At 72.0% G+C, this 57,671-nt stretch carries 42 protein-coding genes and 4 pseudogenes (1 of these 46 running past the window's edge); 18 read left to right on the top strand and 28 right to left on the bottom strand.

What is annotated here, in order from left to right; all coding sequences use genetic code 11:
* Positions 1 to 894, top strand: the 3' portion of a protein-coding gene (locus ACGF8A_RS27680) for a PH domain-containing protein (protein WP_393112756.1). Its footprint begins 441 nt before the window's first position; only the last 894 of its 1,335 coding nucleotides appear in the window; the start codon falls outside the window, past its left edge; it ends in the stop codon at positions 892 to 894.
* Positions 895 to 1,033: 139 nt separating this feature from the next.
* Here the strand turns inward: ACGF8A_RS27680 and ACGF8A_RS27675 are convergent, their stop codons facing one another.
* Entirely contained in the window at positions 1,034 to 2,251 is a 1,218-nt protein-coding gene (locus ACGF8A_RS27675) for a hypothetical protein (protein WP_393112754.1), read from the bottom strand.
* Between the two features lie 396 nt (positions 2,252 to 2,647).
* On the opposite strand from ACGF8A_RS27675, the pseudogene ACGF8A_RS27670 reads away from it, so the two are divergent.
* From ACGF8A_RS27670 to ACGF8A_RS27645, 6 genes and pseudogenes are all read left to right on the top strand, one after another.
* Positions 2,648 to 4,343 (top strand): annotated as a pseudogene (locus tag ACGF8A_RS27670) (phosphatidylglycerol lysyltransferase domain-containing protein).
* A 295-nt stretch (positions 4,344 to 4,638) separates the two neighbouring features.
* A complete protein-coding gene (folP, locus tag ACGF8A_RS27665; RefSeq protein WP_393112752.1) occupies positions 4,639 to 5,499 on the top strand; it encodes a dihydropteroate synthase in 861 nt (286 codons plus the stop codon).
* Positions 5,496 to 5,999, top strand: coding sequence for a nuclear transport factor 2 family protein (locus ACGF8A_RS27660; protein WP_393112750.1), 504 nt, complete (start codon positions 5,496 to 5,498; stop codon positions 5,997 to 5,999). The genes folP and ACGF8A_RS27660 overlap by 4 nt, the downstream gene beginning before the upstream one ends.
* A 279-nt stretch (positions 6,000 to 6,278) precedes the next feature.
* Entirely contained in the window at positions 6,279 to 6,638 is a 360-nt protein-coding gene (folB, locus tag ACGF8A_RS27655) for a dihydroneopterin aldolase (protein ID WP_393112748.1), read from the top strand.
* Positions 6,635 to 7,246, top strand: coding sequence for a 2-amino-4-hydroxy-6-hydroxymethyldihydropteridine diphosphokinase (gene folK / locus ACGF8A_RS27650; protein WP_393112746.1), 612 nt, complete (start codon positions 6,635 to 6,637; stop codon positions 7,244 to 7,246). The genes folB and folK overlap by 4 nt, the downstream gene beginning before the upstream one ends.
* 54 nt (positions 7,247 to 7,300) lie before the next feature.
* Complete coding sequence (locus tag ACGF8A_RS27645; protein WP_393112744.1) at positions 7,301 to 7,789, top strand: DUF3180 domain-containing protein; 489 nt, start codon at positions 7,301 to 7,303, stop codon at positions 7,787 to 7,789.
* A 22-nt stretch (positions 7,790 to 7,811) separates the two neighbouring features.
* On the opposite strand, the gene folE is transcribed toward ACGF8A_RS27645, so the two are convergent.
* From folE to dacB, 6 genes are all read right to left on the bottom strand, one after another.
* Positions 7,812 to 8,417, bottom strand: a complete 606-nt coding sequence (gene folE / locus ACGF8A_RS27640) for a GTP cyclohydrolase I FolE (RefSeq protein WP_393112742.1) — start codon at positions 8,415 to 8,417, stop codon at positions 7,812 to 7,814.
* A 158-nt stretch (positions 8,418 to 8,575) separates the two neighbouring features.
* Positions 8,576 to 10,615 (bottom strand): ATP-dependent zinc metalloprotease FtsH, encoded by a 2,040-nt coding sequence (gene ftsH / locus ACGF8A_RS27635; protein WP_393112740.1) that lies wholly within the window; start codon positions 10,613 to 10,615, stop codon positions 8,576 to 8,578.
* Positions 10,616 to 10,799: 184 nt separating this feature from the next.
* Positions 10,800 to 11,360, bottom strand: coding sequence for a hypoxanthine phosphoribosyltransferase (gene hpt, locus ACGF8A_RS27630; protein ID WP_276110394.1), 561 nt, complete (start codon positions 11,358 to 11,360; stop codon positions 10,800 to 10,802).
* 96 nt (positions 11,361 to 11,456) lie between these two features.
* Complete coding sequence (tilS, locus tag ACGF8A_RS27625; RefSeq protein ID WP_393112738.1) at positions 11,457 to 12,485, bottom strand: tRNA lysidine(34) synthetase TilS; 1,029 nt, start codon at positions 12,483 to 12,485, stop codon at positions 11,457 to 11,459.
* 199 nt (positions 12,486 to 12,684) lie between these two features.
* Entirely contained in the window at positions 12,685 to 13,812 is a 1,128-nt protein-coding gene (locus ACGF8A_RS27620) for a zinc-dependent metalloprotease (RefSeq protein ID WP_393112736.1), read from the bottom strand.
* An 82-nt stretch (positions 13,813 to 13,894) separates the two neighbouring features.
* The gene (gene dacB, locus ACGF8A_RS27615) at positions 13,895 to 15,472 is read right to left on the bottom strand and encodes a D-alanyl-D-alanine carboxypeptidase/D-alanyl-D-alanine-endopeptidase (protein WP_393112734.1); all 1,578 of its coding nucleotides are present in this window, start codon (positions 15,470 to 15,472) and stop codon (positions 13,895 to 13,897) included.
* A 79-nt stretch (positions 15,473 to 15,551) separates the two neighbouring features.
* Between dacB and ACGF8A_RS27610 the strand changes: the two genes are divergently transcribed.
* Together ACGF8A_RS27610 and ACGF8A_RS27605 are read left to right on the top strand one after the other, a co-directional pair.
* Positions 15,552 to 16,043 carry an inorganic diphosphatase gene (locus ACGF8A_RS27610; protein WP_196460818.1) on the top strand — a complete coding sequence of 164 codons (492 nt, stop codon included), beginning with the start codon at positions 15,552 to 15,554 and terminating at the stop codon, positions 16,041 to 16,043.
* Positions 16,044 to 16,152: 109 nt separating this feature from the next.
* Entirely contained in the window at positions 16,153 to 17,823 is a 1,671-nt protein-coding gene (locus ACGF8A_RS27605; protein ID WP_393112731.1) for a threonine/serine exporter ThrE family protein, read from the top strand.
* A 44-nt stretch (positions 17,824 to 17,867) separates the two neighbouring features.
* On the opposite strand, the gene ACGF8A_RS27600 is transcribed toward ACGF8A_RS27605, so the two are convergent.
* The 7 genes from ACGF8A_RS27600 to ACGF8A_RS27570 form a co-directional block, all read right to left on the bottom strand.
* Positions 17,868 to 18,797, bottom strand: a complete 930-nt coding sequence (locus ACGF8A_RS27600) for a DedA family protein (RefSeq protein WP_393112729.1) — start codon at positions 18,795 to 18,797, stop codon at positions 17,868 to 17,870.
* A gap of 218 nt (positions 18,798 to 19,015) precedes the next feature.
* The gene (locus ACGF8A_RS27595; RefSeq protein WP_393112727.1) at positions 19,016 to 19,777 is read right to left on the bottom strand and encodes a MerR family transcriptional regulator; all 762 of its coding nucleotides are present in this window, start codon (positions 19,775 to 19,777) and stop codon (positions 19,016 to 19,018) included.
* Between the two features lie 74 nt (positions 19,778 to 19,851).
* The gene (locus tag ACGF8A_RS27590; RefSeq protein ID WP_393112725.1) at positions 19,852 to 20,613 is read right to left on the bottom strand and encodes an ABC transporter permease; all 762 of its coding nucleotides are present in this window, start codon (positions 20,611 to 20,613) and stop codon (positions 19,852 to 19,854) included.
* Positions 20,610 to 21,572, bottom strand: coding sequence for an ATP-binding cassette domain-containing protein (locus tag ACGF8A_RS27585; protein WP_393112723.1), 963 nt, complete (start codon positions 21,570 to 21,572; stop codon positions 20,610 to 20,612). The genes ACGF8A_RS27590 and ACGF8A_RS27585 overlap by 4 nt, the downstream gene beginning before the upstream one ends.
* A gap of 108 nt (positions 21,573 to 21,680) precedes the next feature.
* Positions 21,681 to 22,322 carry a PadR family transcriptional regulator gene (locus ACGF8A_RS27580; RefSeq protein ID WP_393112721.1) on the bottom strand — a complete coding sequence of 214 codons (642 nt, stop codon included), beginning with the start codon at positions 22,320 to 22,322 and terminating at the stop codon, positions 21,681 to 21,683.
* Between the two features lie 122 nt (positions 22,323 to 22,444).
* Positions 22,445 to 23,905, bottom strand: a complete 1,461-nt coding sequence (locus ACGF8A_RS27575; RefSeq protein WP_393112719.1) for an aldehyde dehydrogenase family protein — start codon at positions 23,903 to 23,905, stop codon at positions 22,445 to 22,447.
* A 92-nt stretch (positions 23,906 to 23,997) separates the two neighbouring features.
* Entirely contained in the window at positions 23,998 to 24,822 is an 825-nt protein-coding gene (locus ACGF8A_RS27570) for a helix-turn-helix domain-containing protein (protein WP_393112844.1), read from the bottom strand.
* A gap of 365 nt (positions 24,823 to 25,187) precedes the next feature.
* Between ACGF8A_RS27570 and ACGF8A_RS27565 the strand changes: the two genes are divergently transcribed.
* Positions 25,188 to 25,679 carry an ATP-binding protein gene (locus ACGF8A_RS27565; protein WP_393112717.1) on the top strand — a complete coding sequence of 164 codons (492 nt, stop codon included), beginning with the start codon at positions 25,188 to 25,190 and terminating at the stop codon, positions 25,677 to 25,679.
* Between the two features lie 84 nt (positions 25,680 to 25,763).
* Here the strand turns inward: ACGF8A_RS27565 and ACGF8A_RS27560 are convergent, their stop codons facing one another.
* Positions 25,764 to 26,063, bottom strand: coding sequence for a DUF397 domain-containing protein (locus ACGF8A_RS27560; RefSeq protein WP_393112715.1), 300 nt, complete (start codon positions 26,061 to 26,063; stop codon positions 25,764 to 25,766).
* Between the two features lie 959 nt (positions 26,064 to 27,022).
* Here ACGF8A_RS27560 and ACGF8A_RS27555 point away from each other — a divergent pair.
* On the top strand, positions 27,023 to 27,553 hold the full coding sequence (locus ACGF8A_RS27555; RefSeq protein ID WP_393112713.1) for a hypothetical protein: 531 nt from the start codon (positions 27,023 to 27,025) through the stop codon (positions 27,551 to 27,553).
* 90 nt (positions 27,554 to 27,643) lie between these two features.
* Entirely contained in the window at positions 27,644 to 28,171 is a 528-nt protein-coding gene (locus ACGF8A_RS27550; RefSeq protein ID WP_393112711.1) for a DUF4232 domain-containing protein, read from the top strand.
* A 74-nt stretch (positions 28,172 to 28,245) separates the two neighbouring features.
* Here ACGF8A_RS27550 and ACGF8A_RS27545 read toward each other — a convergent pair whose 3' ends face one another.
* A complete protein-coding gene (locus ACGF8A_RS27545; RefSeq protein ID WP_393112709.1) occupies positions 28,246 to 29,460 on the bottom strand; it encodes a DUF2786 domain-containing protein in 1,215 nt (404 codons plus the stop codon).
* Positions 29,461 to 29,533: 73 nt separating this feature from the next.
* Here ACGF8A_RS27545 and ACGF8A_RS27540 point away from each other — a divergent pair, with 73 nt between their 5' ends.
* Positions 29,534 to 30,298 carry a Clp protease N-terminal domain-containing protein gene (locus ACGF8A_RS27540; RefSeq protein WP_393112707.1) on the top strand — a complete coding sequence of 255 codons (765 nt, stop codon included), beginning with the start codon at positions 29,534 to 29,536 and terminating at the stop codon, positions 30,296 to 30,298.
* A gap of 61 nt (positions 30,299 to 30,359) precedes the next feature.
* A complete protein-coding gene (locus ACGF8A_RS27535; RefSeq protein WP_393112705.1) occupies positions 30,360 to 32,051 on the top strand; it encodes a bifunctional 3'-5' exonuclease/DNA polymerase in 1,692 nt (563 codons plus the stop codon).
* Here the strand turns inward: ACGF8A_RS27535 and ACGF8A_RS27530 are convergent, their stop codons facing one another.
* From ACGF8A_RS27530 to ACGF8A_RS27510, 5 genes and pseudogenes are all read right to left on the bottom strand, one after another.
* Complete coding sequence (locus ACGF8A_RS27530) at positions 32,052 to 35,282, bottom strand: BTAD domain-containing putative transcriptional regulator (RefSeq protein ID WP_393112703.1); 3,231 nt, start codon at positions 35,280 to 35,282, stop codon at positions 32,052 to 32,054.
* A gap of 1,083 nt (positions 35,283 to 36,365) precedes the next feature.
* A complete protein-coding gene (locus tag ACGF8A_RS27525) occupies positions 36,366 to 37,037 on the bottom strand; it encodes a histone deacetylase (protein WP_393112701.1) in 672 nt (223 codons plus the stop codon).
* Positions 37,038 to 37,423: 386 nt separating this feature from the next.
* Positions 37,424 to 37,924: a hypothetical protein gene (locus ACGF8A_RS27520; protein ID WP_393112699.1), complete on the bottom strand. Its 501-nt coding sequence runs from the start codon at positions 37,922 to 37,924 to the stop codon at positions 37,424 to 37,426.
* A 13-nt stretch (positions 37,925 to 37,937) separates the two neighbouring features.
* The gene (locus ACGF8A_RS27515; protein WP_393112697.1) at positions 37,938 to 39,428 is read right to left on the bottom strand and encodes an RHS repeat domain-containing protein; all 1,491 of its coding nucleotides are present in this window, start codon (positions 39,426 to 39,428) and stop codon (positions 37,938 to 37,940) included.
* 154 nt (positions 39,429 to 39,582) lie between these two features.
* Positions 39,583 to 40,020 (bottom strand): annotated as a pseudogene (locus tag ACGF8A_RS27510) (hypothetical protein); the annotation flags it as partial.
* 41 nt (positions 40,021 to 40,061) lie between these two features.
* Here ACGF8A_RS27510 and ACGF8A_RS27505 point away from each other — a divergent pair.
* Positions 40,062 to 40,364: a hypothetical protein gene (locus ACGF8A_RS27505; RefSeq protein WP_393112695.1), complete on the top strand. Its 303-nt coding sequence runs from the start codon at positions 40,062 to 40,064 to the stop codon at positions 40,362 to 40,364.
* A gap of 143 nt (positions 40,365 to 40,507) precedes the next feature.
* Here ACGF8A_RS27505 and ACGF8A_RS27500 read toward each other — a convergent pair whose 3' ends face one another.
* Positions 40,508 to 42,907: a 2OG-Fe(II) oxygenase gene (locus tag ACGF8A_RS27500; RefSeq protein ID WP_393112693.1), complete on the bottom strand. Its 2,400-nt coding sequence runs from the start codon at positions 42,905 to 42,907 to the stop codon at positions 40,508 to 40,510.
* 138 nt (positions 42,908 to 43,045) lie between these two features.
* Between ACGF8A_RS27500 and ACGF8A_RS27495 the strand changes: the two are divergent.
* Positions 43,046 to 43,435 (top strand): annotated as a pseudogene (locus ACGF8A_RS27495) (tyrosine-type recombinase/integrase); the annotation flags it as partial.
* 289 nt (positions 43,436 to 43,724) lie between these two features.
* Here the strand turns inward: ACGF8A_RS27495 and ACGF8A_RS27490 are convergent.
* Positions 43,725 to 44,084: pseudogene (locus tag ACGF8A_RS27490) on the bottom strand (hypothetical protein); the annotation flags it as partial.
* Between the two features lie 304 nt (positions 44,085 to 44,388).
* Here ACGF8A_RS27490 and ACGF8A_RS27485 point away from each other — a divergent pair.
* Positions 44,389 to 44,940 carry a Uma2 family endonuclease gene (locus ACGF8A_RS27485; RefSeq protein WP_393112691.1) on the top strand — a complete coding sequence of 184 codons (552 nt, stop codon included), beginning with the start codon at positions 44,389 to 44,391 and terminating at the stop codon, positions 44,938 to 44,940.
* Here ACGF8A_RS27485 and ACGF8A_RS27480 read toward each other — a convergent pair.
* From ACGF8A_RS27480 to ACGF8A_RS27460, 5 genes are all read right to left on the bottom strand, one after another.
* Positions 44,934 to 46,229, bottom strand: coding sequence for a TIGR02679 family protein (locus ACGF8A_RS27480; protein ID WP_393112689.1), 1,296 nt, complete (start codon positions 46,227 to 46,229; stop codon positions 44,934 to 44,936). The genes ACGF8A_RS27485 and ACGF8A_RS27480 overlap by 7 nt on opposite strands.
* A complete protein-coding gene (locus ACGF8A_RS27475; RefSeq protein WP_393112687.1) occupies positions 46,219 to 50,319 on the bottom strand; it encodes a TIGR02680 family protein in 4,101 nt (1,366 codons plus the stop codon). Before ACGF8A_RS27475 ends, ACGF8A_RS27480 begins: the two co-directional genes overlap by 11 nt.
* Entirely contained in the window at positions 50,316 to 51,758 is a 1,443-nt protein-coding gene (locus tag ACGF8A_RS27470; protein ID WP_393112685.1) for a TIGR02678 family protein, read from the bottom strand. The genes ACGF8A_RS27475 and ACGF8A_RS27470 overlap by 4 nt, the downstream gene beginning before the upstream one ends.
* Positions 51,755 to 53,320 (bottom strand): TIGR02677 family protein, encoded by a 1,566-nt coding sequence (locus tag ACGF8A_RS27465; protein WP_393112683.1) that lies wholly within the window; start codon positions 53,318 to 53,320, stop codon positions 51,755 to 51,757. Before ACGF8A_RS27465 ends, ACGF8A_RS27470 begins: the two co-directional genes overlap by 4 nt.
* A 200-nt stretch (positions 53,321 to 53,520) precedes the next feature.
* Positions 53,521 to 56,688 (bottom strand): DEAD/DEAH box helicase, encoded by a 3,168-nt coding sequence (locus ACGF8A_RS27460; protein ID WP_393112681.1) that lies wholly within the window; start codon positions 56,686 to 56,688, stop codon positions 53,521 to 53,523.
* A gap of 715 nt (positions 56,689 to 57,403) precedes the next feature.
* On the opposite strand from ACGF8A_RS27460, the gene ACGF8A_RS27455 reads away from it, so the two are divergent.
* Positions 57,404 to 57,671 (top strand): transposase (locus tag ACGF8A_RS27455; RefSeq protein ID WP_393112679.1); only part of this gene is annotated, 268 nt, incomplete at its 3' end.

Raw genomic sequence — 57,671 nt, 5'->3', positions numbered from 1 at the left:
GCGGACGCGCGCGCGTTGCGGGCCGAACTCCTCGCGCGTGCCGCCGGTTTCGCGCCCGACACGGCGCACGAGGTGGGCGAGGCGCCGGAGCAGCGGCTGCTGAACGTACCGGCGGGCGTGCTCGCCGTCTCGCTGCTGCTGACCGGCGCGACCTGGGCCACGCTGGCCGGCGCGGTCGTCGTACCGACCGTGCTGTGGCTTTTCACCCACAACCTGTGGACGGTGGTCGCGACCGCGGTGCCGTTGGTCGGCGCCGCCGGCGCGAGCAGCGTGGGGAGGTTCGTCGCCGAGTACGACTGGACGGTCGCCGAGTCGCCGGACGGCATCCGGATCGACCGCGGGCTCCTGGACCGCGCGCACGAGACGGTGCCGCCCGGCCGGGTGCAGACCGTGCGGATCGTGGAGCCGCTGCTGTGGCGGCGGCGCGGCTGGGTGCGGGTGGAGCTGGACGTGGCGGGCTCGTCCAACTCCGTACTGCTGCCGGTCGCCCCGCGCGAGATCGCGGAGTCCCTCGTCACGCGCGTGCTGCCCGGCGTGACCGTACCGGCCGCCGCGTCCCTGTCCCGCGCGCCGCGGCGGGCGGGCCGCTGCGTGCCGCTGTGGTGGCGGGGCTACGGCTTCACCGTCACGGACACCGTCTTCGTCGCCCGGCACGGACTGCTCCGGCGCAGCCTCGCGCTCGTCCCGCACGCCAAGGTGCAGAGCGTCCGGCAGGAGCAAGGGCCCTGGATGCGGCTCTGGCGGCTCGCGGACGTCCACGTGGACACCGGCGCCAACAAGACCGTCACAGCCCGGCTGAGGGACGCCGGGGAGGCCACGGACCTGCTGCGTGCCCAGGCCGAGCGGTCCCGGACGGGACGCAGGGACGCCCGGCCGGACCGCTGGATGGCGTGAGAACACCGGGCGCCGCGCGAGGTGAACGCCGGGGCCCCCACGACACGGAAACGCCGTGCCCGGCGCTGATGCGCCCGGCACGGCGTTCGGGGAAACCGTCCGGAAAGTGCCGTTCGGACGTGGCTTGCGGTGAGCGGAGTCAGGAAGCCGCGCTGCGCAGCCCCTGGACGTCGATCTGCTCGGTCTCGTCGTGCGCCGTCAGGTCGATCACCTGGCCGACGCCGCGCGACTGCGCGGTGACGGGCTTGAACTCCGCCTCCGAGTCCGCCTTGTGCAGTTCGAGCGCCTCCTGGCCGACCACGTCGGCGAGGTCCTCGTTCTGCACGGCCTCCAGGGCGGCGCTCGCCTCCCCCTTCGCCTTCGTGCCGAAGAAGTCGAAGCCGCCCTCGGCCCTGGGACGGCGCACCGTCGCCTGCGCAGGCACGACGGCCACCGCGGTGGGCACGGTGTAGTGCCCGGACGGCTGCCGCACGGTGGTCCGGCCGGTGGTGGCGGCCGCGTGCTCGTGCACGTCGGCCGCCTCGGTCTTCCCCCGCGCCTCGTCCTCCTGAGCGGCCTCCGTCCCGGCACCGCGCTCGGCGTCGGCCGGCACGGGCTGCTCCGCGGGCGCCTCCGTCCCGTCAGCCGGGTCCTGTCCGGGCCCGGCCTCCCGGTCGGCGTCGAAGCGGACCAGCGCGGCCTGCGCCCGCAGGAACAGCCGGGAGCCCTCCGGGGAAAACAGCTTCGGGGCCTCGGGCTCCTCCTGTGCGGCCACGTCCGGGGCGCTGTCCCCGGCGGAGTCCGCGGTCCCGTCGGCGAGGCCGTCGGTCCTGGTAGCGGTCGCGTCGGTCCCGTCGGCCTCGGGGGCGATTGCGGCGGCCTCCTCCGCGACCGGCGCGGGCGGCAGCGCACGCGCGGGTGCGGTGGCCTCGATCTCCAGCCGGCGGCGGCCCTCCAGGGCGCTCGCGCGCTCGGTCTCGGCGGTGGCGTAACGGCGCAGCAGTGCCGCGTGCTCGTTGCGCAGCCCCGCGAGTTCGGCACGCTTGGCCCTCAGGCGCTGTTCGAGCTTGCCGCGCAGTTCGCGCGACTCCTCGAGATCGGTCTCCAGTTCGGCGACGCGTTCCTCGTGCCGCCACTCGTCGCTCGCACGCGCGCGCGTGAGGTCGGCCACCTGCTTGCCGGCCTGGATGTCCCAACGGCGCATGACGACCGCACCGGCGGCAGCCGTCACCGCGGCGGCGGCCGCCAGCCCACGGAGCAGCGCCGGCTCCGTGAAGACCCATGGGCCGAGGGCGCAGACGACCGAGACGCCTGCGATCGCCGACGGAGGCAGCAGCCTGTGCAGGGGCGGTGAATGGCGATGACGTCCACGTGGCATGGCCAGAAACTTACCGCGCGTAGGCGAATCGTGGTGTCCCCGGCGGTAAAAACACGGCCACCGGATGGCCTTGAAACGGCGCCACACCCGGCCTCCGGGGCAACGCGACCCCATGACCCGGGATCAACCCGACCTCACGGCCCGGGATCAACCCACCCCCACGGTACGGATCAACCCCACCTCGTGCCCCGGAACACAGCAACCCCGTGGCCTTGGAAACGGCTTTGCGAAGCGGAGTGAACCTCCCCCTGCGTGCCACCGTCCTAGAGGGCGCAATGTCGCCGGATGCCCGAATCAGCACCGGATGCCAACTCTCGCGCAGAACTACGGGATGCGATGTCTGTCAGAGAAGTCAGGGAAGAGGGGGAAGAGGGGGAAGAGGGGGGAGAGGGGGAAATGCCGTGGCGCCGGCGCCTGCGCGGGCCGCGCCCCGAGTCCGTTCCCCTTCTCGTCGGCAGGGCCTGTGCCCTCGTGGGCGTCGTGGACATCGCCGCGGGCGTCTTCCCACGCTTCCGGCACAGCCGCATGCACGCGCCGGCCGAGGTGCTGCCCGGCGCGCTCGGCCCCTTCGCCGCCGCGCTCTCGCTCAGCGCCGGCGTGCTGTTGCTGCTGCTCGCCCACGGCCTCAAGCGTGGCAAGCGCCGGGCCTGGCGGGCCGCCGTGGCGCTGCTGCCGGCCGGGGCGGTCGCGCAGTTCACGTACGGGCCCTCCCTGGCCGGCGTGCTCGTCTCGCTCGCGCTGCTCGCGCCGCTGCTGCGCCACCGCGACCGGTTCGCGTCCCTGCCCGACCCGCGCAGCCGGTGGCGGGCGCTGGCCAACTTCGTGCTCATGGGGGCCGGTTCGCTCGCCCTGGGGCTGGTCGTCGTCAGCGCCCACCCGCACAGTCTGGTCGGCGACCCCTCCCTCGCGGACCGCATCACCCATGTCCTGTACGGCATGTTCGGCTTCGAGGGCCCGGTCGCCTACCAGGGCACCGCCTCCTGGACGGTCGGCGTCTCCCTGGGCGCCCTGGGCCTGCTCACCGCCGTCACCACGATCTACCTCGCGCTGCGCCCCGAGCACGCGGCGGCTCGGCTGACCGAGGACGACGAGGTCCGGCTGCGCGCCCTGCTGGAGCGGCACGGCGGCCGGGACTCGCTCGGCCACTTCGCGCTGCGCCGCGACAAGGCCGTGGTCTTCTCCCCCAGCGGCAAGGCGGCGGTGACGTACCGCGTGGTCTCCGGGGTGATGCTCGCCAGCGGGGATCCCATAGGTGACGTGGAGGCCTGGCCCGGCGCCATCGAGCGGTTCATGGACGAGGCACGCGCGCATGCGTGGACGCCCGCCGTCATGGGCTGTTCCGAGACGGGCGGCGAGGTGTGGACCCGCGAGACCGGCCTCGACGCCCTCGAACCGGGCGACGACGAGGCGGTGGTGGTGGTCGCGGATTTCTCCCTCGCCGGCCGCGCGATGCGCAACGAGCGGCAGATGGTCAAGCGCATCGAACGTGCCGGTCACCAAACCCGGGTACGACACGTCCGTGACCTGGGCGAGGCCGAACTGGAGCGGATCCGCCGCGCCGCCGGCGCCTGGCGCGGTACCGACGGCGAGCTGCCTTCTCCATGGCACTGGGCCGCCTCGGCGACCCCACCGACGGCGACCGCCTCGTGGCCACCGCCCACAAGGCGGACGGCGAACCGGGGCCGTACGGCGATCTGAAGGCGGTCCTGCACCTCTTCCCCTGGGCGCGGACGGGGTCTCCCTGGACCTGATGCGCCGGGACCGCTCGGCCGATCCGGGCATGAACGAGCTGCTGATCATGGCCGCGCTGCGCGCCGCGCCCAGGCTCGGCACCGCACGCGTGTCACTGAACTCGCGATGTTCCGCTCCGCAACTCGCCCGCGGCGAGAAGATCGGCGCCGGCCCGGTGCCCGGCAGGTCGCCGTCTACCGCGCCTCCGGCGACCTGCCACGCATCGCTCTGGCCGCCCTCCAGACCGAGGGCTTCCTCAACCTCGGCCGCGCCCTGCCGCACCGCCCCCCTCAGGCGCCCGGCGCCCGCCGCGCGCCCCTGCACGCACGCCGTCGCGGAGCTCCACGCACGCCCGGCCTGACCCGGACCGGCCCGAGCGCACGCCGTCGCGGAGCGCCACGCACTCCCGGCCTGACCCGGACCGGCCCGAGCGCACGCCGTCGCGGAGCGCCACGCACGCCCGGCCTGACCCGGACCGGCCCGAGCGGCGGCCCCGCCCGTCCACCCGGGGGCCGCCGCTCGGGTCCCCACCCCCGGACCACGGCTCAAGCCCTCCATCCCCGGGGCACCGCCCGGGCCGCACCGCCCCGGCCGCTGCCCCGGTCAAGGCCGCCCAGGTGAGGAGCCCGGCCCTACCCTGGGCCTACGCTGAACGTATGAGCAATCACAGCGGGCGCGGGCGCATCGCGGGCCTTCCGGAATGGGACCGCTGCGCGGTCATGGGAGTCGTGAACGTCACCCCCGACTCCTTCTCCGACGGCGGCCGCTGGTTCGACACCACCGCCGCCGTCAAGCACGGCCTCGACCTCGTCACCGAGGGTGCCGACCTCGTGGACGTCGGCGGTGAGTCCACCCGCCCCGGCGCCGCCCGGGTCGACGAGGCCGAGGAGCTCCGCCGCGTGGTCCCCGTCGTCCGCGGCCTCGCCTCCGAGGGCGTCGTCGTCTCCGTCGACACCATGCGCGCGTCCGTCGCCGAACAGGCCCTCGCCGCCGGCGCCGCCCTTGTCAACGACGTCAGCGGCGGCCTCGCCGACCCCGCGATGATCCCGGTGGTGGCGCGCACCGGCGCCCCCTTCGTCGTCATGCACTGGCGCGGCTTCCTGGAGGGCGGCAATGTCAGGGGCGTGTACGACGACGTCGTCACCGAGGTCACCGACGAGCTGCACGCGCGCGTGGAGGCCGTTCTGGAGGGCGGCGTCGCCCCCGACCGGATCGTGATCGACCCCGGCCTCGGCTTCTCCAAGGACGCCGGGCACGACCTCACCCTGCTCGCCCACCTCGACCGCCTGCGGGCCCTCGGCCACCCCCTGCTCGTCGCGGCCTCCCGCAAGCGCTTCCTCGGCCGCGTGCTGGCGGGACCGGAGGGCGCCCCGCCCCCGGCGCGGGAGCGCGACGCCGCCACGGCCGCCGTCTCCGCGCTGGCGGCGCACGTCGGCGCCTGGGCCGTGCGCGTCCACGAGGTCCGTGCCACCGCGGACGCCGTACGCGTCGCACGCGCCGTGGAAGGAGCCCGGTGACCGCCCCCCACACCGATGTCGAAGAGGTCGAACTCGCCAACACCGCTTTCTACGAGACCCTGGAGCGGGGCGACTTCGAGGAGCTGTCGACGCTCTGGCTCACCCCCTCCGACCTGGGCGTCGACGAGAGCTACCACGACCCGGCGGACAGCGGCGTGGTCTGCTGCGTGCACCCCGGCTGGCCGGTGCTCACCGGCCGCGGCGAGGTCCTGCGGTCGTACGCCCTGATCATGGCGAACACCGAGTACATCCAGTTCTTCCTCACCGACGTGCACGTCTCCGTCACCGGCGACACCGCCCTGGTGAGCTGCACGGAGAACATCCTCAGCGGCGGCCCCGCCCCGGAGGACGGCGACGGCCCGGGGCCCCTCGTCGGCCAGCTGGTGGTCGCCACCAACGTGTTCCGGCGCACACCCGACGGCTGGAAGCTCTGGTCGCACCACGCCTCCCCCGTTCTGACCGAAAGCGCCGAGGACGAGGACGACGAGTCAACCGCCTGAGTGGGTAGGCGCCCGGTGGAGGGGCACAGAGGGCCGGACAGGGCCCGAAGGAACCAAGGAGTGGTTGGAATCACGAACCCGGGGGTATGGGCGGCTACCAACCCGTGAGCCGCCGGATTCCCCAGGGGAAACACACGATGAAACCTCCCGGCCCCCGCCGTGGCCCCTGGCCCCGTGTCCGGGGGGTGTCGGTGTCCGCAGGTAGATTCGTTCGAGGCCGGTCTGCCGCCCGCACACGGAACGGACCGGTCGCACCCGACGATTGCAGGAGTGATTCGCGTGGATCGTGTCGCGCTGCGCGGCTTGAAGGCCCGCGGGCACCACGGTGTGTTCCCCCGGGAGCGCGAGGAGGGCCAGACCTTCATCGTGGACCTCGTCCTCGGCCTGGACACCCGGCCGGCCGCGGCCGACGACGACCTGGCGAAGACCGTGCACTACGGCATCGTGGCGGAGGAGGTCGTGGCCGTCGTCGAGGGCGAGCCCGTCAACCTCATCGAGACGCTCGCCGAGCGCATCGCCCAGGCCTGTCTGAAGCACGAGGGGGTTCAGGAGGTCGAGGTCAGCGTCCACAAACCGGACGCACCGATCACCGTCCCCTTCGACGACGTGACCGTCACCATCATCCGGAGCCGAGTATGACTGCCTCGTTCACCGAGGGTCACAGCGACCCGACCGTACAGCCGGTACCCGCCTCCGTCGTCGAGAGGGTCGACGCCGCCGACACCACCCTGCACAACCCCAAACGTGCCGTGATCTCGATCGGCTCGAACCTCGGCAACCGCCTGGAGACCCTCCAGGGCGCCATCGACGCCCTGGAGGACACCCCGGGTGTCCGGATCAAGGCCGTCTCCCCCGTCTACGAGACCGAGCCGTGGGGCGTCCAGCCCGGCACCCAGCCCGCGTACTTCAACGCCGTCGTGGTCCTGAAGACCACCCTGCCCCCGTCCTCGCTCCTGGAGCGGGCGCACGCGGTCGAGGAGGCCTTCCACCGGATCCGCGACGAGCGCTGGGGCCCGCGCACGCTCGACGTCGACATCGTGTCGTACGCCGATGTCGTCTCCGACGACCCCGCGCTCACCCTCCCCCACCCGCGCGCCCACGAACGCGCCTTCGTCCTCGCGCCCTGGCACGACGTGGACCCCGACGCCCAGCTGCCCGGCCGCGGCGCCGTCGCCGAATTGCTCGGCACGGTCACCCACGACGGGGTGGCCGCCCGCGGGGACCTGGAACTCCGGCTGCCCGAGTAGTCGTTAAGGTCGAGACGACCACAGTCCGGGGATCCGGGGAACCGAAGGGACACCGTGAGAGAGCTGCGCATCAGGGTGCTGGCGGGAGTCTTCGTCGTGGCCGGCATCCTGTCCTGGGCGGGCGCCCGCCTGTGGAACTCGATCGGTACGCTCCCGAGCGTCCCCCTCGCCGCCCCCGTCGTCCTGGCCCTGATCGCCGCGGTGCTGCTCGCCACGGCACTGTCGCTGCGCGCCCGGTTGCGGGCCCAGCGCGAGCGCCGTCCCGGCGCCAAGGGCGTGGACCCGCTGATGGCGGCCCGCGCCGTCGTCTTCGGCCAGGCCAGCGCCCTGGTGGCCGCCCTGGTCGCCGGCATGTACGGCGGCACGGGCGTCTTCCTGCTGGAGTCGCTGGACATCCCGGCCCGCCGCGACCAGGCCATCTACGCCGGCTGCTCGGTCGTCGCGGGCATCGCCGTCATAGCGGCCGCCATCTTCCTGGAGAAGGTCTGCAAACTCCCGGAGGACGACGAACACAACGGCACGGGCACCGCTCCGGCCGCGTGAGACCGCGCGGCCGGCGGCCGCGTCAGTGAGCCATGATCAGGCTCATCGCCTCGTTCCGCGTCGCCGCATCCCGCAGCTGACCCCGGACCGCAGACGTGATGGTCTTGGCGCCGGGCTTGCGGATGCCCCGCATCGACATGCACATGTGCTCGCACTCCACGACCACGATCACGCCCCGCGGCTCCAGTATCTCCATCAGGGAGTCGGCGATCTGCGTGGTGAGTCGTTCCTGCACCTGCGGACGTCGGGCGTAGACGTCCACCAGCCGCGCCAGCTTCGACAGCCCGGTGATCTTGCCGGTGGTGGCCGGGATGTATCCGACGTGAGCCACGCCCCGGAACGGGACCAGGTGATGCTCACAGGTCGAGTACACCTCGATGTCCTTCACGAGCACCATTTCGTCGTGCCCGATGTCGAACGTCGTCGTCAGCACGTCCTCGGGCTGCTGCCACAGCCCCGCGAATATCTCCTTGTACGCCCGCGCCACCCGCGCCGGAGTCTCCCTCAGGCCCTCGCGGTCCGGGTCCTCCCCGACCGCGATCAGGAGTTCGCGTACGGCGTTCTCGGCGCGCTTCTCGTCGAACTCGCCGATCGTGCCCTCGCCGTCCAGCGTCACCGGGTCGGTCATGTGGTGCCTCGTTCCTGTGCCTGACGCGTACGAAGAACGCGTCCCCTCTGTGCGCATCACGTCTGCGCGCATACGTCGATGCCGCGCCACCCAGGCTAGAACCTGGGTGGCGCGGCATCCATTCCGGGCCTGCGGGGCCGCGGGAAGCGGCCCTGGGCTCAGGCTTCGGGGCGGTCCTCCGGGGCGGCCGGCTCGGCCGCCGGGGCGGGCTCCGCAGCCGTGCTCTTCGCGGTGATCGCCGCCGTCGCGCCGTTGGCGCCGTTCGTCAGTGCGAGCTCCTTCGGGGAGAGCACGGGCGGACGGGTCGACGGCGTACGGCGGGAGGAGCCCGTCCACGCGGGACGCGGCGGCCGCTTGACGATCGGGGCGAAGATCTCGGCGATCTCCTCCTTGCCCAGGGTCTCCTTCTCCAGGAGCGCCAGGACCAGGTTGTCGAGGACGTCGCGGTTCTCGACCAGGATCTCCCACGCCTCGTTGTGCGCGGTCTCGATGAGCTTCTTGACCTCTTCGTCGACGAGCGCGGCGACCTCCTCGGAGTAGTCGCGCTGGTGAGCCATCTCACGGCCGAGGAACGGCTCGCTGTTGTCGCCGCCGAACTTGATCGCGCCCAGACGCTCCGTCATGCCGTACTGCGTGACCATCGCGCGGGCCAGGTTGGTGGCCTTCTCGATGTCGTTGGCGGCACCGGTGGTCGGGTCGTGGAAGACCAGTTCCTCGGCCGCGCGGCCGCCCAGCATGTAGGCAAGCTGGTCGAGCATCTCGTTGCGCGTGGTCGAGTACTTGTCCTCGTCCGGCAGCACCATCGTGTAGCCGAGGGCGCGGCCGCGGGACAGGATCGTGATCTTGTGGACCGGGTCGGAGTTCGGCGAGGCCGCCGCGACCAGGGCGTGTCCGCCCTCGTGGTACGCGGTGATCTTCTTCTCCTTGTCCGACATGATCCGGGTCCGCTTCTGCGGGCCCGCCACGACGCGGTCGATGGCCTCGTCGAGCATCTTGTTGTCGACCAGCTTCTGGTCACTGCGGGCCGTCAGCAGGGCGGCCTCGTTCAGCACGTTCGCCAGGTCGGCGCCGGTCATGCCGGGCGTACGGCGGGCGACCGCCGAGAGGTCGACGTCCGGAGCGACCGGCTTGCCCTTCTGGTGAACCTTGAGGATCTCCAGCCGGCCCTGCATGTCCGGGCGGTCGACGGCGATCTGCCGGTCGAAGCGGCCGGGGCGCAGCAGCGCCGGGTCGAGGATGTCCGGCCGGTTCGTCGCGGCGATGAGGATCACGCCGCCCTTGACGTCGAAGCCGTCCATCTCGACGAGCAGCTGGTTCAGCGTCTGCTCGCGCTCGTCGTGACCGCCGCCGAGGCCGGCGCCGCGGTGGCGGCCGACCGCGTCGATCTCGTCGACGAAGACGATCGCCGGGGCGTTCGCCTTGGCCTGCTCGAACAGGTCGCGGACTCGGGAGGCGCCGACACCGACGAACATCTCGACGAAGTCGGAGCCGGAGATCGAGTAGAAGGGCACGCCCGCCTCGCCGGCGACGGCACGCGCGAGCAGCGTCTTGCCGGTGCCGGGCGGGCCGTACAGCAGCACGCCCTTGGGGATCTTGGCGCCGACGGCCTGGAACTTGGCCGGCTCCTGCAGGAACTCCTTGATCTCCTGGAGTTCCTCGACGGCCTCGTCCGAACCGGCGACGTCCGAGAACGTCGTCTTGGGTGTGTCCTTGGTGATGAGCTTGGCCTTCGACTTGCCGAAGTTCATCACCCGGCTGCCGCCGCCCTGCATCTGGTTCATCAGGAACAGGAAGACGACCACGATGAGGACGAAGGGCAGCAGAGACAGCAGGATGCTGACGAACGCGTTCTGCTTGGTCGGCGAGACCGTGTAACCGTCCGGGATCTGCTTGTTCTGGTACTTGTCCTGCAGGGTGCTGGCGAGGTTGGCGCCCTGGTCGCCGATGTAGCTGGCCTGGATCTTGGAGCTGTCCTCGATCTTCTGGCCGTCCTTGAGCGTGACCTTGATGGTCTGCTCGTCGCCGGTGGTCAGCTTGGCAGCTTCGACCCTGTTGTCATTGATCGCCTGGACGACCTGGCCGGTGTCCACCGTCTTGTAGCCCCCGGACGAGCCGACGACCTGCATCAACACGACCACGGCAAGGACGGCCAGCACGATCCACATGACCGGCCCACGGAAGTATCGCTTCACGTCCATCCATACGGAGCGGTGCCGCCCCGTCCCTCCTGCCATAGTGAGTTTGATAAGACAGTTCTTCTGACGGTACCCCAGCAATGGTGCCCGAAGCCGCACGGGAGAGCTGGCGAACCCGTCTGCATGCTCCAACGGCGCGAAACCCGCCGGGGTTCCCGATCGTCCTACAAGGCTTGGGCCAACTGGCTCAGCCGCCGTAGACGTGGGGCGCGAGCGTACCGACGAACGGGAGGTTGCGGTACTTCTCGGCGTAGTCGAGGCCGTAGCCCACGACGAACTCGTTGGGGATGTCGAAGCCGACCCACTCCACGTCGATGGCGACCTTGGCGGCCTCCGGCTTGCGCAGCAGCGTGCACACCTTCAGGGAGGCGGGCTCGCGGGAGCCGAGGTTGGAGATCAGCCAGGAGAGGGTCAGGCCGGAGTCGATGATGTCCTCGACGATGAGGACGTGCCTGCCCTTGATGTCGGTGTCGAGGTCCTTGAGGATCCGCACCACACCGGAGGACTGGGTGCCCGCGCCGTAGGACGACACCGCCATCCAGTCCATGGTGAGCGGGGTGGACAGCGCCCGGGCGAGGTCGGCCATGACCATCACCGCGCCCTTGAGCACTCCGACGATCAGCAGGTCCTTGCCCGCGTACTCCGCGTCGATCTTCGCGGCCAGCTCGGCCAGCTTCGCGTCGATCTCTTCCTTGGTGATGAGCACCTGCTGGAGGTCGGCACCCATGTCTTTCGCGTCCACCCGCATCACTTTCGGTCGTCCCACCGGCCGTCTCCGGACGTCCCGGCCGCGTGTGCGGCTTTCGTGGGACCGTGTGCACGGTCCGGTGGGAGCGTCCCGGATTCAGCCTTGCCGAATCACCAGTCTGCCACCCTGGCGCTGGACGACGACTTTGCCCGGCAGGTTGATGGCTCGCTGACCGCGCCAGCCGGTGATCAGGCGGTCGACTTCCTCGATGTGACGGGCGAACAGCGAACCGGCCGGCGCACCTGCCTCGATGGCGGCCCGGCGCAGGATCCGGCGGCGCACCGCGGGCGGCAGGGCGTAGAGCTTGGCGCACTCGAGGCCACCGGCGGCGTCGCGGACGGAGACCTCGGCCTGGCTGGCCCATGTGTCGAGGGCGTCGGCGTCGTCGCGGGAGAGCTGGGCCGTGCGGGCGAGTGCCTCGACGACGCCTTTGCCGAGCGCCTTCTCCAGCGCGGGCAGCCCCTCGTGCCGCAGCCGCGATCTGGTGTACGCCGGGTCCGCGTTGTGCGGGTCGTCCCAGACCGGCAGGGACTGGACCATGCAGGCCTTGCGGGCTGTCTGCCGGTCGAGCTGGAGGAAGGGACGCCGGTAACGGCCGTCGGCCCCCGAGACCGCGGCCATTCCGGACAGGGAGCGGATGCCGGAGCCACGGGCGAGGCCGAGCAGGACGGTTTCCGCCTGGTCGTCGCGGGTGTGGCCGAGCAGGATCGCGGCGGCACGGTGGCGTGCGGCGGCGGCGTCGAGGGCGGCGTACCGGGCGTCCCGGGCGGCGGCTTCGGGGCCGCCGTCGCGGCCGACGTGGACGGCGGTGGCCTCGACCGGTTCCAGGCCGAGCTCGCGCAGCCGCAGCACGACCTCCTCGGCGCGCAGGTCGGAGCCGGGTTGCAGGCCGTGGTCGACGGTGACGCCGCCCGCGCGCATGCCGAGTTTGGGGGCCTCGAAGGCGAGCGCGGAGGCGAGCGCCATGGAGTCGGCGCCGCCGGAGCACGCCACGAGCACGAGCGGCGAGGGGGGACGCTCGTGGGGATCGGCGGCGTGGGCGGTGCAGTTGTACTCGTTGAGGATGTCGTGGAGGACGCGGCGGACCGCCAGGCGTATCGCCGCGACCGCAGGATGGGGACCCATTGTCCGGTTCCCTTCATGAAGTTTTTTCGGGGGGGGGTGAGCCCGAGCCAGGTCACTCAGAGTGTATAGATGGTGACAGAACCGGGCCGTTCCCCGAGCATTGCACGCCTACCCATGGCTCACGGTCCCTCGGACGGGTGATTGAAGGGGCGTTCGCCTGCCGTCGGCCGGATCCGGTTCACCACGTCTCACCCCAGGTTCATGTGGCACTCCTGCGGTGCACCCGTGTGATCCAGTCCGCCGGTTTGGCGATCTCCGACTTGGTGGGGAGGGTGTTGGGGGAGGTCCAGATCCGGTTGAAGCCGTCCATGCCGGCCTCGTCGACCACCGCTCGTACGAAGCGCTCGCCGTCCCGGTACTGCCTGAGCTTGGCGTCCAGGCCGAGCAGCTTGCGCAGGGCGAGGTCGAGACGGGAGGCGCCCTTGGCGCGCCGCTGCTGGAACTTCTCGCGGATCTCCCCGACGGTCCGTACGACGTCCGGGCCGACTCCGTCCATCACGAAGTCGGCGTGGCCCTCCAGGAGCGACATGACGGCGGTGAGCCGGCCGAGGATCTCCCGCTGGGCGGGGGTCTGCACCAGCTCGACCAGCGATCGGCCGCCGTCGTCCTCCTCGCCCTCCGGGCGGCCCCCGGCGAGCGTCTGGGCGGCTTCGCGGATGCGTTCGAGGACGGTCATGGGGTCCACGTCGGTCTCCGCCAGGAACGACTGGATCTCACCCTGCAGGTGGTCGCGCAGCCACGGCACCGCGGAGAACTGGGTGCGGTGGGTCTCCTCGTGCAGGCACACCCACAGGCGGAAGTCGTGCGGGTCCACGTCGAGTTCACGCTCGACGTGCACGATGTTCGGGGCCACGAGCAGCAGCCTGCCGCCGCCGTTCTCGCCGGCCGGGAGGTCGCGGGTGGCCGGGGCGAAGGTCTCGTACTGGCCGAGGACGCGGGAGGACAGGAAGGACAGCAGCATCCCGAGCTCCACGCCGGTGACCTTGCCGCCGACGGCACCGAGGACGGCGCCGCCCGGGCTGTTGCCGCGCCGCTCCTGCATCTTCCCGAGCAGCGGCTTGAGCAGTTCCCGGAACCCGGCGACGTTGGCCCGGACCCAGCCGGGGCGGTCGACCACGAGGACCGGGGTGTCGTGGGTCTCCTCGGTGCCCATCCGGGTGAAGCCCCGGACGTGCCCCTCCGAGGCCTTGGCGTGCCGGCGAAGCTCCGCGACGACGGCCCGGGCCTCGTCGCGGCTCACTTCTGGGCCCGGCCGCACGAGCCGGGTCGCGGTCGCCACCGCGAGGTTCCAGTCGACCATCCCGGAAGAAGCACCGATGCTCGTCATGCGTCAACGGTACGTGAGCGGCACCACTTCGGGCAGGGCGTGACGGCCCGTGGAGCCGGTGCCCCGGCCCGGGAGCGCCGGCTCAGCGGGTCGTCGTCAGCGCCGACGCGGCCCGGTCCAGGGCGGTCCTGGCGGCCGTCACGTCGTACCCCCCCGACGTCAGGAACGCGAAGCCCAGGACATGCCCGTCCCGGGTGACGGCCGTCCCGGCCAGGGTGTTCACGCCACGGAGGGTGCCGGTCTTGGCGCGGACGATGCCGGCCGCACCGCCGGCGTACCGGTCGGTCAGAGTGCCGGTGAAATGGGCCACCGGCAGTCCGGTGAGGGCGGGGCGCAGCTCGGGGCGGGCCGGGTCGGCGGCCTTCAGCAGCAGGCGGGACAGCAGGTTCGCGGTGAGCCGGCCCTCGCGGTCGAGGCCGCTGCCGTCCTTGAAGCGGGCGCCCTGCAACGGCAGGCCCAGCTTCTTCAGCTGGGCCTGGATAGCGCGTCCGGCGCCGCCGAAGTCGGCACGCTGACCGGTGGCGACGGCGGTGTGCCGGGCGAGGGCCTCGGCGATGTCGTTGTCGCTCTCCGTCATCATCCGCTCGACCAGGGCGGACAGCGGTGGTGACTGGACCTCGGCGAGGGGCTGGGCCCGCCCGGTCGCCTTGGACGGGCCGGGCGCCGTGGTCGTGATGCCGTGCTTCTTCAGGAACTCGGCGAACCGCCCGGTGGCGTGCGCCGCGGGGTCCGGCACCCGCTGCGCCGGCCCGCTGGACGAGTCGTCGACGCGGGCCTCGTCGGCCATCAGGGGGCTGACGGGGGCGAGGTTGGCGTTGACCCCGATGGGGTGAAGTCCGGGCCCGGCGTACAGGGTCTTGTCGTACGACAGCGTCACCTGCCGCACCTTGCGCTCCTTCAGGGCGGCCGCGGTCCTGGCGGCCAGGGTGCGCAGGCTCGCCTGGCCGGCGCTGTCCTCGCGGGCCGTCAGGGTGGGATCGCCGCCGCCGACCAGGACGAGCTCCTTGGTGTCGGGCTCGTAGACGGTGCGGGTGGTCAGGCGATGCTCGGAGCCGAGCGCGGAGAGGGCGGCGACCGCGGTGGCGATCTTCGTCGTGGAGGCGGGCGTGAGCGCCTCGTCGGCGCCGCTGCCGTAGAGCCGCTTGCCGGTGGTCAGGTCGACGACCACGGCGGTACGGCGGTCGCCGAGCGCGGGATCGGCCAGCAGGGGGTCCAGGACGCCCGCGAGCGCCCGGCCGTTCGGCGCCGACCTGACGGCGTTCGTGGCGCCGCCCAGGCCCGTCAGGACCGAGGCCGCGCTGGGCGCGGGCTTCGGCGCGCCCGCCATGCCGGAGCCGCGGCCGTGATCTGCGCCACCCGCTCCGTCCTGGGCGGCGGCCCGGTCCCGCTCCGCCGTACGCTGGCCTGAGGAGTCCCAGGGCCCTGCGACGGTCACCACACCGGCGGCCAGCACCAGGCCCGCGGTGGCGGCGACCGCGGTGTACGGCCACGGATTCGCCCTCGCCGCCCTCCCGACCTGCGGTTTCGTGGCCGGCGCCCCTCGGGTGACCCGGGGCGCTACAGCCGCGCGGGCCCGGGCGAGACGGGGACGTACGGCGTTCGCGACCCGCGCCACATGCGGTCTCGCGGCCTGCCAAGGCCTCAGCTCGGGCACGACCACCAGCCCCTTTCGCGATCACACTCCTGCGTGAGGGACACTTAACCACCAGAACTGTGTGTTGATCATGGAGGAGCCACCGGTGGAGTTCGACGTCACGATCGAGATCCCGAAGGGTTCGCGCAACAAGTACGAGGTGGACCACGAGACCGGTCGGATCCGCCTGGACCGCCGCCTGTTCACGTCGACCAGCTACCCGGCCGACTACGGCTTCGTCGAGAACACCCTCGGCGAGGACGGCGACCCGCTGGACGCCCTGGTCATCCTGGACGAGCCGACGTTCCCCGGCTGCCTCATCCAGTGCCGTGCGATCGGCATGTTCCGGATGACCGACGAGGCCGGCGGTGACGACAAGCTGCTGTGCGTGCCCGCTCACGACCCGCGTGTGGAGCACCTGCGCGACATCCACCACGTGTCCGAGTTCGACCGCCTGGAGATCCAGCACTTCTTCGAGGTGTACAAGGACCTGGAGCCCGGCAAGTCCGTCGAGGGCGCCAACTGGGTCGGCCGGACCGAGGCCGAGGCCGAGATCGAGCGTTCCTACAAGCGCTTCGAGGAACAGGGCGGTCACTGAGTCGGCGCATCCCGGGTAGACGGGCCGCACGCGTGCGTGTGCGGCCCGTCCGCTTGTCCGTGCGCATACTGAGGCCTGTTGAGTGTGTCGTACAGGGAGCGCTGCCAAGGTGACGGAGGCGGAGGACCGCAAGCCGCAGTCGGACGAGGCCAGGGGCACGTTCGACCCGGAAATCACATCCGAGTTCGCGATTCCCCAGGGTCTGGACCTCGCCAGGGCGCCTGCCGAGCCGGAGACGACATCCGAGTTCGCGCTGCCGGACGGGCTCGACGTCCTGTCGCCGCCCGCCGCCGAGCCCGAGGGGTCGGCGTTCAGCCCGCCGAGGACGTACAGCTCGCGCAGCGCGCCGGCCGCGTTCACGCCGGCGAGCGGGATCCCCGTGGTGCGGCTCACCAAGGACGTGCCCTGGCAGGACCGGATGCGCACCATGCTGCGGCTGCCGGTGGCCGAGCGGCCCGCCCCTGAGCCCGTGCAGAAGCACGAGGAGGAGGGCGGCCCGGCCGTTCCGCGCGTCCTCGACCTGACCTTGCGTATCGGTGAGCTGCTGCTGGCCGGTGGCGAGGGCGCCGAGGACGTGGAGGCGGCGATGTTCGCGGTCTGCCGCTCCTACGGCCTGGACCGCTGCGAGCCGACCGTCACCTTCACCCTGCTGTCGATCTCGTACCAGCCGTCGCTCGTCGACGACCCCGTGTCGGCGGCCCGGACGGTGCGCCGGCGGGGTACCGACTACACCCGCCTCGCGGCGGTCTACCAGCTCGTCGACGACCTCAGCGACCCGGAGACGCACCTCTCCCTGGAGGAGGCCTACCGGCGTCTCGCGGAGATCCGGCGCAACCGGCACCCGTATCCCACCTGGGTGCTGACCTCCGCGAGCGGGCTGCTCGCCGGTGCGGCCTCGGTGCTCGTCGGCGGTGACCTGATCGTGTTCGTCGCGGCCGCGCTGGGCGCGATGCTCGGCGACCGGCTGGCCTGGCTGTGCGCGGGGCGCGGACTGCCGGAGTTCTACCAGTTCACGGTGGCCGCGATGCCGCCGGCCGCGATGGGGGTCGCGCTCAACCTGCTGCACGTGGATGTGAAGGCGTCCGCCGTGATCACCGGTGGGCTGTTCGCGCTGCTGCCCGGGCGGGCGCTGGTGGCCGGTGTGCAGGACGGCCTGACCGGCTTCTACATCACCGCGGCGGCGCGCCTGCTGGAGGTCATGTACTTCTTCGTGGGCATCGTCGCCGGTGTGCTCGTGGTGCTGTACTTCGGCGTTCAGCTCGGCGCCCAGTTCGACCCCGAGGCGGCGCTCCACATCGCCGAGCGGCCGCTGGTGCAGATCGCCGCGTCGATGCTGCTGTCGCTGACCTTCGCCGTGCTGTTGCAGCAGGAGCGCTCCACGGTGATAGCGGTGACCCTGAACGGCGGCGTCGCGTGGGTCGTGTACGGCGCGATGCACTACGCCGGGGGAATCTCGCCGGTCGCCTCCACGGCGGCGGCCGCGGGGCTGGTGGGGCTCTTCGGGCAGTTGCTGTCGCGGTACCGGTACGCGTCCGCGCTGCCGTACACGACGGCCGCGATCGGGCCGCTGCTGCCGGGTTCCGCGACGTACTTCGGACTGCTGTCGATCGCGGGGAACGACGTGGATTCCGGGCTGGGGTCGCTGACCAAGGCCGCGGCGCTGGCGATGGCCATCGCGATCGGGGTCAACCTGGGGTCGGAGATCTCGCGGTTGTTCCTGCGGCTGCCGGGCGCTGCCACCGGTGGGCGGCGGGCGGCCAAGCGGACGCGAGGATTCTGACGGCGGCCACGGCGTCGTGCAGTTCCTCGCGCCCCTCGGAATCGTCAGCCCTGCCGGTAGGGGTCGTACGGGTACTGCTGCTGGCCCTGGCCGCCGTACTGCTGCTGCGGGTACTGCTGTTGCGGGTACGGCTGCTGCGGGTACTGCTCGGCGTACGGCTGCTGAGGCTGCTGGTATCCCTGCTGGCCGTATCCCTGCCGGCCGTATCCCTGCTGGCTGTACTGCTCGCCGTAGCCCTGGTCGTCGCGGTGGTCCGGTTCGATGCGGCGGAGCTGCGTCGTGGCGTCGTCCATCACGGGCTGCTGGACCTGCTGCTGGTACTGCGTGGCCTGGGGCTGCTCGGGCGGGTTCTTCTTCTTGTTCGCGCGGGCTCGCCAGAACTCGATGATGATCGGCAGCACCGAGACGAGGACGATCAGGATCAGGATCGCCTCGATGTTCTGCTTGACGAAGCCGATGTTGCCCAGCCAGGCGCCGAGCATCGTCACACCCGCGCCCCACAGGATGCCGCCGAGGACGTTCCAGAGCAGGAACGAGCGGTAGCGCATGCCGCTGACGCCCGCGATGATCGGCGTGAACGTGCGCACGATGGGTACGAAGCGGGCCAGGACCAGGGACTTCGGGCCGTACTTCTCGAAGAAGTCGTGGGCCTTGGTCACGTTCTCCTGCTTGAAGAAGCGGGAGTCGGGGCGGGTGAAGAGCGCCGGGCCGACCTTCTTGCCGAACATGTAACCGGCCTGGTCGCCGAGGATCGCGGCGATGCAGATCAGCACGATGGCCGCCCACAACGGGAAGTCCAGCTGCTTGGACGTGATCAGCAGTCCGGCCGTGAACAGCAGCGAGTCGCCCGGCAGGAAGAAGCCGATGAGCAGGCCCGATTCGGCGAAGACGATGAGGAGCAGGCCCCAGATGCCGAAGCTGTCCAGTAGATAGTTCGGATCCAGCCAGCTCGGTCCGAGGGCAAGCGTCGTCACGGTTCCGGGCTCCTGAGGGGTCGGGAAGTACGGCGTCCAATACGGCCGGACAAAGCTATCAACGGAAAGTGTCCGGTCCCGGTTCCACCGGGGTCCCCCAGGATGCACTGTGGGCGGACTGCGGCAAAGCTGCGGGGTCATGGGCGTCCGCCCGGCGCCGGTCCGGCTCCACGACAGCGGTGGTCCTGGCCCGGGAGCACCGCTCCCGGGCCAGGATCCTAGGACGCCCGACGGGCCGCGTTGGCCTTGATCGCGTCCCGCAGATAGACCGCGAGGCCGGGACGGATCCTGTCGTACGTCGCCGTGAACCGCGGGTCGGAGACGTACATCTCGCCCAGGCAGCCGTGCATCTCGTGGGAGCACTCGTAGTACGACCGCGTGATGAACTGGCGGTGCTCCTCTGCGGTGTCCATGGCCGCCTCGGAGTCGGCCGGGGTGCCGGCGGCCATCAGGCCGGCCATGCGCAGGTGGAGCGCGCCGAACTCCTCGTTGACCCGCTTCCAGTCCTCCTTGGTGTAGGAGGCGGTGCGCTCGCGCGACTGCCGGTAGGCGTCCGTGGTGCCCCAGCGCTCGCGCACCTCGTCCTCGTACTGGTCCGGGTCGTGGTCCCCGAACACCTCGAACTTCTCCTCGGGAGTGAGGTTGATGCCCATCTTGCGTGCCTCCATGGCGTGCTCCACGGCCGCCGCCATCTTCTGCAGCTTCTCGATCCGGGCGGTCAGCAGTTCGTGCTGGCGGCGCAGGTGCGCGCGCGGGTCCGCGGCCGGGTCGTCGAGCAGGGCGGCGACCTCTTCAAGCGGGAAGCCGAGCTCCCGGTAGAACAGGATCTGCTGCAGCCGGTCGAGGTCGGCGTCGCTGTAACGCCGGTGGCCCGCGTGGCTGCGCCCGCTCGGGGAGAGCAGGCCGATCTCGTCGTAGTGGTGCAGGGTGCGCACCGTGACCCCGGCGTACCCGGCGACCTGTCCCACTGAGTAGCTCACTTCCGCTCCTTTCTCGGTACGCCCTCCACGCTGAGCCCTCACGCCACGTTAGGTGCAAGCCGCGACCGGCCGCCTCACCGGCTGAGGCGGCCGAAGCGCCGTACCGCGAGGGGGAAGAAGAGCGCGAGCAGCGCCAAGGGCCAGACGATGGCCGCCCAGAGGTGACCGGGCTCACCGCCGGGGCTGCCGAACAGGTCGCGCACGGCCGTCGCCGTGTGGGACATCGGGTTCCACTGGACGACCGTGCCGAGCCAGCCGGGCATGGCCTCCGGTGTGGCGATCGCGTTGGACAGGAAGCCGATCGGCCATACGAGGATCTGCACGGCCTGCACCAGCTCCGGTTTCCCGGCGACCATCGCCAGGTGGATGCCGATCCACAGCATCGCGAACCGGAACAGCAGCAGCAGCCCGACGCCGCCGAGGAAGGCCACCGGCCCGCCGTGCGCGCGCCAGCCCAGGGCGAGACCCACGCCGATGAGGACGGCGAGGGCGAGCGCCGACTGGAGCATGTCCGCGACCGAACGGCCCACCAGGACCGCTCCGTTGGTCATGGGCATCGACCGGAAGCGGTCGATCACCCCCTTGTTGAGATCCTCGGTGACGGCGATCATCGTGCCCTCCAGGCCGAAGGCCATGGTGAGCGCGAGCATCCCGGGCAGGAGATAGTCGATGTACTCGCCGGTCACGGCCCGCCCGCCGCCGATCAGGTAGCCGAACATCACCAGCAGCATCACCGGGAAGGCGACGTTGACGGCGACCTGGACCGGTTGCCGGGCCCAGTGGGCGAGTTCACGGCGGGTCATGGTCCAGGAGTCGGTGAGGGCGTGCGCGGTCATGCGGCCTCCTTCGTACGGTCGGCGGTCAGGTGCAGGAACGCCTCGTCAAGGGTGGGGCGGCGCAGGGCCACGTCCTCGGCCTCGACGCCGGCCTCCTCCAGCGCACGTACGACCGCGGCGAGCGCCGCCATCCGGTCGGTGACCGGTGCGCTGAGCAGCCGCCGGTCGGCGTCGACGGTGATCTCGTCCTGGGGTACGGGCAGCAGCGCGACGGCGGTGCCCAGCTGTCCCGCGTCGCGCAGGACGACGTCGATCCTGTCGCCTCCGGTCAGCGCCTTCAGCTCGTCCGTCGTGCCCTCGGCGACGACCCGGCCGAGGTCGACGACGGAGATACGGTCGGCCAGTTGACCGGCCTCCTCCAGGTACTGCGTGGTGAGCAGCACCGTCGTACCGCCGCCGGTCAGGGAGCGGACCGACGCCCACACCTCGGCGCGGCCGCGCGGGTCGAGGCCGGTGGTCGGTTCGTCGAGGAACAGCACCTCCGGTTCGGTGATCAGGGACGCGGCGAGGTCCAGGCGGCGCCGCATGCCGCCGCTGTACTGCTTGACCGCCTTGCGGGCGGTGTCCGCGAGACCGAAGCGCTCCAGGAGTTCACCGGCCCGCACGCGCGCGTGCCGGGCGCCGAGGTGGTAGAGGCGGCCGAACATCTCCAGGTTCTGGAAGCCGCTCAGTTCCTCGTCCACGGCCGCGTGCTGGCCGAGCAGACCGATGCGCACCCGCACCTCGTACGCCTCCCGCACCACGTCGTGGCCGGCCACCTCGACCCGGCCCGCGTCCGGGCGCAGCAGTGTGGACAGGATGCGGACCAGGGTGGTCTTGCCGGCGCCGTTCGGCCCGAGCACTCCGTGCACCGTGCCGCGCGCGACCGTGAGGTCGAGCCCGTCCAGTGCGTGTTTGACGTCTTTTCCGCTGCGGTACTTCTTGCGCGCTCCTACGACGGTGATCGCCGTGTCGGCCACTGAGCCACTCCTTCGCCGGTCGAGATCACTAGTCAAGCTTGACTACCGAACGACCATAATCCCCACCCCACGGGTTGGTCAAACTTGATTAGTGTGCGGCGGACGCGGTCACCGGAGATCGTCCGGATGCCGCTCCCGCGTCGCGTACGGGTTCTCCTCGCCTTCGGCGAGCACACCCACGAACGGCTCACCCTCGCCCGCGAAGGTGTAGGCGCCGCCCTCGATACGGCCGATCACGCCCCTGACCCACTCGGCCTCGGCGTCGGCCGTGTGGATCCAGAGGTTCATGATCTCGCCGATGTGGCCCAGCTGCCCGGGTCCCTCCTCGGGCACGTAGTGGTCGGTGACGGCGTCGCGCCACTCCTCGATGCGCCGGATGCGCTCCTTCAGCAGCGCGACCGCCTCCGCCCTCGGCAGGTCGACCATGAAGCCGATGGCCGCCGACTTGACGTCGACCTTCTGGTCGTAGGAGGTCAGCGCGTCGCGCAGGAGGGTGAAGTACTCCTCGTCGCCCGCCGCAGTGATCTCGTACTCGGTGCGCGGCGGGCCCCCCGCGGTGGAGGGGGCGATCTCGTGCGCGTGCAGCAGGCCCTGCTTGGCCATCTGCTTCAGCGCGTGGTAGATCGAGCCCGGTTTCGCGTTGGACCACTCGTGGGCGCCCCAGTACTCCAGGTCGTTGCGCACCTGGTACCCGTGGGCCCGCCCGTGCTGGCGGACGGCACCCAGCACCAGGAGACGGATCGCTGACATGCCGTCCAGGTTAGGCCGCGCGCCGGGCCGCCCGGGGGCCGGACCCGGACGGCCGGCTCACGACTCGGTCACGCGGCGCGCGGCCGGCGCCTCCTCCCCGGGACTCCACCCCGGCGGGACCCTCAGAACGGGAACGTGCTCCGCCCGTGCTGCACCGAGATCCACTTGAGCGTCGTGAACGCGTCCAGGGTGGTCTCTCCGTTCAGGCGGCCGAGCCCGGAGTCCTTCTCGCCGCCGAACGGCACCAGCGGTTCGTCGTGCACGGTGCCGTCGTTGACGTGGAACATCCCGCTGTCGATGCGCTGGGCGAAGCGGACGCCGCGCTCGACGTCGGCGGTGTGCACGGCGCCGCTCAGGCCGAACGGGCTGTCGTTGACGAGGCGCACGGCCTCCTCCTCGCCCTCGAAGGGGACGAGGAGCGCGACCGGGCCGAAGATCTCCTGCCGGAGCAGCCCCGAGTCCGCCGGCACGTCCGTGAGGACCGACGGCTCGACCAGGTTGCCGCGCGTGGAGCCGCGCAGCAGTGCCGTGGCGCCCTCGGCGACCGCCTGGTCGACGACGGACGTGATCGCCTCGGACTGCGAGGAGTTGATCAGCGGGCCGATGACCGTCTCCGGGTCGCCCGGGTCGCCGGCCTTCAGGCCGCGCACCTTGGCGACGAACTTCTCGGTGAACGCGCCGGCGACCGAGCGGTCCACCAGGATGCGGTTGGCGGCCATGCAGACCTGGCCCTGATGGACGTAGCGACTGAAGACGGCCGCGTCGACGGCGTAGTCGAGGTCGGCGTCGTCGAGGACCACCAGTGCGCTGTTGCCGCCGAGTTCGAGGATCGCGCGCTTGAAGTGCCGGGCGCAGACGGTGGCGACGTGCCGGCCGACCTTGTCGGAGCCGGTGAAGGAGATGACCTTGGGGACCGGGTGCTCCAGGAAGGCGTCGTTGATCTCCGCTATGTCGGTGACGACGACGTTGAGCACCCCGGCGGGCAGGCCCGCGTCCTCGAAGAGCCGGGCGATGACCGTGCCGCCCACGACGGGGGTGTCCTGATGGGGCTTGAGGACCACGGCGTTGCCCAGAGCGAGGGCCGGCGCGACCGACTTCAGCGACAGCAGGAACGGGAAGTTGAACGGGCTGATCACACCGACGACGCCGACCGGGACGCGGTAGAGGCGGTTCTCCTTGCCGGGGTCCGGGGAGGGGATCAGGCGGTGCTCGGTGCGGGTCGTGAGGCTCACGGCCTCGCGCAGGAACTCCTTGGCGAGGTGCAGTTCGAAGCCGGCCTTCACGCGCGTGCCGCCCAGCTCGGCGATGATCGCCTCGGTGAGCTCCAGCTCGCGCTCCTCCACCAGCCGCAGCACCTTCTCCAGGACGGCGCGGCGGGCGTGGGGCCCCGCCCCGGCCCAGTCCCGCTGGGCGCGGGCGGCGGCCCGGTAGGCCTGATCTATCTCGCCGGCCGTGGCTATGGTGATCGCGGCCAGCTTCTCACCGTCGTACGGGTTGAAGTCGATGATGTCCCAGGAACCGCTGCCCGGACGCCACTCGCCGTCGATGTACTGCTGAGCCAGGTCGGTGAAGTAGGACGACATGTGACTCCTCAATCCCTGCCGGTGAAGCAGTGCCTGATCACACGTCATCGTACTTGTGTTGCAACAGAGTTGGAGTAACTCTCCGGGAACCTTCAGGACAGCTGGAGCAGCCCCCGCAGCAGGTCCCGGCTCTCGTCCGGACCCGGGCTGTCGCGCTGGAGCTCCGTCAGCGCGTTCTCGTACTGGGCGACGTCCTCCGCCTTGTCCAGGTAGAGCGCGCTGGTGAGCTGCTCCAGGTACACCACGTCCGACAGGTCGGACTCCGGGAAGCTGAGGACGGTGAAGGCGCCGGACTCGCCGGAGTGCCCGCCGAAGCTGAACGGCATGATCTGCAGCCGTACGTTGGGCCGCTCGGAGAACTCGATCAGGTGCTGCAGCTGGCCGCGCATCACCTCGCGGTCGCCGTAGGGGCGTCGCAGCGCCGCCTCGTCGAGGACGATGTGGAAGTCGGGGGCGTTCTCGGCGACGAGGTGCTTCTGTCGCTCCAGGCGCAGCGCGACGCGCTTTTCCACGTCTGCCTCACTCGCGCCCTTCATGCCACGCCGGACGACGGCACGGGCGTAGGCCTCCGTCTGGAGCAGGCCGTGCACGAACTGCACCTCGTACGCGCGGATCAGCGACGCCGCGCCCTCCAGGCCCACGTATGTCGGGAACCAGTTCGGCAGGACGTCCGAGTAACTGTGCCACCAGCCCGCGACATTGGCCTCCCGGGCCAGGGACACCAGCGACGTACGCTCCGTCTCGTCCACGATTCCGTACAGCGTCAGCAGGTCCTCGACGTCCCTCGTCTTGAAGCTCACCCGGCCCAGCTCCATCCGGCTGATCTTCGACTCGGAGGCACGGATGTGATATCCCGCCGCCTCGCGCGTGATGCCCCGAGCCTCTCGCAGTCTCCTGAGTTGCGAGCCGAGCAGCATGCGCCGCACCACCGATCCGGGCTCTCCCGCGCTCACGTTCCAGCCTCCCCAACCGTCTTTCCGGGCCCGCAGTCTGCCACTAAAACACTCCGAGCTGTACTCGTCCGGTTACACAGATGGAAAGAAGCCAAAGATGCCGGATCCCTTGAGGAAGTCCAGGGCAAGGAGGAGGCAAGCAGGCGACGTGAAGATGGCGGAAAAAATGGCCAACAAGTGGTACGGGAGGGTCCAATTCGGTCGCGTGCACGTGCATCTGCCCTTGCATCTGCTGTACGCATCCGAAACCATGGTCCCGCGCCACCGCTGCATCGCAACGACCGCGAACTCCCGGGGGAGTGCCTCGCATGGGGACGAATGGATCGACCATGCTCGAGCCTTTACGGCAGGGCCTTCCGCCGCTGGATCCCACCGCCGTGTCCAACGCCGCCTCCTGTGCCCTGCCCGCCCGCTACGAAGCGGTCCGCGAGGCACGGCAGTTCACCCGCAGAACACTCGACCAGTGGGATGTGGGACACCGCTTCGACGACGTCTGCCTGGTGGTCTCCGAACTCGTCACCAACGCCCTGCGCCACGGTCTGCCGTCCGTCGCCCCGCGCCCGGCTGCCAGGAACGGTGACCACGAACCGCCGCAGGTGCGCCTGCACCTGATGCGCTGGACCGAGCGACTGGTGTGCGCCGTGCGCGACCCCAGCAACGACAGCCCGGTCGCGCGCGAGACCGACGACTTCTCGGCGGAGTCCGGCCGTGGGCTGTTCCTCGTCGACTCGTTCTGCGACAGCTGGGGCTGGCACCCGCTGGCCGGCACGCTGAGCGGCAAGGTCGTCTGGGCGATGTTCCGCCTCCAGACCGACGGCTGAGGAACCCCGGCACCTCTTGGCGGCGGGGTTCTACGCGCGTCACCGCGCGTCACCCGTCACTCACGACACGCCGTCACCGGCACCTCAGCCCGCGACCAGGTGGTCGAACTCGCCGTCCTTCACGCCCAGGAGCATCGCCTCGATCTCCGCGCGTGTGTAGACGAGGGCGGGTCCGTCGGGGAAGTTCGAGTTGCGCACCGCCACCCTCCCGCCCGGCAGCGGCGCGAACTCCACGCAGGAGCCCTGCGAATTGCTGTGCCGGCTCTTCTGCCAGGCCGCCCCGCGCAGCTTCGCGGCGGCCATGCCGTTGTACACGCCGGACGCACCGGCGCCGTGGTGCACGTCACCGTCGTACACGTCACCGTCGTACACGTCGTGATCCACAGGTCGCTCCCCGGTGGTGCACTGGCTGGTATGGCCATGGATGCAGTGGTCAACTGAGGCGGATCATAACCTTGTTCATGTGCAGTTGCATGGGCAGATGCACGTGCACGGGGGGTGTTCCTGCGGTTACAGCTTTGACGACCGCTCCGCCGAAGCCGTTCCAGCGCCTGCCCCGGGACGCGCGTTGCATGCGATCGCCGGCCCCGTCCACGGTCTTCCGTGCCATCGACTGCGCCGGATCGTGTCCGGATCGAATCCTTCGTGCACTAGGAACAGACGCGTTCCGCGCCCTTCCTGTTCCAGCGTCCACATGATGGCCCGGTCCGCAGCGCCGGCGTCCGCCTGGAGGTCGGCCCCGGTACCGGACGGCCTGCGCCGGGCGGCGGGATGCCCATGTCGGTTCATCGTCGGGCATGCGGTCGGGCAGATCACCGGGACCTGCCGGCCGCTCGCGCCGGAACCGCTCGTGCCGGCGGGGTTACGGGCTGGTGGCTTGCTGCGATCGTCAGGATGTGGGGCCGTAAGGACGTGCGACTTTGTGGCGATAGGGCTATGTGGCAGTCGGTCCATGCGTCCGTCGGTCCATGCGTAAGTCGGTCCATGCGTCCGTCGGTCCATGCGTAAGTCGGTCATTGTGACAGTCGGTCTTTGCGGCGATATGGCTTGAAGGAAGTACGGCTGTGCGGTCGTAGGGCGATGTGGTCGTGCGGTCCTCGGACTGTGTGGTCGTCGGGATGTGTGGATGTACGGCTGTAAGGCCATGTGGTCGTACTGCCGTGTTGTTGTCCGCCTGTGCTGTTGTCCGGCTGTGTGGCTGTGCTGTCATCCGGCAGTACGGCAAGTACGGCCAAGTACGGCCAAGTACGGCTGTCACGGGAGTACCGCCGTGCGACTGTCCGCCGGACGGCTGCGCGGCTCGTGCGGCCGATCGGCTACCGGCTCACCTCTGGGGGCATGCAGTGACTTCCGCGAAGACTTCGGCGGGCTACGCGCAGGGTGCGGTGCGCGGGCGGGTGCGGATGGCGGCCGCGGCCGCGGTCGTGGTGGGAGCGGTCGCGCTGACCGCCTGCAGTGGGGGCGGCGGCTCGGACTCGGATCCGGGGGGTTCGACGCCGAGCCCCGGTACGTCGTCGGCGGGTAGCGGCGGGGGCGGGGCTTCACCGACCGCGGCTGCCGGGGAGCTGGAGGGCAGCTGGCTCGCCACCAGCGAGGGTCAGGCGGTGGCGCTGGTGGTCACGGGCGAGTCCGCCGGGCTGTTCGCCACCGGCGGCGTCGTCTGCAGTGGTCGCGTGGGCGAGGCATCGGGAACGCGGACGATCCAGCTCACCTGTTCGAACGGCGAGGACGAGCGCGGCACCGGCACGGTCGACTCCGTCAGCGCCGGGAGCCTGAAGGTGACGTGGGACGGCGGCCTCGGCCAGGAGACGTACACCAAGGCCGAGGGCGGGAAGCTGCCGCCGGGGCTGCCCACCCCGGGGCTGGGCTCGTGAGGTGACGCCGATGGGACGGGCCGGGTGACCGCACGGCGCCCGCGTACGTGATGATCCAGGGGAATCGTCACGAACCCAGGGGACCCATCCATGCGCGCCACATCGCTCACCGTCGGCTCCGCCGCCTTCGCCGCCGCCCTGCTGCTGACCGCCTGCGGGGGCGGTGGCAGCGGCGAAGGCGAGGACGGCGGCCAGGACACCTCCGCCTGTGTGCTCGACGAGGTCGGCGTGGAGGTCGGCCCCGCCAATGCCGCGCCCGTCGCCGGGGACACCGGCAACATTCCCGTCACCGTCACCAACCAGGGCGCCGAGTGCACCCTGGACGGATTCCCCACGGTCGGGCTCCAGTCCGACGCCGGCTCCGTCACCGTGCCGGCGCAAGAGGCGGCCCGGGCGCAGAAGCTGACGCTCGCCGAGGGCACGGCGGCGACGTTCACGATCACGTACGTACGGGGCGAGACGGGCGGCGCCGGCGGCCTCGACGTCACGAGGCTGAAGATCGGCCTGCCGGGCGCTCCGCAGACGCGGGGCTTCGCGTGGTCGTACGGTCCTGTCGCGCTCGTCGAAGGGGAAGCGCCGGAGGCCTCGGTGGGGGCGTTCCAGCAGGCGGGCGACTGAGGGCGGTCCGGCCGCGCGTGGGTCAGTCGAGCCGGCGGCGCGATCTGACCTCCGCCCGGTCGGCCGCGCGTGGGTCAGTCGAGCCGGCGGCGCGATCTGACCTCCGCCCGGTCGGCCGCGCGTGATCCCTCCGTCCAGCCCGCCGCGTCGGTCACTGCGCGCAGTCGCGTCGTGGTCGTCTCCGGGAACATCGTTTCGGTGCGCTCGGTGACCGCCGCCTCGCGGGAGGCCAGGACCGGGAGCAGGCCACCGTCCGACCGGGCTGCGGCGCCGGCCTGCCCCGCGGTCCCTCCGGCAGCTTCCTCGGCCGCCTGTCCGGCGGCCTCCTCGGCGGCCGAGGCGAGACGGATCCCGATGCGGTGGGCGTAGGCGGCGAGGAAGGACTGCCGGAAGGTCTTCGTGCGCCTGCGGCCGCCCGCGCGTTGCGCGGCCTCGGCCTTGGTCATCGCGGTCGTGGCCTGCACCAGGAGCGAGGTGTAGAGGAGTTCGGCCACCTCCAGGTCCGGTTCGAAGCCCACGACGGTGGAGAAGCCGAGGGGTTCGTTCCACACCGCCCGGCAGTGGTTGGCGGTGGCGACCGCGTCCAGCAGCACCGCCTTGGCCTGCTCGTAGGGCTGGTCGACGCCGATCCGCCAGGCCGTCGGCCCGGCCGCGTCCTGCGCCTGGCCAGCGAGGAGCGCCTCGTCGATGCTGTGCCGCGCCATCAGCTCCTGCGCCTTGGCACTGAGGGCCTCCGCCTCGTCGGGGAACTCGGTGGCCTCGGCCTTGGCGAGAAGGGCGCGGATGCGGGTCAGCATGCGGGACTCGGACGACTGCGGCGTGGTCGTGGTCGTGCGCCCGGCTCGCGTCTCCCCCTGAGTCTGCGGCTCGTCCAGGTCCTCGAGGGTGGGGAGGCGGAGCAGGAGGCGGTACAGCTCCAGGAGGGCGGTGGCGTGCGTGAAGCGGTCGGGACGGGCCGGGGCGGTGGGAGCGTCCTCGGTCAGCTGGGCCAGCTGCGCCGCCCAGCGGGGGCCGCGCGGGCGGTCGTGCGGTGCCTGTTCGAGGATCAGCGCGGCTGCAAGGCGTTCGTGTACGTCCTCCAGTTCGCGGCGGACGGTCCGTACGACGTCGGCGGGCTGCCAGCCACGGCGCCAGGCGCCGGCGACGAACTCGACGCCCCGCCGGGTGACTTCCCCGTCCGCCGCCGGGTCGGCCGCGAGCAGGGACGCGCCCGTGTCGAGGGCGGCGTGGTCGTCGGCGGAGGCGTAGAGGGCGGCCCGGAAGGCGCGGTCGACGGTGCTGGTGTCCACGGGGGGATCGTGTCATGCGGATGCTCGTCAACTCTGGGTTGACGCCTCCTCACTGTCAACTTACGGTTGACATATGACGAAGAACCCCGACTTCACGTCATCCATCCGCCTCGGCGACCTCGTCGCGGCCATCAGGAAGGTGCACGACGAACCCCTCGATCAGCTCCAGGACGCGATGCTCGCGGCGGAGCACCTGGGCGACGTCGCCGACCACCTGATCGGCCACTTCGTGGACCAGGCCCGGCGTTCCGGCGCGTCCTGGACGGACATCGGCAGGAGCATGGGGGTCACCCGGCAGGCCGCGCAGAAGCGGTTCGTGCCGAAGGAGTCCCTGGACCTGGACCTGAGCCAGGGCTTCAGCCGCTACACCCCCCGCGCGCGGAAGGTGGTCGTGGCCTCGCACGAAGCGGCCAAGGCGGCACGCCACCGCGAGGGCCTGCCCGCGCACCTCGTCCTGGGCCTGCTCACCGAGCCGGAAGGGCTGGCCGCGCGGGCCGTCACGGCACAGGGCGTCAGCCTGGACGCGGTCCGCGAGGCGGCGAACGCCGCGCTGCCGCCGGCCGCGGAGCAGGGCCCGGAACTCGTCCCGTACGCCTCGGACTCCAAGAAGGTCCTGGAACTCACCTTCCGCGAGGCCCTCCGCCTCGGTCACGACTACGTCGGCACCGAGCACCTCCTGCTGGCCCTCCTGGAGTTCGAGAACGGCGAAGGCCCGCTCTCCGGTCTCCACATCACCAAGGAAGGGGTGGAGCGGTACGTCACGGAGGCACTGGAGCAGGTGGTGCGGGGGCGCGAGGAGCGGGAGGGGGGCGCGGAGAAGGCCGCCGGGGGAAGCTGAGGGGCCGGGCCCCGCAGGGAGAGTCCCCCCGTTGTCAGACCCTGCTGCGACACTCGCAAGCATGGCCGATCGGTGGGCGCTCGCTCCGGCCGAGGACGGTGGCGTGGACGTCGCCCCCCTCGGTCCGGCAGGGCTGCCCGCGGGGCCGGTGCGGCGGGAGGGGGACCTGTCGGAGGCGGTGCGCAGCCGGCCGTACGTCACACGGTGGGTGTGGCGGTCCACCGCCGAGGTCTACCCGCGACTGCTCGCCACGGGGGTGCGGGTGGAGCGGTGCTACGACATCGAGGACGCCGAGACCCTCCTCCTGGGCCACGAGGGGCGGTACGGCGAACCTCGCTCGGCCGCCGCCGCCCTCGCCCGGCTGCGCGGCGGCGCCGTACCGCCCGACCCCCCGGCCCGCGCGGCCGAGCCGGGCGCGCAGTCGCCGCTCTTCGAGCCCCAGGGCACGCACGTCCCCCTCGACGACCTGCTCGCCGTGTACGCCGAGCAGCAGCGGCGGCACGACCGGGCCGCGCACCCCGACCGGATGCGGCTGCTGACGGCCGCCGAGTCGGCGGGGATGCTGGTGGCGGCCGAGATGAACGGCACGGGGGTGCCGTGGAGCGCCGAGGTGCACCGCGAGGTGCTGCACGAACTGCTCGGCGAGCGGTACGCCGGCGGTGGCGAGCCGCGCCGCCTGGCCGAGCTGGCCGACGAGGTGTCCGCGGCGTTCGGGCGCCGGGTGCGGCCCGATCTGCCCGCCGACGTCATCAAGGCCTTCGCGCAGGCCGGGATCAAGGTGAGCTCCACGCGGCGCTGGGAGATCGAGTCCCTCGACCATCCGGCGGTCAAGCCGCTGGTGGAGTACAAGAAGCTGTACCGCATCTGGGTCGCCCACGGCTGGTCCTGGCTCCAGGACTGGGTGCGCGACGGGCGGTTCCGGCCGGAGTTCCTGGCGGGCGGCACGGTCACCGGCCGCTGGGTGACCAACGGCGGGGGCGCCCTCCAGATCCCCAAGGTCATCCGGCGTGCCGTGGTCGCCGACCCCGGCTGGCGGCTGGTCGTCGCCGACGCCGACCAGATGGAGCCACGCGTGCTGGCGGCGATCTCCCGCGACCCAGGTCTCATGGAGGTGGCAGGCCGCGAGACCGACCTCTACCAGTCCGTCTCCGACCGCGCCTTCTCCGGCGACCGCGCCCAGGCCAAGCTCGCCGTGCTGGGCGCGGTCTACGGCCAGACCTCCGGAGACGGCCTGAAGAACCTCGCCGCCCTCAGACGCCGCTTCCCCAAGGCCGTGGCGTACGTCGACGACGCGGCCCGCGCGGGCGAGGAGGGGCGGCTGGTCCGGACGTTCCTCGGCCGGACCAGCCCACCGGCCGCCGGGGCGGGCGAGGACGCGGCGGAGGAGGCGGGCATCCCGCTCGCCACGGCGGGGGACGAGTCCGGTGCCCAGCAGTGGGTGCCCGGTCACGCCTCCACCGACGCCCGCGCCCGTGGCCGCTTCGCCCGCAACTTCGTGGTCCAGGGCAGCGCGGCCGACTGGACACTGCTGCTGCTCGCCGCGCTGCGCCGCGCCTGCGCGGACATGGCGGCCGAGCTGGTCTTCTTCCAGCACGACGAGGTGATCGTGCACTGTCCCCAGGGTGAGACCGAGGCGGTCGTGGCGGCGATCCGGGAGGCGGGGGCGCTGGCGGCCCGGCTGACGTTCGGGGAGACGCCGGTGCGGTTTCCGTTCTCGACGGCGGTGGTGGAGTGCTATGCCGACGCGAAGTGATCAGGGGGCGCCCGAGAGCAGGGACCTGAGTTCCGTGACGACCGCCCGCTCGTCCGTGCCGTCCAGGTCGGCGAGGGCGGTGCGCCACGCCTCGCGTGCCTCGTCCTCGCGCCCCTGCTCGCGCAGCAGCAGACCGTGCTGGTGCCGGCCGAGTCCCCCGGTGTACCGGTCGGAGCGGGCTTCGGCGCGGCGCAGCAGTTCCCCGCACTCGCGCTCGGCGCGGGCGGAGCTGCCCAGCCGGTGCAGCGCGCGGACCAGGCCGAGCCGGGTCCGGGACTCGCCGTGCCAGTCGCCGTGGCCGCCGAGGATGCGCAGGCTCTCCTCGAAGTGCTCGGCGGCGGCGGCCGGTTCCCCGAGGGTGAGGTGGGCGTAGCCGATGTTGCAGTGCGCGGAGTGCTGCACGATCACGGCGCCGATCCCGACGCCGAGGGCGAGCGAGCGGCGGTGGTGCTCGATGGCGGCGCGAGGATCGGTGTGCTCGTACAGGTTGCCGAGATGGCTGTACGTCACGGCCTCGCCGTACGGATCGTTCAGCCGGCGCGAGTACCCGAGGCTCCGGCGCAGCGCGTCCTCCGACTCGGCGTACTGACCCAGCCCTTCGAGCAGCAGCCCGCGGTTGTTGAGGCAGCGGCGCATCCAGGAGACGGCCCCGAGCCGTCGCCAGATCGCCAGCGCCTCGTCGTTGAGCCCGAGTGCCTCGTTCTGCCGGCCGGTGAGGAAGTGCATCCCGGCGAGATCGACCAGCGCCGTCGCCTCCGCCGCCGCGTCCCCCAGCCGCCGAGCCAGCTTCAGCGCGGCCCGCCCGAGCAACTCCATCTCGGGGATACGGCCGCTGCGGTGGAGACAGGGGGCGAGCCGCCGGAGGAGGGTGGACAGGTAGGCGGCACGGCGCTCACAGGCGCCGTCTGCGTAGGCCTCGACCAGCGCGACGATGTTGCACAGCTCGCTGCGGGCCCAGGCGAACGCCGCCTCGGCTCCCTCGAAGGGGGCGACGGTCGCCACGCAGGCCGCATGCCCGGGGGGCTGCGCGGCGGTCGGACGACGGCGGTCGTCCTGGTCGAGCCCTGGTTCGACGATGGCGGTGAGGGTGCGCTCGGCGGTCGCGGCGTACCAGCGCAGAGCGGTGTCCACCAGGTCGTCGAGATCTTCGAGGTCTTCGAGGTCGTCGAGATCTTCGAGGTCTTCGAGGTCGTCGAGGTCGTCGAGATCTTCGAGGTCTTCGAGGTCTTCGAGGTCTTCGTGGTCTTCGTGGTCTTCGTGGTCTTCGTGGTCTTCGTGGTCTTCGTGGTCTTCGTGGTCTTCGTGGTCGATGCGCTCGACGAGGGGGTGGGGGCTCCCCTCGCCGTCGTCGCCACCGCTGCCGTCTCCCCCGTGACGCGCCCCTGCCGACGCGAGCTCGCGGGCGAAATCGCGGACCAGGTCGTGGGGTGCGTAGCGGGCGTACGCCGTCTCCTCCAGAAGGGCCACGTCGACCAGCCGGTCCAGCGCGGCCCCGGCGCGGCGCTCGCCGGTGCCGGTGAGGCGGGCGATCAGGGGAGCGCCGTACGACGGCAGATCGAGCGCGCCGACGCGGCGCAGCGCCAGGGCGGCGTCCCGGTCGGCCTCGCGGTCGGACGCGGCGAGCGCGTCGTGGGCGACGGCCAGGGAGCGCCGTACGCTCAGGTCGTCGTACTCCAGATGATGCAACCTGCCCTCGGTGGCGGACAGTTGATGCGCGAGTACGTCCGGTGTGAGTGCCCGGCGAGCGGCGAGCCGGGCGGCGACGACCCGCAGGGCGAGCGGTAGCCGGCCGGTGAGCTCGACGAGCGGGTGAGCGGCGTCGAGCCCGTCCCGTCCCGACACCGCGCGCAGCAGCGCCGCGCTCTCCGTGCCGCTCAGCGGCGTCAGCGGGAAACGCCGGGCGCCGTCGAGGGCGGTCAGCGGCGAACGGCTGGTGACGATGACCGCGCATCCGGCGCCGGCCGGCAGCAGCGGGCGCACCTGCGCGGCGCTCGCGGCGTCGTCCAGCACCAGCAGCGTGCGCGTCGGCGCGAGCAGCGAGCGCAGCAACGCGGCGGCGGCATCGGGGTGTTCGGGGACGCGGCGGGGCTCGACGCCGAGATCGCGCAGGAGCGCGGTGAGCGCGTGGCCGGAGCTGAGGGGGGTCATGCCGGGGGTGGCGCCGTGCAGATTGACGTACAGCTGACCATCGGAGAAACGTTCCGCCAGCGTATGCGCGGCGTGCAGCGCGAGTGCGCTCTTGCCTACGCCGGCCATGCCGCTGACGACGGCGAGAGCGGCGGGCCGGGTGAGGGTCCGGAGCAGGGTGTCGCGCACGGCGGAGCGGCCGGTGAAGTGTGCCGGTGGTGGCGGGAGTTGGGACGGCCGGAGTCCGGCCGTGTCCGGGCTGCCCGCCTCCGGCCCGCCCGCTTCCTGGCGGCACGACGCCGGCCCGCACACTTCCGGGCTGCCCGCCTCCGGGCCGCACGCCTCCGCCCGCGCCGCACCTGCGCCGGACACCGCAGCGCCGCCGGAGTCGTTCCGCCCCGCCCCTCCCCCCTCTTCCGGAAGGCCCCGCAACACCTCCACATGGGCCGCGCGCACCCCCTCCCCCGGCTCGACCCCCAGCTCCTCCACGAGCCGCAAGCGCAGATCGCGATGGACGGCGAGGGCCTCGGCGCGGCGGCCGGTGCGGTGCAGGGCGAGCATGAGCTGACGGTGGCAGGCCTCGCGGAGCGGATGCTCGGCGGCGAGTTCCGCCAGTTCCGGGACGAGCCCGGCCAGCCGGTCCCGCCCGGACGCCCCCCGTGCCGCCAGGGCGAGTTCGGCGTCGTACCGCCACTCCAGTGCCAGCAGCCGCGCCTCGACCAGCCGTTGCACGAACGCGTACCCGCCCACCTCGGCCGGCAGCCCGCTCAGGGGCGCACCCCGCCACAAGGCGAGCGCCCGCACGCACTCGCGCACCGTCCGCTCCCATTCCCGCCCCGCGTGCGCGGCGCGCGCCGCGGCGACGTGCGCCTCGAAGACATGGACGTCCAGCTCACCCTGCTCGACCCGCAGCAGATAGCCAGGCGGCACGGCGCGCAGCCGCCCGGGATGGTCGAGCATCCGGCGCAGCCGGGCGACGTGGTTGTGCAGGGAGGCGTGCGCGGAGGCAGGCGGGGCGCCGCCCCACAAGGTGTCCTTCAGCGTCGGGACGGGCACCACGCGACCGGCCTCGAGCAGCAACGCGGCGAGGAGGACACGCGCCATGGGACTGCTGACGTCCCGCATCGCAGGACGGGGCCGCGTGTCCCCCACTCCCCTGGCGGCAGTCGCCCTTGTGCGGCTACCCGCACCCGCACCGCCGCTCGTCCCCGCACACGTACGGGCACCGCCGCTCGTCCCCGCACACGTACCGGCACCGCCGCTCATGCCCGCACCCGTACAGGGGCCATCTCCGTCACAGGGCCCACCCCCGTCACAGAGCCCACCCCCGTCACAGAGCCCACCCCCGTCACAGAGCCCACCCCCGTCACAGAGTTCACCCCCGTCACAGAGCCCACCCCCGTCACAGAGCCCACCCCCGTCACAGAGCCCACCCCCGTCACAGAGCCCACCCCCGTCACAGAGCCCACCCCCGTCACAGGGCTCATACAGCACAGGGGACCCCAGCAGCCCGAACCGCAGTCCGTACCGAGGCCCGCCCCGCATCACACCGCCCACAGCCTTCCCACGCATGCGCCCGCGCCTGAGCCCGGGCCCGAGCCGGGCCACGCTCCATCACGACAGGACGGACCACTCCTGGCGGATTCCCGCCCCTGCCCGGCGCCTTCCCGCCGCCCGAGCCCGGGCAGCCACCACCGGAACCCGCCACCGTACCGGCTGGTGAACGCACCCCCGATACGGCCGTTTCCCGCTTCCGGCCGACGGCTTCACGCCGGCCCCGGCCCACGCCACGGGAAACCGTTGGCGACATGTTAGCGATCCGTTGGTGAGGCCTGATGTGATCACATCATCGGATCTGGCCCGACGGGGCGCGCGTACGTCGCGCAGCTCGGGGGAGTGTCGCCGCCGTGGCCGGGTCCGGGACGCCAGTGGGCCCCGGTCGGCAGAGGTGAACGACGGGGGCCCGCGTCCGAAACCGCGAGGCGCGTCCGCCACCCTGGGGACAGACACCGCCTCGCTCCCCGGCCGGCTGCCCCGCCTGAAGCTCCTCGTGGCGTCCGGCATGCGCAACTCGGCCACGTCTCCCGGGCCCACTACCGGCGCTACTACGACCAGGCGGTCGAGGACATCCAGGCCTGCCTCGCCGGCGCCCCGTCCGCACCCTCGGCTGACCGGCGCCGGCACCGCTCATCGGTCCGTGGAGGCCAGCAGATCGGCAACAGCCTGCTCCGGCCAGTGGCCGAAGGCGCCCGGGCAGGCGGCGACGTACGAGGCGACCGCCGCCAGGTCCCACGTACCCGCCGACAACAGGCCCGAGGACAGGAACCGCACATAGGCGCTCGACGGCGGGACCCACCGCACCTCGTTCATCCGCCATGGAGCGGTGAAGGTCAGCACCGGCAGCCCGTCGACCTGACCGGCGCACACCAACGTCTCGTAGCGCCCCTCCCCCAGCACGGCACGCCCGTTCGTGAGTACGTCGACCAGGTCGAGGTCCATGCCCGGATCCCGGTACATCTCCTGCGCGGCGATGTCGAAGAACTGGTCCGCGGTCACCAGGTGGGCCCTGGCCAGGACCCGGCCGTCGGCCCGCGGGTCGTAGAAGGCCCGGCCACCGCCCCACACCGGGGACCTGGTGGCGAAGTACATGGCCCCGGTCAGCTCCACCGGAATCGACCGGGCGGGCATCGCCGGATTGCGGCACCCCGGGTATGCCCGCGCCCCACCCGGTGGTCGACCGCCCCTCAAATAGAAGGCGAGCCGCTCAAGATGTGTGTTCGAGCCGTAGGAGGTGTACCAGACCCGTTCCGGGTGCCAGTCCGTCGGCAGTGCCGGGTCGATGCTGGGGAGAGCCTTCACGCTGACCTGCTCCTGGGGGACACGCTCACTCGCCGGAACCGCCGGCCCGAAGGGACGGACCCGATCTGCGGCACACACACGTACAGGCCGTCCGGCGCGACGGACCGGGAGCGGCGGGCGACCTCGTCGAGCCGCAGCGACGGGCCTCGCCGACGATCTCACCAGGCCACGGCGACGATCCGTACCCGGTCCCGGCGACGATCCGTACCCGGTCCCGGCGACGTCCCTGCGTCAGGGGGCGGCGTCATGGCACGAGCCTAGCCGGGGAGCCCATCCGCATTCCTGCCGGCGTGCCCCGGCGTGAGGGCCGCCGAACGCACCGGACGGGCAGGACCCCGCCTCCCCGGCGGGAGTCCTGCCTGCTCCTCGGCCAACCTGCAGGCCGGCTAGTCCTCGTCGTCGTGCAGGTCCTCCGGCAGCAGATGCCGTGCCACTTGGAGGAGCCGCTCCACCCGTGCCGGAGTGGTCTCCACCTCCTTCACGAGCCAGTAGGCGACGAGGGCGCTGCCCTTGGCCCTGCCCGAGAGCACTTCCTCGTACAGGGTCCAGATGCCGGTCCGTACCGCGTCCTTGCATGCCTCGGCCAGATCGTCGTCGTCCAGGACGACGAACCCCCAGACCAGGTCCAGGAACCGGTGCCGGGCCTGCGGGGAGAGGCCGGGCCCGGCCAGCCCGGCCATCATGGCGCGGGCGACCGGCACCACGGTCCTCGTTCCCCACGTCTCCTGGAAGACGTGGCCCTCGATGCCGCGCGGCTCGGCCTCCTCCCGCGTCCGCGCGCGTGCCAGCCGCAGCAGGTCCCCCGGGACGTGTTGTGCCGACTTGCATCTGCGGCACGGGAGTGTGGACCAGTCGTACAGGCTCAGCTCCATCTCCATGGCGTCCATTTGCTCACTCCCCTCAGAAGCCCTGCTTGTGCCAGATGCCGCCCTCTTCGGGCACGGCGCCCCATTCAAACTGGAACGGAGACGGGTAGTCCAACTGGCATTCCGTGCAGACGGGTTTCACGACGGCGACGGTGCCCTTGTCGGCTTCGGTCGTCACGGTGTACGCGATGGTGAACCGGACCTTCGTGGGGTCACCGCCGAGGGCCCGTACGACATTGCCCTCGGCGCAGTAGCTGGGGCCGGGTTTGCAGCCCCCCGACTGGGCCAGGGCGATGTCGCCCGTCTCGATGTTGTAGCCGCCCGCATAGGTCTTGAGCCTCTTCCTCTTCGTGAAGTTCTTGAGGGCGAAGTCGGCGACCTGGGAGGACGCGCTCTCCATCTGCCCGGCGTGGGTCCAGCCCTCCGGGGCCCTCTGGATCTCCACGGCCGGCGGGCTCTTGCCGCCGACGCCGCGGGTGCTGACATCGGGACGGGGGACGACCCTCGGCGGCGCCGCCTTGGGCGGCTCCGACTTCTTCGCCGCGCCCGAGAACAACTTCCCGAGGACACCCTTGACGACCTTGGTGACGCTGCCGGGCTTGGACGCCGCCTTGGTGCCGCCGCCCACGCCGGAGGCACCCGGCAGGAACGGCACCAGGAACTTGCCGATCCAGTACGAGATCTTGTACCAGGCGCCGCCGCTCTCCGGCGCGCGCACGGTGTTGTAGAGGCTGACCAGACCCTTGCCGGCCCGGTCGTTCTTGATCTTCTGGGCGTTGCCGGTCGTCCAGCCCATCCGGTCGGTGAACGTGTAGACGCCCTCGGCCACGTCGTAATAGCCGTCGACGGCACCGTTCCAGAAGCCGGACGCCGCCTTCTTGCCCTTGTCGACGATGTTGTCCAGCCACTTCCACTGACCGTTGCGGTCGCTGAAGGTGACCGGCGAGTTCTCCGCGTACGCGTAGCCGTTGAGCTGCTGCGGGTCCGTGAGGTCCATGACCGGGTCGACGCTGAGGAAGCGGCCGGTCGCGGGGTCGTACTCACGGGCGCCGAGGTGGACCAGGCCGGTGTCGGAGGTCTCGTCGGTGCCGCCGACGAAGCCCCGGGTCCCGGCCCACGCGGTGGGCGGAGTGCCGCGGACGCCGCCGAAGGGCAGCGTGCGGCGCTGGGTCAGCCGCTGCGTGGCGGCGTCGACCGCGAGCTGCCCGGTGCCCTGGTGGTCGGCGAGGGTGAAGGTGAGGGTCCCGTCGTCGGACCTGACGGCCTGGTGGCCGCCGCCGAGCGGGGTGTAGCGGATCGCCTTCGCCTTGCCGGCCCCCTTGGCGAGGGTGACCTCGCTGTGGCCCAGGTAGAGCGTGGTCGCCGAACCGGTGCGGCCGATCAGCCGGCTGCCGTCGGCACCGTAGAGGTACTCGGTGACCTTCCCGCCCTCGGTGACCTTGGCCAGATGGCCCTCGGCGTCCCACTCCAGCGACTGGCCGCCGCGGGTGGTGGTGTTGCCGGTCGCGTCATAGCCGTAGGACACCTTGGTGGTGGTGCCGTCGGGGCGGCGCGTGGTGACCGAGTCCAGGCCGTGCGGGTGGGCGCTGCCCGGCGCCGGGTAGGCGTACGTCCGCTCGGTGTCCTTGCCGCTGTCACCCGAGGGGTCGTGCAGGGTCTCGGTGAGACGGTTGCCGGTCGACGCCTTTCGCTCCCGTCTCGAGCGCCCTGTCCCTCGCCTCCGTGGCCGCGTCCACCCATCCCCTCGCCTGGGACGACTGATGACCGGACTCGATCCCGAGTCGCGTGTGGAAGCCGTGGACGCCGGTAGTGACGTGATTGATCGACTCGACCAGGGCCGGTGACCTGGTCGGGTTCAGCAACACCTTGGCGTTGGCCGTGCCGACAGCCGCGTTCATCCTGCCCACCAGGCGCTCGGTGGTTCGCGAGATGTGTCCCAGTCGGTTCTGCCCGGCAGCCCTCAGCGCGAGACGGTGTCCGTTCAGCTCCTCCGGCGACGCGTCCAGCACCCGGTCGAGTTCGAGCACGGCGATCGCGTCCTGCAACTGGAAGCACCGAGCCAGAACGGCGAGCCACTCCCGAACCGTGGACTCGGCGTCCTTGGCCGTCGCGGCTAGGGTCACAACCACTAACTGAGATCTCTACCGAACCCGGGGCGGTGTCGGCGGCCACCGACGACGGCAACGGGTGGATCGACGGATTCTGCTGGCTCTACTGCGGACGGCAGTGGACGCGTGTCCTGTGGATCGGCCCCGCCAGAGTCGCCGGCGCCCAGGCACCGATGTACGCGTGCGGCCCCTGCATCCACGAGCTGCAGGAACGGGTCTGGCAGTACCTCCTCAGCAAGGACCGCCCTGGCTCCTCCGCCCAGCCGAGCGAAGCCACCGCGGTGGGACAGCCGACCTCCGGCAGGAGGACAGTCAAGCACCGAGGCCAGAGCAGGTTCCTCCGCCGAGGGTGAGCCCCGCCCTGGTCACGCAGGCGCCCGCCGTCCCCGCGGCGAGAACCCCGTGACCAGGACGCGTCTTGGCGTGCACGCTCTCGGCCATGAACCGTCCAAGACGAAAGCCCCCCTGACATCACGTCTGATATCAACAGCCATCCTCAGCCGCGCGACTGGGGCCATTTGTCCCGCAGCCACGCCAGGTCGGTCTCGGCGCGGGTGCGGGTCGCCTGTTCGCGGGTGAAGACGGCTTTCGTCTTGGTCAGGACCAGGACGTAGGGGCGTCCCTGGCGCCGGGTGGTGTGGGAGACGGGCAGGCCGGCCTGGTCGATGCGGCTGTGGAGGTGGCGGCGGCCGTCCTTCGCCAGCGGCCACTCCATGACGTGGCGGGTACGAGAGGTGAGGAAGGCGTCCAAGTCGGGGCACAGTCCGCAGCCAGTCCGGCATGTCCCGGCCGGGGTGAGGGACCAGTCGTCGGCCGCGCGTACGGGGCGGGTGAGGGCTGCGGCGAGCCGGTCCTCGCAGTGGTCGGCTAGGGTCTGGAAAGCGCGGGCGGCGGGTACGCCGCCGCGTATGGTCGTCTGGTGGCGGGCCGCGGTGCGCAGGGCGGGGAGCAGGCATTCCATGGCGGTGTCCGGCAGGCCGCGCAGCGTGGCGGCGATGGTGTCGGCGGTCTCGGGTCCTGCCGCCTGCAGGACGCGGGCCAGTGATGCGCCAAGCCTCTCCATTCCTGTGCGGCGCTCCGTCTCGCGGCCGATGCCGAGCCAGCTGGTGAGCTGCTGCTCGACTGCTTGCCAGGCGCCCTCGGCCAGCGGCGAGGCCATCGCGTCCCCATCGCCGTCGGCTGCCCGTAGCGCGGTGCACAGGCCGGGCAGCGATTCGAGCCAGGCCGCGCGGTCGGCCCCGGTGTACGCGCCAACCGTGCCGAACCAGCTGCTGACGGCCCCGCGGGCCCACGTCCGTCCGTACCGCGCGGCCGCTGCCGCGAGACCCGGGGCGTGCCGCTCGCCCAGGGTCTCCACCCCGAAAGGCGCGAGGAGCATCGTGGCGGTGTCCGCTTCCCGCAGTCCCTCCGCGACGGGCAGGGCGGCGGCAAAGAGCGCCGCGGCCGCCTCGCCCGAACCGTGGTGCTTCCAGAACGGGGCGAGCGACTGGGCGAGCGTGCGCGCCCGGTCGAGGTCCCCGGCATCCAGGTGGCCCTGAAGTTCCCGCAGTGCGCCCTCGGAGCCGGCCTCGGCGCGAGCCGTGAACGACCGCTGTCGGGGCCACAGGACCACGGCAGCCCGCCGGTACCAGCGGTCGAGGGTGTTGCCATAGTTGCCCATGTAGCCCTCGTACTCGGACTGGTAGGGCGTCAGGTCTTTGTTCTCGGTGGTGGCGCACACTTCGGCGTACGCGACGGAGAGGTTGATCTGCTCGCCGCCGGTGCCGTCCGGGCGGGTCCACCAGCTCAGCGTGATCTCGTCGTCGATCAGCTCGTTCAGTTCGTAGTCGGAGAAGTCGCCGCTGCGGCGGCGCTCGGCACCGGGTTCCCCGTCGAGGTCCAGGAGGCATTCACCTTCGCACTCCTCGTCCTCGCAGTCCTCGTAGTGCTCGACCTCGCCGTAGTAGTCGTAGCGGTCGTACGGCGCATGCGCGTCCCAGGTCTCCTTCACCTCGGCCAACGCGAGGACTGCTTCACAGTCCGCCTCTGCGGCGGCCTGGCGGAGCAGGGCGGTGCGGGTGACGTCGGCTCCCTTGAGGCGGTCCCAGCCCAGGCCGCGCTGGGTGTACTCGTGGTCGAGGAGGTACACGAGGCGGTTCGGGGGGACGGCCTTCTGACGACCGTAGGCGTAGCGCTCTTCGGCCGGCTCGGTGAAGTGTTCGGTCAGGCAGTGGGCCAGGTCGGCAACCGGGCCCCCGTCGTCCTGGCCAGCCGGACGGATGCGTTCGGCGAGGAGGTTCATCGTGAGGGTGACGCGGTATCCGGACTTGACGGGCCTGACCTCGTGCAGACAGTCCGCGTAGAAGGCGGCGAAGGTCAGCTTCTCCCGGGACGCCTGGTGGACAACGCTGCGGCCGGCGTGCGAGACGACGAGTTCGCCGCCGGTGTGGTGCGAGGGCAACGAGACAACCAGGGTGCCCACCATGGAGTCGTCCTTCTCGGAGTCCTGGTGCGGCAGGAAGAACTGGCCCTTGCCGTAGACGAGCAGTGCGTGCGGCTCGGCCCGTAGGACGGTGGTGGGCGGCAGGCCGAGCGCGGTGCGGACACCGTCGAGAACGCCGTTCAGAGTGCGGTCCCAGTCGGCGCCGCCGAGCGTGATGCGGTCCGGGGTGATCTCCCAGGTGTCGCGGACGCTGGTGTCGGACAGGGTCTGCTCGCCCCGGCCGAAGGATGCCTGCCGGGCCTGCGCGATCAGTTTCTTGGTGACCGGGGCACGCAGCGGCAGCGGCAGTTCCCCCACCCCGTCGACCTCGATGCGCAGCGCGCGGGCCGACATCTCGATACGGGTGCTGAAGTCCCCGCGCCGCTGTGCGTCGACGAGCAGCTCCGCCAACTGCTTCCGCGCTCCGTGTCCCATACTGTTTCGTCCCCAGGGGTGCAGCGTGCCGCATGGCCTGTCACGAAGACCCTAACGCCGCGGGCGGTCCTTGTTCCCGGGCTGTTGGTCATGCGGCTTGGGTGAGTATGGGGCGGAAGCGGATGGTGTGGACGCGTAGGTGTTCGCGTCCACCCGGGCAAGGTGACGGACCTTTTCGAGCGCCTCGTCGCAGCGTCCGGCCTCCCACCGATCCGGCTGCACGATCTGCGGCACGGCGCGGCCACCCTGATGCTGGCCGCCGACATCGACATCAAGATCGTTTCGGACACGCTCGGGCACAGCGACACCCGGATCACGCGGGACATCTACCAGAGCGTCCTGCCCCAGGTCGGCAAGAGCGCCGCCGAGGCCACCGCCAAGTTGGTCCCGCTTCAGCGCAAGGCCGAGGCAGAGAAGGCGGCCCGCAAGGCCGCGAAGGCCGCCAAGAAGGCCAGGGCCAAGAAGAACGGCAAGGGCAGCGACAAGCCGAAGAACAAGGCGAACGCCCAGGCCAAGGCCAAGAAGTAAACCAAGCGCCGGAGGCCCGAGAAGTAGGTCCGGCCGCGCTCCGCTCACGCATCGCTCACGCAAGCCATCCCACGGCTCCCCGGCCGCGCGCCCCGCTACGCCCCGAGCAAAAGAAAACCCCAGGTCAGCGACTATCTGACCTGGGGTTTGATGGAGCCGCCTTCGGGATTCGAACCCGAGACCTACGCATTACGAGACCATGAGCGATCATGTTGCCGGATACCGTGTGATGCCGCCGAGTAATGTCGTGCCTGATCAGAGCGCTTGCGGCAGGTTGCCCCCTGCTACCTCATGCTGCCCCGTCCAGAGGCGTCCGGCCACCGAGCGGCCACCGGATCGGGCACTCCCGAAGCAACGGGTCTCGGATCGTCGAGTTGTCGGACTCGGACAAAGCCCCCCCACCTTCGGAACAAGCAGGTTGGTGGGCCGCGTCGCGGGCGGGTCGGACGACGAGCGCGGTGAACAGGCGGCAGATCTCGTTGCAGGACAACGGGATCAGGTCGTCCGGCGTGGGTCGGTGTGCGTGTTCGTCGGCGCGGACGACGGCGAGGAAGGTGTGGGCCGGCATCGCAAGGGTGACCCGGCGGACCCAGGCGGGGTAGCGGCGGACCTGGTGCTCATCCAGCCCGGCCGGCCCTGGTGACGACTGATGCCGCCAGATGCCGTTGTTCCTGATCAGACCACATGCGTCGTACTGGACGCCGGTATCTCGTACTGCACCGTCGAAAGGCGTCCGGCCACCCCGTGGCCACCCCGGGAGGTGCCCGCCGCCCCTGGACGTCACCCAGCGCCACCTGCTGGGTCCGAACACTTACGGGCCCAGCGCACGCCCCGCGTCGCAGCGTCCGCTCATGCGGACGGTTCCCCCCTGTGGTGCGTCGCACGCCACGGAAGTGCACCCGTGGGACGGCTCTGTCCGCCGTATCATGACGGCACACGGGAAGGAGCTCTCCATGAGCGTGGACTCGATCATGCACACCGAGTTCCCCAAGGGGTACACGGTCCTGTTCGGGGCCGACGGAAAGGTGATCATGACCCCGCAGAGCGAAGAGCACTCCAGCACCATCAGGTCGATGCAGATCGACTCTCTCGCTCTCGGCCGTCACGCGAAGGTCACCTCCGACGTCTACATCGACTTCCCCGCCGACGAGAACTCGGCCCCCGACCTGGCCATCCTGCGCGAGGACGCACGCAAGGAGGGCAAGCGCTACAGCTTCGAGGACGTCCTGCTGATCGCCGAGGTCGTCTCGACCTCCTCCGCACGCAAGGACTACGACGACTGCACCGCCAAGTACGGGCGCCATGGCATCCCGATCTACCTGATCGTGGACCCCTACGCCCAGGAAGTCGTCCTGCACACCCAGCCCACCGGGTCCGGCTACATCGCGGCACACACCCACGCATACGGCACCGGCAAGCTCCCCATCCCCCTCGCCGACGGCCGCACCTTCGCCCTCGACCTCGACGAGCTCCCCCGTCCGGAGCCGGAAACCGGCGCTCACTGAGAAGACGCCGGCCGGGCCAGGTCTGACAGGAGTGCGGGCAGGAGGCGTTCCTCCATGACCGTGCTGCCCGACGCCTCCATCGCGAGGGCCAGTCCGGGGTCCCAGGGGCTGGTCGTGGGCGGTCCCGCGAGCGGTGTGGACTCGCCCTCACCGAGTGCGGCCGTGTAGTCGGCGGCCGTCATCCGCCAGGGGTGGGCGCCGTGGCGGGCCACGGCGTCCGCGGTGATGCGCAGGCCGACCCAGTCGAAGTCTGCGCGCCAGTGCAGCCGGGCTCCCGCGCGTACGGCATCGCCGAGCAGTTTGTGACAGGCGGCGGACGGGACGCCCTCGGTGCAGACCAGGGCGGCGCCGGTGTCCTGCAGTTCGCCGGCCGCGGCGCGCAGGACGGCCGGGTTCTCGCAGACGAAGATGGTGCGGGCTGCGGGGACGACGGGGTCGGTGGCGAGCTGGTGGAGGGTGAGTCGGAAGGGTATGCCGAAGCCGGCGGCGTCGCGCAGCCAGTCGCAGACGACGGTGTCGCCCCTGGCACCGATGTTGAGGACGAGTACCTGGCTGGCGAGGTCGTCCGCGATGGCTCCGGCGCTCTCCCACAGGGCGCGCCGCCCGGCCCGGTCGCGCGGTACGGCGCGGCCGTCGCCAACGCGCTGGGCAAGGGCGCGCAGGACGAGCTGTTCGAGCGGGGTGCCGGGAACCAGGGCCTTGGTGTCGCCGGTGGCCCATTCGGCGAGGACCGGAAGCGGCAGGACTGCGGAAGACCGTTCCGGCGAGCCCGTGCAGCGGTCCCCGTCGCCGCAGAGCCGTTCCAGGACACGTGCCGCCGCGTCGAGGAGCGGCGCGTCCCCCCGGCGTACAAGACGGGTGAGGGTGCCGTCGGCGGCGATCCGCTCCAGCCAGGCGGCGAACCATCCCTGCCCGGCGAGCCTGCTGGAGCGGACGGATTTCAGGGCCTGGTCGCGGCGCGATTCCTCGTCGGCCCGTTCGGCGGGCCGGTCTCGCAGCGAGCCGTGGAGACGGCCGAGAGTCTGGAGGAGACCGGTGCCGTAGCGGTCGTACAGGTACCCGTCCAGTTCGCGTATGGGTACGGCGAGACGTCTGGCGGTCTCGGGCCGGTAGCGGCCGGTGATGCCGATGACGGTGCGGCGCTCGGCCTCGCTGGGCCCCGTGAGCCCGATGTCGCCGTCGAGCGCGCCGCCGGTGCGCTCCAGTCTGCGGTGGGCGGCGGCGAGCAGCCGGGTCCATCCCTCGCCCCGCAGCTCGTCGTACGCCGACGGCTCACGCTCAGTGGACAACCGCGGCCCCCTCGGGCACCGGGACCCGCCGGGTGCCGGGCGAGCCGAGGGCCACAGTGAGGTCGCCGGTGTCGTCGGCGAGGAGCCGGTCGCCGTCCCAGACGAGCAGCAACGCGGAGACGGTGTGGTCGACGGCGGTGTGCGCGAGGTCGTAGTGCGCGGCGGCGGACACGGAGGCGTGGGCGGCCCACAGATCGTAGCCGGTCATGAACAGGTCGAGGTCGAACTGCGCGGCCAGCGACATGAGTTCACCGCGCCCGGTGTCGTCCACGCCCGCGAAGGCCTCGTCGAGGGCGAGCAGGCGCGGGGCGTGCGGGTGGGCGGAGTTGAGCATGGCGTGCGCGGCGGCGAACAGCGGCAGATGGAGCGACACCGACTGCTCACCGCCCGACAGGCGGCTGTGCCGGGCTCGGGTGAGCCTCTCCTCCGTCTTGTCGGGGCGTACCAGCTGGAACGCGAAGTGCCGCCAGCGCCGGTAGTCGAGAACCTCGGCGAGCAGTTCGCGGTAGGGCTGGTCACGGTGGCGGGCGCGGGCGTTCTTGATCTGCGCGGCGAAGTGCGTGCGCACCCGGGCGAGACCGTCCGGGCCGAGGCGGACGGCGTCGGCGTCGAGGAGGGCGCAGACGCCGCGCTGTTCGTCGTCGAGGTGGTCGGCGAGCAGCCAGCTCACCCCGACCGTCGTCCCCGAGGACATGGTGCGCCGACGCATGTCCGTGTTCATCCGCCGGATCAGGTCGCGGGCGTCGATGGTGCGGTCGTGGATCTGCTGGGCGAGCCGGGTCAGCAGGGCGTCCTCCAGGATGCGCTGCTCGGACTCGGAGAGCAGTTCGGCCTGGTCACGGCGGTGGGCGGAGATCTTCTGCGCGAAGGCCGACACCGGCAGCGGGCCCTCCTCGTCGGCCACACGGACGAGGATGACCCCGTCGGAACCGTCCCACTCGGGCCGGTAGTCCTGCCCGGCGGCGGCCAGCTGCGCCTGCAGGTCGTCCAGGGCCTTGGTGAGACGGGTGACGGACTGCTTGAGGCTGGATTCGGTGGGGGTGAGGTCGCGGGTCGCGGCGAGGATCGCCTCGTGTACGGCGGCCACGGCCGGCGGGAGTGTCTCGCTGGCCCAGTCGGCCTCCTGGGCGGGCCAGGCGAGGTCGGGCGGGCAGCGCAGGATGTCGAGGAGTTCCCTGACGGCATACGGGCGCAGGGAGCGGGCGGTGTCCTTCTCCTCCGCCGCTGCGACCGCCCGGGCCTCGGCCGCGGCCGTACGGCGGGCCTCGGCCGCGGCGGTACCCGCGATCGCGCTGTGCTGAGCGGTGCGGGCCGCCTCGGCTTCCCCCACCAGGGCGTCGATGCCGTCCTCGGTCTCCTGCACCTGGCGCATCACCTCCTGCGCCTCGGCCCCGACGGCCTCCTGGAGGGCCTCAAGTCCTGCGGCCTCCTCGGTGTACCGGCGGCGTGCCGCGCGCTCGGTGTCCGCCGCCGCCTCCTCGTCCTCGGCGGCGACGGTGAGTCGGTCGGTGGCTGCCTCGGCCGCCTCGCTCTGGCGGGCGTGTTCGCGGCGGCGGGCGGCCAGTTCGCGGACCGCCGTCTCGAAGGCGCGGGTGGCGGTCTCGACGGCGTCGACGCGGTCGGTCTCGATGGCGTGCTCGGCGGCGGTGCGGCGCAGGGCGCGCTCGGCGACCGAGCAGGCGGCCACCGACTCGTCATACGTGCCCTGGGCGGCGTCGGCGGCGTCGCGGGTGGTGCGCAGCCTCGCCGCGGCCCTGTCCAGTTCGCGCAGCGCCTCGGTGATGCCGGTGGTGCGGGGCAGGGCGGCGCGGGCCGCGGCGTACCCGTCGAGGGTGGCGTCCGTACGGGCATGCGCACGCGCCAACTCGTCGAGCTGGGCGGAGAGTTCGGCCAGGCGCGTCTCGCAGGCGGCGATCCGGGCGGCGCGCCGCCGGGCACGGGCGGTCGCGCCGACGTACTCGGCGTGCTCCTTGCTGTGGGCACCGACCAGGACACCTGCGGCGTACCGGCCGTCGGGGCTGATCTGCGGGATGCCGGTGTCGAGGTCGCCGGTGACGGCAACGGATCGCAGTACGGCGGTGATCCGGGCGGCGGTCGGGATCGCATCGCCGGCCTCGGGGACCTCGGGGCGCAGGAGGTCGGCGAGGCTCGGTCCGCTCACCGGAGAACCGGCTCGCAAGTAACCCTCGCTGCGCCCGGCCGCCACGGGGGCGTCCTCGGCGGTGAGGAGGGCGTCGAGCAGGCCCGATGCCTCCAAGGCGGCTTCCAGGTCCGCCCGCTGACGGTCTGTCAGGTAATCGTCGAAGTCGACGAGCCGCCACAGCGGAACACCCCCCTCGCCGGGCGCCCTCTCGGCAGTGCGGCCACGGGCCTGGGGCGGGGCGTCGTCGTGTTCGGCGGCGATCCGGTCGCGTTCGGCCTCCGTCTCGGAGCGGCGGCGCTCGACATCGGCGCGCTGGGCGCGCAGGGCGGCGAGGGAGTCACGCAGTTCCTGTACGGCGGAGGCGGTGGCCTCGGTGAAGGCGTCCGCGAGCGTGACGGGCACACCCGAGCTCTCCGCCTCGCCGGTGAGTTCGAGGGCTTCGGCGAGTCGGCCGACCCCCTCCTCGGTCAGCAGCTCACCATGCGCCTCCGCCCACTGTCCCAGTGCCTCACGGGCCTGTTCGCGGGCGGATTCGAGAGCCGACTCGGCGGCCGTCTCGGCGGTTTCGGCCGCGCTGACGGCCTCCTCGGCACGGTCGAGCGATACCCGGGCGAGGTCACGGGTCTGCTCGGCGCCGCGTGCCGCCTGCTCGGCGCCGCGCACGGCCCGGACGCCCTCGTGGCGGGCCGCGGCCAGCGCGGCGGAGCGGTCTGCGAGGCGGGCTGGTTCGGCGTCGGCCGGAGTCCAGGGCAGGCCGGCGGTGTGGGCGTGGTCGGCGACCGTGGCGGCGTCCCGGGAGACTGCGGCGTCGAGTTCGGCGGCGAGCCGCGCGGCGTGCTCGGCCTCGGCGCGGGCGCGGCCGGTGGCGGCGCTGCGGCGTTCACGTTCGGCGCTCGCCTGCCGGGCGGTCTGCTCACAGGTGCGCACCAGGCGTTCCAAGTCGGCGAGTTGCTCGACGGCCTGGTAGGCGGCGGAGGAGCGCAACTGGTCGAGGCGGGCGCGCTGGGCGGCGAGCGAGGCGTCGGCCGATTCGGCGCGTGTCTCGGCGGCGGCCTGCTGGTCGTGGGCCGCCGCCAGGTCGGCGGCGGTGGTGCGCAGCGCGGCGGCGCGCTCGGCGGTCTCGGTACGGCGGGCGGTGAGCCGGTCCGCGGCGGCGCGGGCGTGGACCCGCAGGTAGGTGGAGTAGCTCGCGAGGAAGGCGCGGGTGGCGTCGTCGGCGGCGGCCAGCCCCTCCAGGGTGCGCTGCACGGACTCCATGTCGTCGAAGGAACGGGCCGCCTCGGCGATCAGGTCGTCGTCGAGCGGGCGCAGACCGGCGGTGAGGGTGTCGGAGAGCTTGGCCGGGTCGAGGTTCTTGGCGAGCTGCGGGCGGCGCAGCGTGAGGATCAGAGTGAGCAGCTGCTCGTACCTCTCCGGGCCGAGACCGAACAGGCGCTGGTCCACGGCGGCGCGGTAGTCGGCCGTGGAGGCGATCAGCTCGCGTCCGAGTTCGGCGGCGAGTTGCTTCTTCGTCATCGGCCGGTCGTCGTGGGTGAGGAGAGAGAAGTCCTCGCCGACGCGGCCCTCTGCCACGAAGTGCCAGCGGGCGGGTGTGTCACGGTGTCGCTGAGCGTGCAGCCCGATGCCGCAGGTGACGGCCTCGCCCGTCTCCCGGTGGGTGAACTCGATCCAGACGTAGCCGAGCGCGCTGTCCTGCCCTCGGAAGAGCAGGTTGGACTTCATCGTGCGGTCCTCGGCAGCGAACGGGTTGAGCCGCTTGGGGTCGATACGGCCGTCGAGGACGAAGGGGAAGAGGACTTCGAGGGCCTTGGTCTTGCCGGATCCGTTGGGGCCGCGCAGCACCAGCCAACCGCCGGCGAAGGAGAACTCCTCGTCCCGGTAGTCCCACAGGTTGATGATCCCGGCGCGGGTAGGGACGTAGCGCGCTGCTGGGGCGGGGGTGCTCACGGAGTCGGGTCCTCGGCGGTGTCGTTGACGGTGTCGTCGGCGAACAGGGCGGTCTGAGAGGGCGGCCCGGCCACCGTACGGGTCTTCACCCGGGCCGTGACCCCCCGATAGCGGGCGATCAGCGGCAGGGCGAGGGCCCCGCCGTCGACCCGGGCGATCAGCGACATGGCGGCCAGCAGGTCGAGCGCCTGGCCGAGCAACCGGTCCGGGTCGCCCCGCAGATCGGCGGCGAAGCCCGCGCCGTACTCGGTGGTGATCTCCTTGAGCCTGCCCCGCAGCCAGGAGTCCGTGACGAAGGGGTAGCGGGTCTCCGCCGGCTCCCGGCCCTCGTCGTCGGGCGTCTCGTACACAGACACCTCGTACGCCGACTCCTCGTCCGGCTCGGCGAGTTCGGCGACCAGTCCACGCGACGGCAGGGCCGCGTCGATACGCCGGGCGCGGACCGTCAGGCGTTCGGCGGCGGTGGGCGCGGGCAGCAGTTCGGGGGCATGCCGTCCGGAACGCTGGACGGCGGCGCTGATCCGGGCGGCGAGCAGCAGCGCGGCCTGTGCGACGGTACCGCCGCCGGGGAAGCGGATGTCGGACAGCCGCCCTGAGGTGTCGATGAGCGCCACGCCCTCGGCCCGCCGCTCCACCGTCAGCCCGGTCAGCCGCTCCAGGTCCTCGGCGAGGGCGGGCGCCCGCAGCTGGCCCAGGAGCTCGGTGTCGGCGTCGGCGTAGTACGCGACCGGGTTCTCCAGCACCAGACGGCGGGTGCGGCGGGCCTGGTCACGGCGCTGGGCCGCACGCCCCGCGGACATGCCCAGCGCGCCGGCCGAGTCCAGGAGCGCGGTGACCGAGGTCAGGTGCTGCAGGACGCGGGTCGGGTGGTGGACGGCGAGGAGGATCTCCCGGTCGATGTCGTACAGGGCCTCGGCACGCTCGGGATCGCCGGCCCAGGCGGTGGCGGAGCCGTCGGCGAGGGTGAGCGCGCCGCGCTCGGTGAGCCAGGTGACGGCGTCGACGAAGGCGTCCCGGTCGGGCTTGCGCGCGGTGTCGAGCCCGAGTCCGCCGATGCGTACGGCGTCGGCGGCGACCGCGTCGGCCAGCTCGCCCAGCGCCACCTGCGCACCATGGCGGCCCAGGGCCGCGAGGGTGAGGACGAGGTAGGCGTAACGGCGGCGGTCGAAGGGGCGTCCCGCGCGGGTGAGGGCCGGGCGGGTAGTGTCCAGGCCGTCCTGGGTGCGCTGCAGCCGGGCGGTGTCGGCGGTGGTGACGAGCCGGTAGCCGAGCGCCTCCATCAGGTCGGTGCGCAGCTGCCCGGCCCAGCGGCGTACGGTCGCCAGCGCCGTCCTGTCGGGGTACCCGGGCGTGATCAGCGGGTGCCGCAGGACGAGGCGTACCGCCTTCTGGTAGTCGGCGAGTTCGAGCGGGGAGACGCTCTCGGCGACGCGGCTCATGCGGTCCTGTCCTGTCGCTGGGTGACCTCCAGGCGCAGCCCGTCGAGATGGAGGCGTCCGCGCACGGTGTCGACGGTGGTGGAGCCCTCGGCGGGGGTGAGGGTGAGCCGTACCCCGTGGGCGGAGCCGGAGGCGGCGGTGACCAGGCGACTGGCGGGGACACGGGCGGCGAGCGCCACGTCCAGCAGGGCGAGCAGGGCCCGCGTTTCGAGCTCGTCGAGCGTCCGGCCGTAGACGCCGTCCGATGCGAGGGCGTTCGCGGCACTGCGGCGCTCGGCCTGCTCCTTCACTTGCTCGGCGCGGAGCCGGGCCCGCTGGTCGTCGTTCCGCTCGATGCGGCCGGGGCCGTGCAGAGCGGGGGTGCGGCCGGACTGGACCAGGGTGCGGGCCAGCTCGACCGGTTCGGCCTCCCACCAGGACGTACGCCCCGGGATCTGCTCGGGATCGGCGTACGGGACGGCGATGTGGCGGGGCGCGCCGAGCCCGAACACCGCCTGGAACAGGGCGTGCGCGTCCTCGTCGCTCTCGCAGGAGGTGAACCACTGGGCGAGGTGGCGCAGTTGGCTCTCCCGGCTCACCCCGCCCCGGCGCGCCTCGGTGACCCGGCGCAGCAGGGCGAGGACGGAGCGGATCGCGGTGACGGTGGCGTCCTGCAGCCGTTCGGTCTCGCTGTGCTCGCGCTCCGCGAACCAGTGGACGATGCCGTCCCACCGGTGTCGCCAGTCCGCCAGGCGCTCGGCGGGGCTGCGGAAGAGCCGCTCGTCGGCCTCGGCCGCGTACTCGATCATGCGGTCCACACCGGTGGCCGCCGCCTTCTCGACCGCCTCGGCGAGCAGCGGGGCGTAGCGCCCGAGTTCGGCGGTGAACTCCCGCATGTGGGCGAGGAGCGTGTCCTTGTGGGCGAGGAACACCTCGGGCCGGGTGTCGTTGGTGCGCGCCAGGTCGCCCAGCATGAGGTAGAAGCGGGCGGCGCGCTGCGCCATCTCGTTCAGCACGGAGTCGAGACGGCCGAGCTTGCGGTACACCTCCTCGCCGTCGCCCGCGGTGTTGGCCTCGGCCAGCGCGCGCAGGTCACCGAGGATGTCGGGGAAGACGAGGCGGGAGAGCTGGGCGTCCTCCAGGCTCGCGCCGAGCACGTCCTCCACCGCCCGGTACGCCCGGTACCCGGCCTGGGTGAACTGGTACACGTAGTGCCGGTTGCGGTACTCGGCGAGGTTCGCGGCGCGCGTCCCGTCGTACGACCGGTCCAGCACCTGCCAGTCCGCGAGCGCGTCGAGCAACGGCTGCACACCGGCCGCCCCGCCCACCGCGCCCGCGCCGGGATGGTCGGCGACGAGCCGCTCCAGCAGTCCCACCGCGTCCGAGGCGTGCAGCAGCACCTGGTAGTTGGCACGTCCGCGGTCGAAGGCCCGCAGCAGCCACAGGTACTCGTGACGCTTCTCGGCGGCGGCGAAGTGGAACAGCCGCAGCCGGTCGTCGAGGGAGAACGCGTCGATACCGAACGCGCCCTCGTCGACGGGGTCCGCGGCATCGGGCTCCGGGACGTCGAACTCGTCACTCACGGAACTGTGGGCTTCCCTTCTCCCCTGCTTCGGCTGGTACACGTCCGGCCGAAGGTGTACCAGCCGATCCACACCAGTCTGCCGCACCCCGCTCGGTGTGTGTGAGCCGCTTCTCGGCCCATGCCACTTGTGCTAACGTGCGCCCGTTTCACGCTCCCTGCCGGGCGGTGGCCCCCGTAGGGACCCGCCCTGCGGCCGGCTCAGCGGCGGATCGCCGCGTATGCCCCGAGCCACCCCGTCCCCAGCCGGTCACCACCCCTGGTGAAGACGGCCGCGCCGCTGTTGCCGGGCGAGTTTTCCGACGGGTCGTCGGGCGGCAGGAGCAAGGTGGCCGCCTCGCCGTCGCCGCTGTGCAGGGTGGTGGTCGCGCCGTTCCACAGCCGGATCACCGAGCCCGGTGGGGCCGCCACCCGCAACCTGTCCTCCCGCAGGTCCAGGTGGACGCCTGTGGCACGCTCCGCGAGCAGCGCGCGGTAACGGTCCGGGGGCAAGGCGCAGTCGTTCGGCGGTGTCGTCCCACTCCAGTCGGGGGCGTCGACGCCGCGGGCGCGGGCCGCGCGCCACATCCGGGGAACGAGATCGGGCGCGAGCGGGGCGGTGGCCATCCGTTCGCACATCCACAACAGCCGTCCGGCCCCACGGCCGGGCCCCAGTGCGCGCCACCGGATGCGCTGGGCCAGGTCACCGGCGACGACGGCCGCCCACGGGTGGACCGTCCCGATCAGGCCCTGCTCGCCGAGCCAGGCCAGGTAGCGCTGGGCCTCCTCCAGGATGCCGGTCATGGAGTCGACGGGGATGCCCAGCACGTAACCAGGACGACCGCGGAAGAGGCCGGGGCGGTCGGCGACAAGGTGGAGGACCGCGTGGGCGAGGTCTCCGGCCACCGGCTTCGGCTCGTCCCGCGCAGGCTCGTCGGTCTCCTGCGGCTGCTCTTGCTCCTGCTCCGCCTCGCGCAGTACGCGGCGCAGTGCCGTACGGGCCCGGTCGGTGAACGGCGCCTGTTCCAGCACCGGGAGGCGGGTGCTGAGCAGGGCCGTCAGGGACCGCTCGGCGGTGAAGGGGTCTTCAGGCACCGGGGCCTCTCGCACTGCGGTGGCCAGTTCGTGGGCGAGGGCGGCGTCCACCATGAAGCGGCTGGTCAGTCTGCCCAGCGGGCTCGTCTCCCAACGGTCCTCGCCGGCGGGGGCGCGCAGACAGCCCGCCGTCGTGAGGAACGCCGCCGCCTCACGCAGGGGTTCGACACCGGCGTGTCCCTGGTGCGCGGCCAGCGTCCCCGACCACCACCGCTCCGCCTCCTCGACCGTGGACACCCGTTCCTGGACGGCCCCGGCGAGGAGGTGGTCGGGCAGGTGGTCGCCCAGCCGTGACCGGACCGTGTATCCGGCGGCGAGCCGGGCCTGCCAGTGCGCCCGATCCCCCGGGTCGGCGAGCAGGAACGCCCAGCCCTCGCGCTCCCCGGCGCCGATGCGGCCGGCCCGCCCGAACATCTGCTGGACCATGGACACCTCGACGCGGTCCAGGCCGATGGTCGTGTCGGCGACGATCACGGCCCGGGCGGGGAGGTTGACGCCCGCGGCGACGGTGGAGGCGGCGACCAGGATGTCCGCCTCGCGGGCTCGGAAGGCCTGCTCGGCCTCCCGCTTGTAGGGCCAGTCCCGGTAGTGGAGCCGCACCCCGGCCTTGGTGCACAGCCGCTCGACGAGTTCGGCGTCGTCCGCGTCCACGCCGGCGGTCGCCGCACCACGGTCGGCGGCCAGCGCCAGCGCGGTCGCCCGCACCCGTCGCTTGCTGCCGCAGAACACCAGCACGCTGCCGCCGTCCGCACCGACCCCGCGGGCGATTCGTACCGCGGCCTCGGTGCGGACGGCGGCCCGCGCCGCCCAGTCCGCCTCGTCCGCCGTCGGCAGGACCGGCAGCTGCCAGGTCAGCCGGGTGGGCCGCCATGCGGTGCGGACCAGGCGGGCGCCCAGCCACTCGGCCACCTCGTCCGCGTTGGCGACCGTCGCCGACAGCCCGACGATCCGCGCGCCCGCACTGTCCTCCCGTACCCGCGCGAGCAGCGCCTCCAGTACGGCGCCACGCACCGGATCGCCGAGGAGATGGATCTCGTCGACGACCAGACAGCCCACCTCGGCGAGCGCGTCGCGCAACGATCCCGCACGGCAGATCGCCTCGAACTTCTCCGTCGTCGCCACCCACACATCGGCCGCCCGGATCAGCCCGGAGTCCACGGCGGCCTCCCCGGTCAGCCGTACCACGCGCAGACCCCGGCGCCGCCACAGCTGGAGCTCCCGGTCGAGTTCGTCGGTGAGCGAGCGCTGCGGCACCAGCCAGGCGGCCTTCTCGCCCCGGGCGTGCGCGTCCAGCGCCGCGACCATGCCGATCGGGGTCTTGCCCGCGCCGGTGGGCGCCACCACCACCAGATGCCCGGCGCCCTCCCGCAGGACCGGCACGGCCGCCGCCTGGGCCGGGTTGAACGACGGATGCGGCAGTAGTGCGGCCCACTCGGCGGGCACCAACTCCCCAACGGGCACGTACGCATCGCCGTCGTCCTCCGGCAACTCCTCCACACCGTCCCACTGCGCGGCGAAGGCATCCCTGGCCGCCACCGCCCAGGGACCCGCGGCCGGGACAGCTCCACCCGGACCGACCGCGACCAGATCCGTACGGCCGCCCAGCTCATTGACCGTACCGATCTCTTCGGCCTCTTCCCAATAGCGGCTGACCCGGTACGGGACGCCTCGCTCCGCGAGCCAGGTCCGCAGCGGGTCGTATCCCGGACCCTCGGGCAGGATCACCCGCACGTCCTCCGCCGCCGCGACCGCCTCCTCGGTGGGGCGCCAGTCCGGATCGGTCACCTTGCACCACAACAGGGCCCGCTTCTCGGCCTGCTCCGGCACGGCCAGGTCGTCCGGCCACGCCGGCGGGTGTCCCCCGCACATTGCCCCGGGGAACTGCCCGGGGACGCGGATCGCGGTCACGCTGACCCCGGGACCACTCGGGCAGGGCCCCAGCGGCACAGACACGGCCGCCGAAGACGCGGTCGTGAGCTGGTCGTACGTCTTCACCCCCAGGTCAGCGAGACTGAACGCAGTGGGGCAGCCAGGACAGACCAGCGCGGCATACCGGTACACCCGCCCCTGCGACTCGTACGGCCTGCGCAGCGCGTGCAACTCCCCCTCGCAGACGGGACAACGGCGCTCCACCCGTTCCTCGTAGGCCCAGCCGGGCTCGAAGAACCGCGCCGGGAGCACCCCGCCCAGGGCGACACCCCACCGCCACCGCACCACCTCGGTCACGGACCCCTCCGCGCCCGTCCCCGACTGTGCCGGGACCCCCTCGTCCGTCACTCCGTCCGCGCCGCGCATACCGCGACTGTGGCATGCCGTGATCCACGCCCGCAGGCGGTTCCCACGTCTTCCACCACTACGGGTTCCACCACCATGAGCGCGGCCTGCGCTCAACCGGCCAAGGGAGTCACGACCTCGCCGCGCGGACGCCTACGGATGGCGCATTGCCGAGCGGCCACGACAGCACGGCGCCCTGACCAGTATCCGCCGAACCCACGTCATCCCGCACCGTGCACCAACGCCGCACAGATGGGCCTCGGCTGGATCGGCCGTCACGGCTGTTGTCGTAGGTCGCGAGGTCCAGGGCCGACGGAGCCGAGGCCGCCAAGGCAGTCGACGCGGCCGGTCACGCGTACACGACCGCGCGGGCGGCCGAGGACGCCGGAGCCTCCGCGCAGCAGGTCGCCGCACCGGCCGACGACGCGATCCAGCTCGGTTCGCCCTACTGGGACGGCCGTTAGAAGCCGTATCCCTATCGATCACGAGGTCGGTTTTGATCGAACATGGCTCATGAGTGGGTGATCTTGACTGGGTAGGTGCATGAAAGCAGGGCCTCCGGTGCAGCACGAGGGTTGCGAAGCCGAATTGTGTGCCCCAGGAGGCCCTGTTGTTTCAGTCTTGCGTGGTCACGGTGGTGCCGTCCAACTCCGGCGCCCGGGAGTGTGATTGCCTCGCTCACCGGTTCGGGAACGCGGCCGACCGCCCGCGCCGGGCGCGGACGTATCCGTCGGACATGACGGACGCCGAGTGGGTGGTGGTGCGCGACGCGATGCCCACCCCGGCGTGGCTGGAGGGCCGGGGCGGGCAGCCCGAGGGCTACTGCCACCGCCAGATGCTGGACGCGATCTTCTATGTCACCGACAACGGCATCAAGTGGCGCTCCCTGCCTGCCGATTACCCGCCGTGGGACCGCGTGTATGCCTACTTTCGCAGGTGGCGGAAGGCGGGCCTGGCCCGGGAGTTCCACGGCCGGCTGCGCTGCAGGGTCCGCGAGGCCGAGG

The sequence above is a fragment of the Streptomyces sp. NPDC047706 genome (genome assembly GCF_043204795.1).
Lineage (GTDB): Bacteria > Actinomycetota > Actinomycetes > Streptomycetales > Streptomycetaceae > Streptomyces.
This window is presented reverse-complemented; position numbering and strand designations above follow the sequence as displayed.

Bases quoted from the DNA above. Each gene is read 5' to 3' on its own strand.
- ACGF8A_RS27675 (WP_393112754.1), bottom strand. From the start codon at position 2,251: ATGCCACGTGGACGTCATCGCCATTCACCGCCCCTGCACAGGCTGCTG.
- folP (WP_393112752.1), top strand. From the start codon at position 4,639: ATGAGCAATCACAGCGGGCGCGGGCGCATCGCGGGCCTTCCGGAATGG.
- folK (WP_393112746.1), top strand. From the start codon at position 6,635: ATGACTGCCTCGTTCACCGAGGGTCACAGCGACCCGACCGTACAGCCG.
- folE (WP_393112742.1), bottom strand. From the start codon at position 8,417: ATGACCGACCCGGTGACGCTGGACGGCGAGGGCACGATCGGCGAGTTC.
- ftsH (WP_393112740.1), bottom strand. From the start codon at position 10,615: ATGGACGTGAAGCGATACTTCCGTGGGCCGGTCATGTGGATCGTGCTG.
- hpt (WP_276110394.1), bottom strand. From the start codon at position 11,360: ATGCGGGTGGACGCGAAAGACATGGGTGCCGACCTCCAGCAGGTGCTC.
- tilS (WP_393112738.1), bottom strand. From the start codon at position 12,485: ATGGGTCCCCATCCTGCGGTCGCGGCGATACGCCTGGCGGTCCGCCGC.
- ACGF8A_RS27620 (WP_393112736.1), bottom strand. From the start codon at position 13,812: ATGACGAGCATCGGTGCTTCTTCCGGGATGGTCGACTGGAACCTCGCG.
- ACGF8A_RS27590 (WP_393112725.1), bottom strand. From the start codon at position 20,613: ATGACCGCGCACGCCCTCACCGACTCCTGGACCATGACCCGCCGTGAA.
- ACGF8A_RS27580 (WP_393112721.1), bottom strand. From the start codon at position 22,322: ATGTCAGCGATCCGTCTCCTGGTGCTGGGTGCCGTCCGCCAGCACGGG.
- ACGF8A_RS27575 (WP_393112719.1), bottom strand. From the start codon at position 23,905: ATGTCGTCCTACTTCACCGACCTGGCTCAGCAGTACATCGACGGCGAG.
- ACGF8A_RS27570 (WP_393112844.1), bottom strand. From the start codon at position 24,822: ATGCTGCTCGGCTCGCAACTCAGGAGACTGCGAGAGGCTCGGGGCATC.
- ACGF8A_RS27565 (WP_393112717.1), top strand. From the start codon at position 25,188: ATGCTCGAGCCTTTACGGCAGGGCCTTCCGCCGCTGGATCCCACCGCC.
- ACGF8A_RS27550 (WP_393112711.1), top strand. From the start codon at position 27,644: ATGCGCGCCACATCGCTCACCGTCGGCTCCGCCGCCTTCGCCGCCGCC.
- ACGF8A_RS27540 (WP_393112707.1), top strand. From the start codon at position 29,534: ATGACGAAGAACCCCGACTTCACGTCATCCATCCGCCTCGGCGACCTC.
- ACGF8A_RS27535 (WP_393112705.1), top strand. From the start codon at position 30,360: ATGGCCGATCGGTGGGCGCTCGCTCCGGCCGAGGACGGTGGCGTGGAC.
- ACGF8A_RS27530 (WP_393112703.1), bottom strand. From the start codon at position 35,282: ATGGCGCGTGTCCTCCTCGCCGCGTTGCTGCTCGAGGCCGGTCGCGTG.
- ACGF8A_RS27520 (WP_393112699.1), bottom strand. From the start codon at position 37,924: ATGGACGCCATGGAGATGGAGCTGAGCCTGTACGACTGGTCCACACTC.
- ACGF8A_RS27500 (WP_393112693.1), bottom strand. From the start codon at position 42,907: ATGGGACACGGAGCGCGGAAGCAGTTGGCGGAGCTGCTCGTCGACGCA.
- ACGF8A_RS27485 (WP_393112691.1), top strand. From the start codon at position 44,389: ATGAGCGTGGACTCGATCATGCACACCGAGTTCCCCAAGGGGTACACG.
- ACGF8A_RS27470 (WP_393112685.1), bottom strand. From the start codon at position 51,758: ATGAGCCGCGTCGCCGAGAGCGTCTCCCCGCTCGAACTCGCCGACTAC.
- ACGF8A_RS27460 (WP_393112681.1), bottom strand. From the start codon at position 56,688: ATGCGCGGCGCGGACGGAGTGACGGACGAGGGGGTCCCGGCACAGTCG.